46 protein-coding genes and 1 pseudogene are annotated in these 53,507 nt (G+C 66.5%); 16 read left to right on the top strand and 31 right to left on the bottom strand.

Features of this window, described 5'->3' with window-relative positions; all coding sequences use genetic code 11:
* From A6M56_RS22135 to A6M56_RS22115, 5 genes and pseudogenes are all read right to left on the bottom strand, one after another.
* Positions 1-244, bottom strand: a pseudogene (locus A6M56_RS22135) (PKHD-type hydroxylase); the annotation flags it as partial.
* A gap of 46 nt (positions 245-290) precedes the next feature.
* Positions 291-2,525 (bottom strand): TonB-dependent receptor, encoded by a 2,235-nt coding sequence (locus tag A6M56_RS22130; RefSeq protein ID WP_062738577.1) that lies wholly within the window; start codon positions 2,523-2,525, stop codon positions 291-293.
* A 276-nt stretch (positions 2,526-2,801) separates the two neighbouring features.
* Complete coding sequence (locus A6M56_RS22125) at positions 2,802-4,196, bottom strand: ClcB-like voltage-gated chloride channel protein (protein WP_102079455.1); 1,395 nt, start codon at positions 4,194-4,196, stop codon at positions 2,802-2,804.
* 51 nt (positions 4,197-4,247) lie between these two features.
* The gene (locus A6M56_RS22120; protein ID WP_062738578.1) at positions 4,248-4,565 is read right to left on the bottom strand and encodes a YciI family protein; all 318 of its coding nucleotides are present in this window, start codon (positions 4,563-4,565) and stop codon (positions 4,248-4,250) included.
* A gap of 83 nt (positions 4,566-4,648) precedes the next feature.
* Positions 4,649-5,647, bottom strand: coding sequence for a quinone oxidoreductase family protein (locus A6M56_RS22115; RefSeq protein ID WP_102079190.1), 999 nt, complete (start codon positions 5,645-5,647; stop codon positions 4,649-4,651).
* Between the two features lie 198 nt (positions 5,648-5,845).
* Here A6M56_RS22115 and A6M56_RS22110 point away from each other — a divergent pair, with 198 nt between their 5' ends.
* Positions 5,846-6,718 (top strand): LysR family transcriptional regulator, encoded by an 873-nt coding sequence (locus A6M56_RS22110; protein WP_102079454.1) that lies wholly within the window; start codon positions 5,846-5,848, stop codon positions 6,716-6,718.
* A gap of 74 nt (positions 6,719-6,792) precedes the next feature.
* On the opposite strand, the gene A6M56_RS22105 is transcribed toward A6M56_RS22110, so the two are convergent.
* From A6M56_RS22105 to A6M56_RS22075, 7 genes are all read right to left on the bottom strand, one after another.
* A complete protein-coding gene (locus tag A6M56_RS22105; RefSeq protein WP_045219072.1) occupies positions 6,793-7,518 on the bottom strand; it encodes an ABC transporter ATP-binding protein in 726 nt (241 codons plus the stop codon).
* Positions 7,515-8,312, bottom strand: coding sequence for an ABC transporter ATP-binding protein (locus tag A6M56_RS22100; protein WP_045219074.1), 798 nt, complete (start codon positions 8,310-8,312; stop codon positions 7,515-7,517). Before A6M56_RS22100 ends, A6M56_RS22105 begins: the two co-directional genes overlap by 4 nt.
* A gap of 10 nt (positions 8,313-8,322) precedes the next feature.
* On the bottom strand, positions 8,323-9,222 hold the full coding sequence (locus A6M56_RS22095) for a branched-chain amino acid ABC transporter permease (protein ID WP_062738581.1): 900 nt from the start codon (positions 9,220-9,222) through the stop codon (positions 8,323-8,325).
* 13 nt (positions 9,223-9,235) lie between these two features.
* On the bottom strand, positions 9,236-10,117 hold the full coding sequence (locus A6M56_RS22090) for a branched-chain amino acid ABC transporter permease (protein ID WP_045219078.1): 882 nt from the start codon (positions 10,115-10,117) through the stop codon (positions 9,236-9,238).
* 108 nt (positions 10,118-10,225) lie between these two features.
* On the bottom strand, positions 10,226-11,386 hold the full coding sequence (locus tag A6M56_RS22085) for an ABC transporter substrate-binding protein (RefSeq protein WP_045219080.1): 1,161 nt from the start codon (positions 11,384-11,386) through the stop codon (positions 10,226-10,228).
* A gap of 434 nt (positions 11,387-11,820) precedes the next feature.
* A complete protein-coding gene (locus tag A6M56_RS22080; protein ID WP_102079189.1) occupies positions 11,821-14,502 on the bottom strand; it encodes a sensor domain-containing diguanylate cyclase in 2,682 nt (893 codons plus the stop codon).
* Between the two features lie 123 nt (positions 14,503-14,625).
* Complete coding sequence (locus A6M56_RS22075; RefSeq protein WP_233902564.1) at positions 14,626-15,042, bottom strand: surface-adhesin E family protein; 417 nt, start codon at positions 15,040-15,042, stop codon at positions 14,626-14,628.
* Positions 15,043-15,185: 143 nt separating this feature from the next.
* Between A6M56_RS22075 and A6M56_RS22070 the strand changes: the two genes are divergently transcribed.
* Positions 15,186-15,986: a YhfC family intramembrane metalloprotease gene (locus A6M56_RS22070; RefSeq protein WP_045219087.1), complete on the top strand. Its 801-nt coding sequence runs from the start codon at positions 15,186-15,188 to the stop codon at positions 15,984-15,986.
* An 18-nt stretch (positions 15,987-16,004) separates the two neighbouring features.
* On the opposite strand, the gene A6M56_RS22065 is transcribed toward A6M56_RS22070, so the two are convergent.
* The 7 genes from A6M56_RS22065 to A6M56_RS22035 form a co-directional block, all read right to left on the bottom strand.
* Positions 16,005-17,363 (bottom strand): sigma-54-dependent transcriptional regulator, encoded by a 1,359-nt coding sequence (locus A6M56_RS22065; protein WP_045219090.1) that lies wholly within the window; start codon positions 17,361-17,363, stop codon positions 16,005-16,007.
* Positions 17,356-19,269: a sensor histidine kinase gene (locus A6M56_RS22060; RefSeq protein ID WP_045219093.1), complete on the bottom strand. Its 1,914-nt coding sequence runs from the start codon at positions 19,267-19,269 to the stop codon at positions 17,356-17,358. The genes A6M56_RS22065 and A6M56_RS22060 overlap by 8 nt, the downstream gene beginning before the upstream one ends.
* A gap of 4 nt (positions 19,270-19,273) precedes the next feature.
* On the bottom strand, positions 19,274-20,614 hold the full coding sequence (locus A6M56_RS22055) for an MFS transporter (RefSeq protein ID WP_045219095.1): 1,341 nt from the start codon (positions 20,612-20,614) through the stop codon (positions 19,274-19,276).
* A 278-nt stretch (positions 20,615-20,892) separates the two neighbouring features.
* Entirely contained in the window at positions 20,893-21,837 is a 945-nt protein-coding gene (gene galU, locus A6M56_RS22050) for a UTP--glucose-1-phosphate uridylyltransferase GalU (RefSeq protein WP_082062903.1), read from the bottom strand.
* A gap of 224 nt (positions 21,838-22,061) precedes the next feature.
* The gene (locus A6M56_RS22045) at positions 22,062-22,898 is read right to left on the bottom strand and encodes a DNA-binding protein (RefSeq protein WP_102079188.1); all 837 of its coding nucleotides are present in this window, start codon (positions 22,896-22,898) and stop codon (positions 22,062-22,064) included.
* Between the two features lie 315 nt (positions 22,899-23,213).
* Complete coding sequence (locus A6M56_RS22040) at positions 23,214-24,221, bottom strand: ParB/RepB/Spo0J family partition protein (RefSeq protein ID WP_045219099.1); 1,008 nt, start codon at positions 24,219-24,221, stop codon at positions 23,214-23,216.
* Positions 24,218-24,889: an AAA family ATPase gene (locus tag A6M56_RS22035; RefSeq protein ID WP_045219101.1), complete on the bottom strand. Its 672-nt coding sequence runs from the start codon at positions 24,887-24,889 to the stop codon at positions 24,218-24,220. The genes A6M56_RS22040 and A6M56_RS22035 overlap by 4 nt, the downstream gene beginning before the upstream one ends.
* Before the next feature lie 413 nt (positions 24,890-25,302).
* Here A6M56_RS22035 and A6M56_RS22030 point away from each other — a divergent pair, with 413 nt between their 5' ends.
* Positions 25,303-25,506 carry a cold-shock protein gene (locus A6M56_RS22030; protein WP_045219103.1) on the top strand — a complete coding sequence of 68 codons (204 nt, stop codon included), beginning with the start codon at positions 25,303-25,305 and terminating at the stop codon, positions 25,504-25,506.
* 74 nt (positions 25,507-25,580) lie between these two features.
* Here the strand turns inward: A6M56_RS22030 and A6M56_RS22025 are convergent, their stop codons facing one another.
* Positions 25,581-26,648: a replication protein RepA gene (locus A6M56_RS22025; RefSeq protein WP_045219105.1), complete on the bottom strand. Its 1,068-nt coding sequence runs from the start codon at positions 26,646-26,648 to the stop codon at positions 25,581-25,583.
* A 1,414-nt stretch (positions 26,649-28,062) separates the two neighbouring features.
* Here A6M56_RS22025 and A6M56_RS22020 point away from each other — a divergent pair.
* The gene (locus A6M56_RS22020; RefSeq protein ID WP_045219107.1) at positions 28,063-29,367 is read left to right on the top strand and encodes an NCS2 family permease; all 1,305 of its coding nucleotides are present in this window, start codon (positions 28,063-28,065) and stop codon (positions 29,365-29,367) included.
* Between the two features lie 272 nt (positions 29,368-29,639).
* On the opposite strand, the gene A6M56_RS22015 is transcribed toward A6M56_RS22020, so the two are convergent.
* Positions 29,640-30,905 (bottom strand): site-specific integrase, encoded by a 1,266-nt coding sequence (locus tag A6M56_RS22015; RefSeq protein ID WP_102079453.1) that lies wholly within the window; start codon positions 30,903-30,905, stop codon positions 29,640-29,642.
* A 293-nt stretch (positions 30,906-31,198) separates the two neighbouring features.
* Here A6M56_RS22015 and A6M56_RS22010 point away from each other — a divergent pair, with 293 nt between their 5' ends.
* The 6 genes from A6M56_RS22010 to A6M56_RS21985 all read left to right on the top strand — a co-directional run bounded on the left by A6M56_RS22010 (position 31,199) and on the right by A6M56_RS21985 (position 38,076).
* Positions 31,199-31,981: a DUF4397 domain-containing protein gene (locus A6M56_RS22010; protein ID WP_045219109.1), complete on the top strand. Its 783-nt coding sequence runs from the start codon at positions 31,199-31,201 to the stop codon at positions 31,979-31,981.
* An 88-nt stretch (positions 31,982-32,069) separates the two neighbouring features.
* Positions 32,070-34,454: a hybrid sensor histidine kinase/response regulator gene (locus tag A6M56_RS22005; protein ID WP_045219111.1), complete on the top strand. Its 2,385-nt coding sequence runs from the start codon at positions 32,070-32,072 to the stop codon at positions 34,452-34,454.
* 49 nt (positions 34,455-34,503) lie between these two features.
* Positions 34,504-35,775, top strand: coding sequence for an AI-2E family transporter (locus A6M56_RS22000; RefSeq protein WP_045220354.1), 1,272 nt, complete (start codon positions 34,504-34,506; stop codon positions 35,773-35,775).
* A 199-nt stretch (positions 35,776-35,974) separates the two neighbouring features.
* Positions 35,975-36,382 (top strand): hypothetical protein, encoded by a 408-nt coding sequence (locus A6M56_RS21995; RefSeq protein ID WP_045219114.1) that lies wholly within the window; start codon positions 35,975-35,977, stop codon positions 36,380-36,382.
* A gap of 7 nt (positions 36,383-36,389) precedes the next feature.
* Positions 36,390-37,562: a glycosyltransferase family 4 protein gene (locus tag A6M56_RS21990; protein WP_045219115.1), complete on the top strand. Its 1,173-nt coding sequence runs from the start codon at positions 36,390-36,392 to the stop codon at positions 37,560-37,562.
* The gene (locus A6M56_RS21985) at positions 37,540-38,076 is read left to right on the top strand and encodes a phosphatase PAP2 family protein (RefSeq protein WP_045219117.1); all 537 of its coding nucleotides are present in this window, start codon (positions 37,540-37,542) and stop codon (positions 38,074-38,076) included. Before A6M56_RS21990 ends, A6M56_RS21985 begins: the two co-directional genes overlap by 23 nt.
* Positions 38,077-38,119: 43 nt before the next feature.
* Here A6M56_RS21985 and A6M56_RS21980 read toward each other — a convergent pair whose 3' ends face one another.
* The 3 genes from A6M56_RS21980 to A6M56_RS21970 are packed head-to-tail and all read right to left on the bottom strand — an operon-like array spanning position 38,120 to position 41,658.
* On the bottom strand, positions 38,120-38,914 hold the full coding sequence (locus A6M56_RS21980) for a DUF2334 domain-containing protein (protein ID WP_102079187.1): 795 nt from the start codon (positions 38,912-38,914) through the stop codon (positions 38,120-38,122).
* Between the two features lie 9 nt (positions 38,915-38,923).
* Complete coding sequence (locus A6M56_RS21975) at positions 38,924-40,156, bottom strand: glycosyltransferase (RefSeq protein WP_240480056.1); 1,233 nt, start codon at positions 40,154-40,156, stop codon at positions 38,924-38,926.
* A complete protein-coding gene (locus tag A6M56_RS21970; protein WP_045219122.1) occupies positions 40,153-41,658 on the bottom strand; it encodes an RNA polymerase factor sigma-54 in 1,506 nt (501 codons plus the stop codon). The genes A6M56_RS21975 and A6M56_RS21970 overlap by 4 nt, the downstream gene beginning before the upstream one ends.
* Before the next feature lie 334 nt (positions 41,659-41,992).
* On the opposite strand from A6M56_RS21970, the gene A6M56_RS21965 reads away from it, so the two are divergent.
* The gene (locus A6M56_RS21965; protein WP_102079186.1) at positions 41,993-42,391 is read left to right on the top strand and encodes a hypothetical protein; all 399 of its coding nucleotides are present in this window, start codon (positions 41,993-41,995) and stop codon (positions 42,389-42,391) included.
* 225 nt (positions 42,392-42,616) lie between these two features.
* Here the strand turns inward: A6M56_RS21965 and A6M56_RS21960 are convergent, their stop codons facing one another.
* Positions 42,617-43,717 carry a sigma-54 interaction domain-containing protein gene (locus tag A6M56_RS21960; RefSeq protein ID WP_062738587.1) on the bottom strand — a complete coding sequence of 367 codons (1,101 nt, stop codon included), beginning with the start codon at positions 43,715-43,717 and terminating at the stop codon, positions 42,617-42,619.
* Positions 43,718-44,242: 525 nt separating this feature from the next.
* Between A6M56_RS21960 and A6M56_RS21955 the strand changes: the two genes are divergently transcribed.
* From A6M56_RS21955 to A6M56_RS21940, 4 genes are all read left to right on the top strand, one after another.
* Positions 44,243-45,643 carry a sigma-54-dependent transcriptional regulator gene (locus A6M56_RS21955; protein ID WP_045219130.1) on the top strand — a complete coding sequence of 467 codons (1,401 nt, stop codon included), beginning with the start codon at positions 44,243-44,245 and terminating at the stop codon, positions 45,641-45,643.
* Positions 45,644-45,731: 88 nt separating this feature from the next.
* Positions 45,732-45,899: a DUF1328 domain-containing protein gene (locus A6M56_RS21950; RefSeq protein ID WP_004632450.1), complete on the top strand. Its 168-nt coding sequence runs from the start codon at positions 45,732-45,734 to the stop codon at positions 45,897-45,899.
* A 47-nt stretch (positions 45,900-45,946) separates the two neighbouring features.
* Positions 45,947-46,252 carry a membrane protein gene (locus tag A6M56_RS21945; RefSeq protein WP_045219132.1) on the top strand — a complete coding sequence of 102 codons (306 nt, stop codon included), beginning with the start codon at positions 45,947-45,949 and terminating at the stop codon, positions 46,250-46,252.
* 105 nt (positions 46,253-46,357) lie between these two features.
* Positions 46,358-47,317, top strand: a complete 960-nt coding sequence (locus tag A6M56_RS21940; protein ID WP_045219134.1) for a YihY/virulence factor BrkB family protein — start codon at positions 46,358-46,360, stop codon at positions 47,315-47,317.
* Position 47,318: 1 nt separating this feature from the next.
* Here A6M56_RS21940 and A6M56_RS21935 read toward each other — a convergent pair whose 3' ends face one another.
* Positions 47,319-47,624, bottom strand: coding sequence for a hypothetical protein (locus A6M56_RS21935; protein ID WP_045220358.1), 306 nt, complete (start codon positions 47,622-47,624; stop codon positions 47,319-47,321).
* A gap of 143 nt (positions 47,625-47,767) precedes the next feature.
* Positions 47,768-47,995 (bottom strand): hypothetical protein, encoded by a 228-nt coding sequence (locus tag A6M56_RS21930; protein WP_045219136.1) that lies wholly within the window; start codon positions 47,993-47,995, stop codon positions 47,768-47,770.
* Between the two features lie 370 nt (positions 47,996-48,365).
* On the opposite strand from A6M56_RS21930, the gene A6M56_RS21925 reads away from it, so the two are divergent.
* A complete protein-coding gene (locus tag A6M56_RS21925) occupies positions 48,366-49,961 on the top strand; it encodes a peptide chain release factor 3 (RefSeq protein WP_045219138.1) in 1,596 nt (531 codons plus the stop codon).
* Between the two features lie 606 nt (positions 49,962-50,567).
* Here the strand turns inward: A6M56_RS21925 and mdcH are convergent.
* The 4 genes from mdcH to madL are packed head-to-tail and all read right to left on the bottom strand — an operon-like array spanning position 50,568 to position 53,315.
* Positions 50,568-51,503 carry a malonate decarboxylase subunit epsilon gene (gene mdcH, locus A6M56_RS21920; protein ID WP_286758437.1) on the bottom strand — a complete coding sequence of 312 codons (936 nt, stop codon included), beginning with the start codon at positions 51,501-51,503 and terminating at the stop codon, positions 50,568-50,570.
* Positions 51,500-52,135, bottom strand: a complete 636-nt coding sequence (locus tag A6M56_RS21915) for a malonate decarboxylase holo-ACP synthase (RefSeq protein WP_102079184.1) — start codon at positions 52,133-52,135, stop codon at positions 51,500-51,502. The genes mdcH and A6M56_RS21915 overlap by 4 nt, the downstream gene beginning before the upstream one ends.
* Positions 52,132-52,896 (bottom strand): malonate transporter subunit MadM, encoded by a 765-nt coding sequence (gene madM / locus A6M56_RS21910; protein WP_045219146.1) that lies wholly within the window; start codon positions 52,894-52,896, stop codon positions 52,132-52,134. The genes A6M56_RS21915 and madM overlap by 4 nt, the downstream gene beginning before the upstream one ends.
* An 11-nt stretch (positions 52,897-52,907) precedes the next feature.
* Positions 52,908-53,315 carry a malonate transporter subunit MadL gene (madL, locus tag A6M56_RS21905; protein ID WP_027679642.1) on the bottom strand — a complete coding sequence of 136 codons (408 nt, stop codon included), beginning with the start codon at positions 53,313-53,315 and terminating at the stop codon, positions 52,908-52,910.
* Positions 53,316-53,507 lie beyond the last annotated feature (192 nt).

The raw sequence follows: 53,507 nt of genomic DNA, 5'->3' as shown, positions 1-53,507 counted from the left end.
ACACCACATTCGGCAACGCCGCGCTGATGAAGCGCGGGTGCCGCTCCAGCACGCTCAGGATGAGTTGCTGGCACTGCAGGGCCACTTCCGAGCCCTCATCGACCTGCTGGTTGATCTTGACCGGCGCCCCCGAATAGCCGGCCGACACGCGGCCATCCACCCAGGCATCGCCCGCGTTGTCGAGCAGGTCGCGTAGCGCAGCCACCTGCGCAGCGTTGAAGACATTCGGAATGCAGACCAGCATGGCGCTCAGGAAAGAAGGATGAGCCCGGGGCCCATCCCCCAAGCCATTACATGCGATACACCACCGAGAGCATCGCCGCGCGGCCGGTACCCGGCACGGCGCGACCGCCATCGGACGGAATCAGCGCATCGTAATACGTCTTGTTGAACACGTTGAACAGGTTCAGGCGCACGTCGTACTTGGGCTGGTGGTAGGCCAGCATGGCGTCCCAGCGCACGAAGCCGCCCGCCTGCACGGTGTTGGTGTTGTTGGCGTAGCGCTGCGACATGTAGAACGCGCCGGCGCCCACCTCCCAGTTCGGCAGGAACGTGTAGCTCGTCCACACCGTGGCCGAGTGCTTGGGCGTGTTGGCCGGCACCATGCCCTGCGTACCGGCACCGATGCCGTTGACGATCTGCGCGTCGAGGTACGTGTAGCCCGCGAAGAGCTGCAGCTTGTCGGTCAGGCGGCCCGTCGCGCCGAGGCGTGCGCCGCGCACGCGGATCTTGCCCGCCAGCGTGTATGTCGTGCTATCGACCTGCGTGCGGGCGTTGTCCTTGGTGATCTGGAAGAGCGCCGAGCTGACCGACAGGTCGCCGTTGAGCAGGTCCCACTTGCCGCCGGCCTCGTACGACTTGTTCTTCTCCGGGTCCAGGTTCTGCTGGCCCGTGGTGCCTACGAGCTGCTCCAATGACGGGTTGAACGACGTGCCGTACGACACGTAGTACGACTGCCAGTCCGTCGGCTGCCAGATGCCGCCCAGGCGCGTACTGACAAAGTTCACGGTTTGCTGCGCGTACGGCAGCGCGGTGATCTTGGCCGACGCCGGCGTATTCGCCGCATTCAGCGAGTTCGAAATGCTCGCCACGTAGCGGTCATAGCGCAGGCCGGCGACGGCCTTCCATTGCTTGGTGAATTCGATCGAATCGTTGAAGTACGCCGCTACCGTGTTGGCCGAGCCGCCCTGCAGGTTGCCCAGGCTCGACGGCGTGCTCGCCGGCGACGTGGTGTAGCTGGGGCTGACCAGCGGCTCGCACGAGACAAAGCCGCTCGTCATGCTCGACTGCGCCAGCGGCGTACCGTTGCACGAACCGTTGCGATAGTAATTCTGGTTGTCGTAGCCGTCGTGGCCGAACTCGGTGCCGACCAGCAGCGTGTGCTTGACCGAACCCGTATCGAACTTGGCCGTCAGCTCGGTCTGGTTGAACAACGAGTAGTCACGGATGCGGCGGTCGTGGCTTTGCAGGCGCACCGACAGCGCCGACAGCGGCAGATTGCTGTTGGTCAGGGCCGTGAACACGCCCGACGAATTGACCGTACCCACTGCGTTGGGCGCCGTCTCGCGCGCGTCGGTCTGCACGTAGTTGAACTGCGTCTGGTTGCGCAGGCGCAGGTTGGGCGAGAACTTGTGATCGATATTCGCCGAGAACGACGCCACATCTTGCGTGGTGCGGTCGTCGGTGTAGCCGTAGTACGTCTTGGGGCTGACGTTGACCGGGTGGCCGTTGAGGTTCGGCAGGCCGTAATCCGGCATGTCGCGGTTGTGCTGCAGCAGCGCGGAGAGCGTCACCTCGGTCGGCGTGCCAATGCCGAAACGCCACGACGGGGCGACGCCGAAATCCTGCGCGGTCATCTCGTCGCGCGTGCTCGTCTTGCCGTTCTGCGCCATCGCGGCGATGCGGAAAGCGGAAGTCTCGGACGTCGGCGTGTTGACGTCGGCAGTGGCGCGCACCAGGCCGTTGGTGGTGACCGAACCGGTGATTTCCGTGGCGGCCTTCAGCTTCGGCTTCTTCGTCACCTGGTTGATGACACCGCCCGTCGAACCGCGGCCGAACAGCATCGACGACGGGCCCATCAACACTTCCACCGAATCGAGGGCGAACAGGTCACGGTAGTACTGGCCGCGATCCCGGAAGCCGTCGAGGTAGATGTCGGTACGTGCAGAAAAACCGTTCAGGTTGATGTTGTTGCCGATCTGCCCGCCCTCGGCCGCACCGATGGTGATGCCTGGCACGTTGCGCAGCGCATCGGCCAGCGAGCTGCCGCCTTGCGCATCCGTCAGCGCCTTGGGCACGACCGTCACCGATTGCGGCACATCGCGCAGGTTCTCGGGCAGCTTGGAGATGGAGCTCTTGACGGCGTTGTAGTCGTCGCGCGGCGCGGTGCCCTTGACGACGGCTTCAGGCAGCGTGGTGGTGGCCGTGGCTGCCACCTGGGCGGGCGCGGCTTGTTGGGCAAGAGCAACGGCGGGCGTGGCAGACAACGCCAGCAGGGCGCTGGCGATCGGGGTACGGCGGTTCATTGTCGTGGTTTCTCCAGCGGCGCCCCTTTTTCTGTGAATGCCGGCCGCTGCGGGCGCCCTCCTGCGCCCGTGCCGCCGTGCACGAGAGCGCACTACGAATGTCGAGCGCAAATATAAATGATAGTGATTCTCAACAGCAACAACTTGTCGCACTTTCTTCAAAAAGTTCCCGAACGTGCACACCAGGAAGCGATTTATAGATCGCTTTTTCTTCTTTTTTGCTGAGAACGGAGGGTTTTGTGGCGGCCGATAGGGCGCCGCGAGCGCGAAGCGTACCTATTTCTGCGTAGCGCCTGAGGCGGAGGAAGCGTGTTGCGTATCGTCACGATTGCGCGCCAGCGCGCGCGCATACACCGACGGCGCGCCCGCCGCATGCGCGGTCACATAACCCGCAATGCACGCGAGCATGAGGGGCAGCACAACCTGATAGGACAGGGTCATCTCGAAGATCATCAGGATCGACATGAGGGGCGCATGCGTGGTGGCCGCCAGCAGCGCGCCCATGCCAACCACCGCATAGCTGACGGGCACCGGGGCCGCACCGGGCAACAGCGCGTGCATGCCCGTACCGTACAACAGGCCAAGCGCGGCTCCACAGAAGAGCGTGGGCGTAAACACACCGCCCACGGCGCCGGACCCCGCACTGGACGCCGTCGCCGCGACCTTGCAGACGAGGACGAGCGCCACCGTCTGCCACAGCCACGGCTCGTGCAAGAAGCCGTTGACCACGCTGTAGCCGTTGCCCCAGACTTCGGGCACGCCAATGGAAAGCGCGCCGACGATCAGGCCGCCGGCCGCGAGCCGCAACGGGAGCGGCAAGCGGGTCCGCGCAAATGCATCGCGCACGCGGTCGATGAGCCCCAGCAGCAGCGGGCCCGCCATGCCCGCCGCGAGGCCCAGCCCAAGATACGTCAGCACCTCCCAGCCCGAGACGAAATCGAAGTGCGGCATCTCGTAGACCGCGCCGTAGCCGAAGAACTGGCGCACCACGATGTCGGCCGTGACGGCCGCCACCAGCAAGGGCCCAAGCGTTGCCGTCGTGATGACGCCAAACACGATTTCGCAGACGAACACCGCCCCGGAAATTGGCGCGTTATATGCCGACGTGATCCCCGCGGCTGCGCCGCACGCCACGAGCAGGCGCAACTGCTCGACCGACACAAGCGTCCAGCGCCCCAACACCCGGCCCAGCAACGAACCGCACATCGCCGCCAGTTGCACCATCGGCCCTTCACGCCCGATGGATGCCCCGCTGGCCACCGAGCACAGCGACGACGCGCTGCGAACCAGGCTCTGCCGCGCGCTGAGCACGCCGTCGCCCACGGCAATCGCTTCCATGTAGTCTTCCGACCCCTTGCGGGGGATCCACCTCAAGCCCACCTGCAGTGTGATGCCGGCCAGCACCCCCCCGGCCGCCGGCACCACCAGGCGCGCCCACCACGGCAGTGCACGGGCCGTGGCCACCAGCCCCTGGTCCGTGCCCGAGAGCCACCATTGCAGATGGCGCAGGCACTCGCGAAACACGATCGTCGACAACGCCCCCGCGCATCCGATCACCCCGGCAATGACGAACACGAGGTGTTCGCGGCCGAACGGCAGCCGCGCGAGTACGCGTTGCCACCATGGCATGTGAACAGGTGAAGTGGGTGAGCGTGGCGGCGTGTCGGGCATGACGGTCCAGGACATGGCAGATCGCCATGATAGCGGCCGTGCCGCGCGGCTTTATGTCGAGGTCGCAACGACAGCGTCGGGCAGCCATGCCGAGGGTGTATCGGCGCTGCGGCGGTTCGGGCCCCATGCGATCACGCGCGCCTGCACGAGGTTTTCGACGACGAACGGATCGCGCGCAACGATGGCGTCGATCTCTTCCCGGGAAGCCGCGCGCGCGAGGATGCCGCCGCCTTCACGCGGAAAGAACGGCCCCGACATCAGGAAATGGCCGCTGGCGTAGTGCGCATCCAGATGCGCCCGGTGAGCGGGCAACACGCGGTCGAGCTGCGCAAGCGGCGCGTTGTAGGTCAAGAGAATCAGGTACAGCATGCACGGCTCCTTGTAGGTGAGGTGACGGGTTGGCACAGCGGGACGCTTTCACCTCGCAAGGCGTCTCGCAGAAACGGGTACGCTCAGGGGCGCAGCAGCAGTGCGCCGGTCGTGTGGCCGGCCTCCAGCACGGCATGCGCGGCAGCAGCGTCTTCGAGCGGGTACGTACCGCCCAGCGGCACGCGCAGGCCTTCCAGCATGCGCTGCAACGCGGCCTGTGCGCCATCGCGGTAACGCGACAGATCGGCCATGTAGCGGAACACGCCGGGCCGCGCCAGCGCAATGGACCGCGAGGGCCCAAGCGCCGCAAGGTCCACCGTCTGCGTTTGCGCGTTCTCGACATCGCCGGCCTGCCCGATGCTCGCCACCATGCCGAACGGCCGCGCCACCGCCAATGCGGTGTGCAGCATCGGGCCGCCCACACCGTCGATGACGTAATCGACGCCCTCCCCGCCAGTGAGCTGCAACACGGCTTCGCGCATGTCGTGCTGTCGATACAGCACGACGTGGTCGGCGCCATGGGCAAGCGCGACGGCCGCCTTGGCCTCGTTGCCGACGGCGCCGATCACCCTGGTGCCGAGCCGCTTTGCCCATTGCACGAGCAGCGCCCCCAGCCCGCCGGCGGCCGCGTGCACCAGCACCGTATCGCCCGGCTGCACCCGCCGCACACGGGTCAGCAGCATGTGCGCCGTGATGCCGCGAACCAGCGTCGCCGCCACGGTGTCGTCATCGAGCGCACCGGGCAGTGCAATCGCCCGCTCGGCCGGGATGTTGCGATGGCTGGCATACCCGCCGGGCGCCCCGTCGATGAGCCCGGCCCATGCGACCCGCTGGCCGACCACAAAGCCGCGCACGTCCGAACCCAGGGCTTCGACCACGCCCACGCCTTCCACACCCAACACGGCCGGAAACGCGGGTACCGGATACAACCCGGTGCGGTGATACACGTCCACAAAGTTCACCCCGACGGCGGTGTGCCGCACCGTCATCGCATGGGGAGCGGGCGGCGCGAGCATGACGCTGGCGGGCTGCAAACCCAATGCTGGTCCGGTTTCGCGGAGTTGAATGACCTTGGCAGGCATGGCAGGTGTCCTCGCAGAAATGGGTACGCTTTTCGATATCCGTGGTGTGGATGCCGCGTGTGTCACGTTGTGAAAGAAGCGTATTCCGTTCAGAATCGCCCGGGAATCCGGAAAAATTGACCACGTTCTGTGCAAAAACACACGGGTTGGGCTAAGCGTGCGCAGGCGCGCGCTGCGGCGGCCGAACCTTCTTCTTCGCTGCAGTGGGATGACGTGCGCTACTTTCTCGTGCTGGCGCGCGAGGGAAGCCTGTCGGCTGCGGCGCGGCGGCTCGGCGTGGAACACACCACGGTGGCACGGCGCGCCGATGCGCTCGAGCAATCGCTGGGGGTACGGCTGTTTGATCGGCTGCCGCGCGGTTGGCGCCTGACCGCGGAGGGCCATGCGCTTGCCGACCGCGCCGAACGCATGGAGCAGGAAGCCGCCGGCTTTGCGCGCGCAGCCGCGGGCGCGGGCAGCCTGCGCGGCACGGTCCGCATTTCGGCGCCGCCCACCATCGCCAGCCACGTCATCGCGCCCAACCTCACGGCACTGCGCAGGCAATGGCCGGGCATCGACGTGGTCCTGCTGGGCGAAAAGCGCAACGCCAACCTGATGGCGCACGAGGCCGATGTCGCCATCCGGCTGTCGCGCCCCACGGCCTCGACGCTGGCGACGCGGCCGCTCGGCAGCCTCGGCTACGGCCTGTACGCGACGGCTGAGGCAATCGCACGCCCCGAAGCCGAATGGGAATTCATCGGGTACGACGAAGGCCTGCGGCACGTGCCGCAGCAACGCTGGCTCGATGCATTCGCGGGCGAGCGGCGTGTGGTTCTACGCTGCAGCGATCTGCTGGCGATGCACGAGGCCGCGCTGGCCGGGTTGGGTGTGGCAGCGCTGCCGCACTTCCTGGGCGCGCCCGCAGAAACGGGTACGCCTTTGCGCCGGCTACCCATCGACGACCCTGCGCTGCACCGGGACATCTGGCTTGCCATCCACCCGGACGTGCGTCGATCGCCGCGCGTGCGCGCCGTGGCCGATGCCATGATCGCCTTGTTCGAGGCGCAGCGGCACGTATTGGCGGGGCATTGAGCGTACGCAGAAACGGGTACGCTTTGCAAAAAAAACCGGCGCCGAAGTGGGCGCCGGTGGTGTGCGATGTGAGTTCAGCCGCCCAGATAGGCTTCGAGCACGCGCGGATTGCCGAGCAGGTTCTGCCCGCTGTCGGCCAGCACGATCTGGCCGGTTTCGAGCACGTAGCCGTGCTGCGCGATCTTCAGCGCCTGGCGTACGTTCTGTTCGACCAGGAAGATCGTCAGCCCTTCGGCGTTGATCGTACGCAGGATGCGGAAGATCTCCTGCACGATGATCGGCGCCAGCCCCATCGACGGTTCATCGAGCAACAGCACGCGCGGGCGGGCCATCAGCGCCCGTCCGATGGCAAGCATCTGCTGCTCGCCGCCCGACAGGTTGCCGGCCATGCCGTCGATGCGCTCCTTCAGGCGAGGGAACAGATGGAACACGCGCTCCAGGTCGGACGCGATCTGGCCGCGGTCCTTGCGCGTGTAGGCGCCGAGCTCCAGGTTCTCGCGCACCGTCATGGTGGTGAGCGTGGCGCGGCCTTCGGCCACCTGCACGATGCCGCGCTCCACGCGCCTGTGGGCCGACCACTGCGTCACGTCTTCGCCCTCGAACAGGATCTGCCCGCGCACCTCACCCTGCGCCTTCGGGATCAGGCCGGAGAGCGCCAGCAGCGTGGTGGACTTGCCGGCACCGTTTGCACCGACCAGCGAGGTGATCTCGCCCGCCCTGAGTGCAAAGTCGATACCCTTGACGGCCGCGATGTGCCCGTACGACACCTGCAGCCCTTTGACTTCCAGCAGCGTCGTCATGCTGTCTCCTTCTCTGCGGCGCCGGAACCGTCGGCTTCGTCGTCATCGCTGCCCAGATACGCCTCGATGACTTGCGGATTGTTGCGGATCGCCTCCGGCGGCCCCTCGGCGATGATGCGGCCGAAGTTCAGCACGGCAATGCGTTCGCACAGGCCCATCACGAAGCGCATGTCGTGCTCGATCATGAAGATCGTGTAGCCGCGCGCCTTGATGTTCTCGATCTCGGCCATGAGGTCGACCTTCTCGCCGGTGTTCATGCCGGCGACGGGCTCGTCGAGCAGCAGCAGCTTCGGCTCGGTCGCCAGGGCACGCGCGAGCTCGAGCTTGCGCTGGTCGCCGTACGAGAGGTTGTCGGCAATGTCGTGTGCCTTGTGGTCGAGCTTGACCCACGAGAGCAGCTCCAGCGCCCGGTCGCGCGCGCGGCGCTCGGCAGCGCGGTACTTCGACAGCGAGAGCAGCAGCCCCGGCGCGCCGTAGTCCAGGTGGCGATGCATGCCCACCACGACGTTCTCGAGCAGCGTCATCTCCTTGAAGATGCGGATGTTCTGGAACGTGCGGGCGATGCCCATCTGCGTGATGTGGTGCGGCTTCCTGCCGACGAGGTCTTCGCCGTTGAACGTGAGAGAGCCGCCACTGGGTGCGAGCAGCCCCGTGATCAGGTTGAACACCGTCGTCTTGCCGGCGCCGTTCGGGCCGATCAAGCCGAAGATACTGCCCTGCGGCACTTCGATGTTGACGTCCTGCAGGACCGACAGGCCGCCAAAGCGCTTGGAAATGGATGTGAGCTTGAGCATGGGGGCCTCCTCAGTGCGATTCATTGGAAGCCGCCGACGCGCCGGGCATGGTGCCGCCGCGCTTGACGCCAAACCAGCGCGCGAAACGCGCAGGATCCCAGATGCCCTTGGGCAGGAACAGCACGATCACCATCAGGATCACGCCGTTGACGACCAGGCGGAAATCCTTGAACGCGCGCAGCAGTTCGGGCAGCAGCGACAGGATCACGCTGCCGAGCACCGGCCCCATCAGGCCGTTCGTGCCGCCCAGGATGGCCATGGTAAGGATTTCCACGCCGCGGTCGAAGCCGAATTCGTTCGGGCCGATGAAGAAGGTCAGGTGCGCATTGAGTGCGCCAGCCAGGCCGGCAATCACCGCACCGAGCACGAACGCCAGCAGCTTGGTGCCGGCCACGTTGATGCCCATCAGCCCGGCGGCGGTCTCGTCCTCCTTGATGGCCTCGAATGCGCGGCCGACCTTCGAGCGGCGCATGCGTGCCAGCACGAACAGCGTGGCCGCCACGGCCAGCGCCACGTGCCACCACTGGGTGAGCTGCGGAATGCCGTTCAGGCCCAGCGCGCCGCCGGTCCAGTCTTCGGTGTTCAGGATCAGCACGCGCACCACTTCGCCAAAGCCCAGCGTCGCCATGGCCAGGTACACGCCGGACAGGCGCAGCGTCGGCCCGCCGATGACGAACGCCACCACGGCCGGTGCCGCCATGCCGCCCAGCACCGCCACCGGGAAAGGCATCTCGGCATTCATCGTCAGCAGCGCAGACGTATACGCGCCGATGCCCATGAAGGCCGCGTTCGCCATCGCCAGCAAGCCGCACGAGAGCGTCAGGTAGATGGACAGCGCCAGCAGCGCGTTGATGCCCAGCGTCAGCACCAGGTTGCTGTAGACCGACCAGAAATTGTCGAACCACTCCATGTCGCCGGTCTCCTTATGCCTTGCGTTCCAGCACCTTGCCGAACAGCCCTTGGGGCCGCACCAGCAGGATCAGGAACAGCAGGCCGAACGCCACCGCATCGCGCATGGTCGAGCCGATGTAGGCCACCGACAGCACCTCCGCAAAGCCGAGGAAGAGGCCGCCCAGCATCGCGCCGCGAATGTCGCCCAGGCCGCCCAGGATGATGACGGCGATGCCCTTGTGCAGCATCGGCTGCCCCATCAGCGGGAACACCGCGTTGGAGTACAGGCCGATCAGCACGCCGGCAAGGCCGCCGAGCGCCGCCGCCGCGAACGACGTGAGCAGGAACAGCCCTTCCACGTTGATGCCGAGCAGCGCCGCCGCCTTGGGCGACTCCGCAATCGCCCGCAGCGCACGGCCGAGCTGCGTGCGCTTGAGCAGCAGCATGAGCCCGGCCATCAGCACAAACGACAGGACGATGATGCCCAGCTCCAGCGACGTGAGGTGAATGCCGCCAAGGTCCAGCGAGGCATCGGAGACGAGCCCGGACGGAAAGCGCAGGTTCTCGGCCCCGAACACGCCCTGCATGGCGTTGTTGATGGCGATGCCCGCGCCGATGGTGGCGATCATCGGGATCAGGTGAGGTGCGTTGCGGCGGCGCAAGGGGCGCAGCAGCAGCACATCGATGATGAGCCCGGCCACGCCGCTGACGACGAAGCCCACGAGCAGCGCCGCCCACAGCGGCAGTTCGAAATGCGTCACGACCTGCAGCGCCGCGTAGGCACCGAGCATGAAGACCGCGCCGTGCGACAGGTTGATCACGCCCAGGATGCCGAACACCAGCGTGAACCCCAGGGCGAACAACGCATACACGCAGCCAAGCGACAGCGCGTTGACGAGTTGCTGTTCCAGCATGATGAATCAGAGTGAGGTGTGGCCGCGTTTTGCAAAGCGGCCACAAAAAAAGCGATGGGGCGTAGGTTTCGCTACGCCCCGCTTGCCCGGTCCATAGAGAACCGAAGATTACTTCTCGATCGTGTACTTGCCGTTCTTGGTCACGCTCACGATCGGCGTCTGCACGGCGTCGTAGCCGGCCGGCTTGCCGCGCGCCGTCACCTGGCGGAACGCAAACGCGCCGGTTGCCCCGGTGTGCTTGACCGCCGGCAGCGCATCGCGGATGGCCTTGCGGTCCGCGGCGAGGTCGCCGGTGAACTTCACCTTCTTCAGCGCGGCCGCCGCGATGTACATGGCGTCATACGCCTGCGCGGCAAACTGGTCCGGGGCGGCCTTGTACTTGGCCGTGTAGGCGGTGATGAACTTGCTGTTCTCGGGGGTGTGGTTCTCGATGGACCACGGGCTGCCCACCCACAGGTTGTCGGACTTGTCCTTGGCCAGGTCGAACACCTTGACCGAGTTCATGCCGTTGCCCCCGATGATGGGCACGTTCAGGCCGAGCTGGCGGGCCTGAACCATGATCGGACCGCCCTCGGCGATCAGCGCCGACAGCACGATGGCATCCGGATTCGTCGCCTTGATCTTGGTGAGCTGCGCCTTGAAATCCACGTCGCCCTTGGCGAAGGTCTCGGTGGTCGTGACGGGAATCTTCAGGTCTTCGAGCGCCTTCTTGAAGTTGTCGTAGCCGCTCTTGGTGAAGACGTCGTCGTTGCCGTACAGCACGGCGACCTTCTTCACGCCGGCCTTCTTGACCACGGTCTGGATCGTGGCCGGCAGCACGTCGGCTTCGGTCACGGAGTTGCGGAACACGTAGTCGCCGATGCTGGTGATGCCGTCCGCGGTGTTGGACGTGCCAAAGACGACCGTCTTGGCGCCCTGCGCGATCGGGTCAGCCGCCTGCGCGGAGTTCGACAGCGTGGGGCCGAACACCATCGTCACCTTGTCCTGGAAGATCAGCTTCTTGAAGACGTTGATGGCCTCTTCCTTCTTGCCTTGCTCGTCTTCGATCACCAGCGCGATCTTGCTGCCGTTGATGCCGCCGGCAGCGTTGATCTCGTCAGTCGCCAGCTGGAAGCCGTTGCGGATGGCCACGCCGTACTGGGCTGCGCCGCCCGACAGTGCTTCTGCCACGCCGATCTTGATGTCCTGGGCCGCGGTTGCCGCGCCCGTTGCGATTGCCGCCCCCGCAGCCACTGCCGTCAACAGCAGCCGTTTGATCGTGTTTTGCATGTGAACCTGCTCCTTGTTATCCGTCGCGATTGCGATGTTCCGAAGAGTGCGCTGGCCCAACACCGTCGCTCCTCCCCATGCGCCCTGCATCGCGTCCGGCCGCGCGCGCGCCGTGCACGGCGCCGTCGGGCTCGACGGGCAATGACATCGGCAAACCAGCCAGGCGCGCGGTGCCGGGTCGGGCATGCGCAGCCAGGAAGTGCGTCGGAGAGTGAAGCGAAGGCGCCTTGGGTGTAGCGCTCTCGTGCGGCGCGCCAGGGTGGCTGGCGCGCGCAGTCAGTCGCGGGACTTTACCGGAAACCGCACGGTCGTGCGATAGGGAATTGTCCGCCACCCAAGCCGGGAGGCCGATATTGCGCCGCAGCACGCGCCGGATTGCTCGGCCCGATGCTACCGGGCGTACCTGTTTCTGCGTGGTGTGCGGCGCCGCGGGGTCATCCGGTGGAAAGTTCATCCGCGCTGACGAACAGCCCCTTGCCGCGCGATTTGGCCTCGTACAACGCTTCGTCGGCCGCCTCGAAGACGGCGTTCTGCGCGAGCGTGCGCGCATCGAAAAGCGCCCCGCCGATGCTTGCCCCGACCCGCACCATCGCTTCGCCAAGCCGAAACGGCCTGTTGCATGCGCCAAGGATATTGGCCGCGACCGTTCTGGCGTCGTCCGGCTGCGAGAGATGCTCCAGGATCACGGCGAACTCGTCGCCGCCGAACCGCGCCACGCCGTCATACGGGCGCACCGCGCGCGCGAGCCGTTGCGCGAACGCACGCAGCAGCGCATCGCCGGTGGCATGACCGTAGGTATCGTTGATGGCCTTGAAGCCGTCGAGATCGATGAGCAGCAAGGCCCCTGCCGAGGCCGCCACGCGCGCCTGGTCGAGCGCCATGGCGAGCCGCGCTTCAAAGCCCGCGCGGTTCAGCAGACCGGTCAGGTGGTCGGTCGTGGTCAGCGCGCGCAGACGCAGCTCCTGCTTCTTGCGCTCCGTCACGTCCAGCGTGACGGCGTGCACGCCGCTCACACGGCCCTGCGCATCGAACTGCGGCAGGTACGTGATCTCTTCACAGCGATACACGTCGCGGCCGCGATGCTCGCGCTCGAAGACGACGGTCTCGCCGTTCAGCGCGCGGCGCAGGGCGGGCTGCATGGTGGCATAGGGCGCATCGCCCACGACCTCGCGCACGGTCTGCCCGAGCATGGTGGACGAAGGCCGCCCGTAGGTCTTTTCGTAAGCCGCGTTCAGAAAGCGGAAGCGCTCGTCGGTATCGATGAACGACACCAGCGCGGGAATGGCGTCGGTCACGGTCTGCAGCGTCTCGCGGCTGCGCTGCAGTGCCTCCTTGGCTGCCCGATCCCGCGTGATGTCGCGCATGATGGACGAGAAGTGCTCCATCGCACCGGCCGGATCGCGGTGCGCGATGATCATGTGATTGATCGGCACGTCCTTGCCCTGCGCGTTGCGTACGGTCGTCTCGCCGATCCACACACCGTCGCGTGCTGCCGCCGGCACGGCCACTTCGCGCAGCCACTGCATCGTTCCGGGCGGATAGAACGCCTCGACCGACATGCCTCGCACGTCGGCGTCCTCGGCGATGCCGGCAAACCGGCGGCCGGCCGGATTGATGTACGTGACGTTGCCGTCCACATCGCACTGCGCGACAAAGTCCGTGGTGGAGTCGAGAATCTTCGTGAGCACGCGCGAGGCCTGCTGCGCGCGCGCCCGGACGGTGATGTCCTCCATCGCGCCCACGTGGCCCACCACCTTGCCCGCCACGCGCACGGGCGCCGTGTTGACGACGAGCAGCCGTTCCCCCACTCCGGGCACGATCACGCGCTGCTCGGCGCTGTAGCCGACGCCGCGCGTCACCGCATCGCGCCAGCCGGCCATGATGGTGTCGCGGTCGTGCGGATGCAGGCGCTGCAGCCACACGTCGGCCAGCGCTTCGTCGTGCGTTGCGCCCAGCAGGCGGCGGTACGCCTCGTTGGTATAGATGGTGCGGCCCGCTGTATCGGTACGGAACAGGCCGAGCGGCGAGGCATCGTTTACGGCTTCGAGTTCCGCGCGCTGGCGTGTCACCTCGCTCATCAGCTTGTGGAAGGCGGTCGATACGGCTTCGATCTCGGCCGAAGCGACCGGCAGTTCCAGGGGCGGGGCATTGCGCAGGTCGGTCGTGGAGAGCTGCGTCATGGCGGCGTGCAGCCGGCCGAGCGGGCGCAGCAGCCACAGCATCGCGGCCCACACCGACACCCCGATCAACGCGGCCAGCGCCATCACCGACCACCGGAACCGCTGGCGCATGATGGAAAGCTGGCGATTGGCCTCTGCCCCCGGCAGCACGGCAGCCAGCGTCCACCCGACCGCTACCACGTCCTGCCTGGCGACCACGTCGGCGCCCGACTCGGGCGCGGCCCACGGATCGGCGCGGAAGGCCGCCGCCACGGCCGGATCCGAATCGAGCGGCGCCAGGACCTTGCCGGCGTCGGGGTGGACGATAAAGATCGGCTTCGGACCATGCGCAACCACGTAGACATGGCCGGTCTGGCCGACGCGCATGTCACGCAGCGCGCCCAGAAAGTTCGGCTTGAGCAGATACAGCGATGCGCCGATCAGCCCGACCGGCCGGCCCGCCTCATCATGCACGGGCGCGGCCAGGATGATGATGGGCTCGCCGCCCACGCGGTTGCTCAGCGGCGCGGAAACGGCAGGCTGATCGACCACCATGACCTGCTTGAAGTAGTCACGGTCGGCAATGTTGATGCCGACCACGCCCTCGCGGAACGGGCGCAGCGCCGTCACGTCGCCGCCCGCCGTGGCCAGAAACACGCTGTCGAACAGGCCTGCCGCCGGCTCGATCGACGCGAAGAATGCCGCTTCCTGCTGCGGCGTATCGAACCGCACGGTCCGCATCTGCCGCGCGGTGCGTTCGAGCACACCCAGGTAGGTGTCCAACCGCTGCTGCAGGTCTTCGGCCGACACCTTCGCCAGGGCCGTCTGCTGCGCCTGGATCTGCGCCATCATCTCGCGGCGGATAGGCTCGCGCTGCGACCAGCCGAACAGGCTCACCAGCACCACGCTGATGACGGTCGCCATGATTGCCGCCTGCGATTTGAGGGTCAGTTTCATCGAAACGGTCGGCCGGCAGCGGCGCCTCGGAGCCGATGCCTTCTTGTTGTCGTGGGCCACACCATAGTGCTATGGCGGCCGGCCGTTGTCGAGCCGCGCGCGCAGCGCCGGGGCGATGCCGCGCTAGCGGCGGCCGCAGACGTACGCGGCGGAGCGGGCCGCGAGCGTGCCGGAGCGGATGCGCATCCAGTGCGCGCCGTCGGCGGTGTCGGTGTCGAGCGTGGCGCCGTCGGGGCCACGCACGACGTAGTCGACGAGACGGATGCGGTGGCGGCGGCAATCGATCTCCTGGCGCGAGAGGATCACCGTGCCAGGCCGATAGCGGGCGCCATGCGCGCGGCGTTCACTGCGCTTGAGCACCGTCCGCGCGAGAAACGTCTTGTGGCCAGGGCGATTGGCGCGCAGGGAGGTCCGGTCGATGGAAGCCGAGACCGACGTCGTGGTGAGGTATTCATGCCAGCGGGACGCAGCCTGCGCCGGCATTGCCGCACCCACCGCGCCGATGCCGACGCCGCACATCCAGATCCACCGCCACATCATGCGTTTCACGACCGTCTGCCCTGCCCTATCAAGAATCGCGGCATCTGCTGCCATCCATGCATTGTAACAATCGATCCGCAAGACTCGGGCCCGTGGCGCTCAGGTAGGATGCGGCCCACCTCCTCACGCGCCACATCTTCGCCATGCCCGTCGTTGCCCTGCCTGCCCTCCTTGCTCATGCCAGCGCGGCCTTGCTGCTCGCCTGCGTTCCCATCGTGGCGTGGTTCTGGCTGCGCCGGCGGTTCGACCTGGCGTGGCGCGACATTGGCGTCGGCGCGGCGGTGTTCGTGGTCGTTGCGCTGGTGCTGGAGCGCGCGCTGCACGTCTACCTGCTGCAGGTCAATCCGGCGACGGCGCAATGGCTGCGCGCTCCCGCGCTGTTCGTCGTCTATGGCGCGCTGATGGCGGGCGTGTTCGAGGAAACCGGCCGCTGGCTCGGTTTGCGGTTCCTGACGCGCAGACCCGGCGATGCTGCGACGCCCGTGGCCTATGCGCTCGGGCATGCCGGTATCGAGGCGTGGCTCGTCGGTACGGCGTCGCAGGCTCAGATGGTGGCCTTTGGCGTGGCCGCCAACCAGGGCCAGCTCGACGCGCGCCTGGCCGCCAGCGGCGCCGACGCCATGGCCGGCACGATCCACGCGATGCTCGCGCAGCTCTCGCCGTGGCTTGCGGCGGGGGCGGTGGCCGAACGCATGGCGGCGATGCTGATCCAGTTCACGCTCACGCTGGTGGTGTGGCATGCCGTGCGGCAGCGCCGCCTTGTGCTCGTCGTGGTGGCGATGCTGCTGCACGCGCTCGCCGATCTGCCCGCCGCGCTCTACCAGGTGCATGTGATGCCGCTGGCGGTGACGGAAGCGATCTACGCGGTCGTCGCGGTTCTGCTGGCGGCGACGTGCTGGCCGCCGCAGGGTGGCCGGAAGACCGGCGAATCGTCGCTGCGCTAGCGCGCGTCGACCTCCTCGCTAGCTGCTGCGGAACCGCTCCGGCTCGATGCCGTGCCGGTTGAGCTTGTCGTAGAGCGTCTTGCGCGGCACGGACAATAGATCGGCCGCGCGCGCCACGTTGCCCTCGGTGGCGCGCAGGGCCTCTTCGATGGTGGCGCGCTCGACCGCCATCATGCGGCCCGCCAGCGAGTGCTGGCTCGCTTCCGACGCGACCAGGCCGTCGTCGAGACCCAGGCAGAAGCGCTCGGCGACGTTTTTCAGTTCGCGCACATTGCCCGGCCAGTCGTGGTGCTGCCAGCGCATCATGTCCTGCGCAGACCAGTCAGGCGCGGCACGGTCGTAACGCACCGCCGCCTGCTGCAGGAAGTACGCCATCAGCAGCGGGATGTCCTCCGCCCGCTGGCGCAACGGCGGCAATGCGATCGATACGACGTTCAGGCGGTAGTACAAGTCGGCGCGGAATTCACCGCGGTCGGAGGCCTCTTTCAGATCCACCTTGGCGGCGGCCACCACGCGGCAGTTGACCGGCACGCTCGCGTTGCTGCCCAGCCGCTCGATGCTGCGCTCCTGCAGCGCGCGCAGCAGCTTGGCCTGCAGCGCCAGCGGCATCGATTCGATTTCATCCAGGAACAGCGTGCCGCCATCGGCGTATTCCATCTTGCCGACGCGGCGCCGGTTGGCACCCGTAAAGGCGCCGGCCTCGTGGCCGAACATTTCGCTCTCGAACACCGATTCGGGCAGCGCCGCGCAGTTCAGCGCAACGAAGGGCCCGCGCCGCCGGCTGCCCTCGTGGATGGCGCGCGCGAGCACTTCCTTGCCCGAGCCGGTCTCGCCGGTGACGAGGATGTCGGCATCGGTGGGCGCCAGCGCCGTGACGAGTCGGCGCACATTCTGCATGGCGGCGCTCTGGCCGATGAGCGGGTACGCCTGCCGGCCCTGCAACGCCTCGCGCAGGCGCAGGTTTTCGGAAGTCAGCCGGCGTTTCTCCAGCGCGCGCCGCACCACGTCGACCAGGCGCTCGGAGTGGAACGGCTTTTCCATGAAGTCGTAGGCACCGGCGCGCATGGCGGCCACGGCCATCGTCACGTCGCCGTGGCCGGTGATGAGGATGACGGGCAGCTGGCGGTCGTGCTGCAGCATCTCGCGCAGCACGGCCAGGCCGTCGCGGCCGGGCAGGCGGACGTCGGTCACGACCACGGCGGGCGTTTGCGTGGCGAGCGCCGCCAGCGCGCTTTCGGCATCGGCAAAGGCCTGCACCGGCACGTCGGCCAGGGCGAGCGCTTGCTCGCAGCCCAGGCGCACCACATCGTCGTCTTCGATCAGGAAGACGGGCGCGTGGTCGACGGCAGCGAGGTCGGAAGAAACGTTTTCAGGCATGCGGTGGGTCAACGCGTTCAAGCTCGATGAGGAATTCTGCGCCACCTGCACCGTCTTCGGCATTGCGGCCGATGAGCCGGCCGCCGAAATCCTCCACGATGGCCAGCGAGATCGCCAGCCCGAGGCCCAGCCCCTGGCCGTCGTCCTTGGTGGTGAAGAACGGCTCGAACAGGCGCGGCAGCACCTCGTCCGGAATACCGGGGCCGAAGTCGCGCACGGTGATGCGGACCCATTTGTCCACGGGTTCGACTCGTACATGCACGGCCGCAGGCTCGGGCCGCGATGCCTCGGCGGTGGCGTCGATGGCGTTGCGGATCAGGTTGACCAGCACTTGCTCGAGCCGCACCGCATTGGCCCACACGGCAAGCTCGGCCGGCACGGGCGCGGCGATGATCGGCACAGCGGCCTGGCGGCGGCGCGTTTCGACCAGCATCAGCGCCTGGCGGATCGCCTCGTCGACCGACACAGCGGCGCGCGCGGCGTCGCCCTTGCGCGAGAACGCCTTGATGTGCGAAACGATGCGGCCCATGCGGTTGGCAAGCTGGCTGATGTGCGTGAGGTTGCTGCGCACTTCGTCGATGCGGCCGCGCTCGGCGAGCTGGTTGGCGTTGTCGGACAGCGTGGTCAGCGCGGTGAGCGGCTGATTCAGTTCATGCGTGATGCCGGCGGCCATCTGCCCCAGCACGGCGAGCTTGCCGGCCTGCACGGCGGCGTCGCGCGTCTCGCGCAGGATGCGCTGCGCGGCGTCGAGCGCCTCCACCTTGCTGGCGAGCGCGGTGTTGGCCGACGTCAACTCGGCGGTGCGCTGGGCGATGCGCGCCTCCAGGTCACGCTGCACCTCACGCAGTGCGGCGCGGGCGCGGCGCTGTTCTTCCCGGCGGCGCGCACGCAGGCGCAGCGCAACCAACACGGCAAACGCGAGCGCCATCGCAAACGCCGCGCTGGCGCCGGCCACGAGGGCGGTCCGTTGCTCGTCGCGCGGGTCGATCAGCACGGCGACTTGCCAGCCGAGCAGATCCACCGGGCGGTATTGCACGCGCAGCGTGGACGGCGATTTTCCGGGCAGCGCCACGTGCACCGTCTGCGGCGGCCGGTCCGCAGAAAAGGGTACGCTCGCACCGTGCGTGTCGAGCGGAGTCAACGCATGCGGCGCATATTGGCGGGTCGCATCGAGGGCGGCGCGCTGGTCGGCGTTCAATGTGCCGAGCGTGCGGTACTTCCATTCAGGGACCGAGCTCAGGAAGATCACCCCATGCCGATCGACCAGCAGTACGGTATCGCCGCTGCGCGAAAGCGTGGCTTCGAACGCATCCAGATTGATCTTGACGACCACGGCGCCGATCGGCTTGCCCGCCTCGCGCACCGGGGCCGCGAGGAAGTAGCCCGTTTCGCCCGTGGTGTTGCCCACGCCGTAGAAGCGGCCCAGGCCTTCGCGCATGGCTTCGGCAAAGTACGGGCGGAATGCGTAGTTGCGGCCGACGAAGGAGGATGGGAGATCCCAGTTGCTGGCAGCGAGCGTGAGGCCCGTCGTGTCGAGCAGATAGGCCGCCGACAGATCGGTGGCGGCCTGCACTTCTTTCAGGTAGGCATTGGCGGCGCGCCGCATGGCGGCGTCACCGGCATGATGCTGCGCCTGCAGCGCCACGTGCAGCACATGCTCGAGTGCCGCCAGGCGCGGCAGCGACTCATAGCGGGCGAGCGTGCTGCGCAGGTTCTGCGCATAGAAGGTGGTGCGCTGGCCGGCTTCTTCGGCGCGCGTGGCCACGTAGCGCTGCAGGGCCATCGCATAAGCGCCCCACCCCGCTGCCGCGCAGCACGCGGCCATCGCCAGCGCGACGGCCAACCGCCAGCCGGGCCCGCGTACGGGGTGGGCAAGGTGATCGGCATGGCCGTCGGTGGCGGGCATGAGCTCAGTGTTCGATGCGGGAATGCTTGCGAGTATCGCGCATGAACACGTACACCATCAGAGAAATGAAGATGGTACCCGTCACGTACCAGTAGAACAGCGGCTCATGGCCGATCTGCTTGAGCCACAGCGCGATGTACTCCGCCGTGCCGCCAAAGATCGACACCGTGAGCGCATACGGCAGGCCTACGCCGAGCGCGCGCACTTCCGCCGGGAAAAGCTCGGCCTTCACCACGGCGTTGATCGACGTGTAACCCGAGACGATCACCAGCGCGGCCATGATCAGGAAGAAGGCCATCCACACGTTGGTGGTCTGGCTGATGCCGGTCATGATGGGCACCGTGAAGAGCGTACCCAGCACGCCAAACGCGATCAGGATCGGGCGACGGCCGATGCGGTCGGACAGGCCGCCCACGATCGGCTGCAGGATGGCGAACAGCAGCAGCGTGGCGCCGGACACCAGCGTTGCCTTGTCCTTCGTCAGCCCCACCGTGTTGGCCAGGAACTTCTGCATGTAGATCGAGTACGTGTAGAACGCCACCGTACCGCCGAGCGTGAGGCCGACCACGGTCGCAACGGCCCGCGGATGCTTGGCCAGCTCCGCCAGCGTGCCGCGCCTCTTGTTCTGCTTGGCGGCGGTGAAGGACTCCGTCTCTTCCATGTGCGAGCGCATGCGCATCGCCACCAGCGCACACAGCGCGCCGATGAAGAACGGAATGCGCCAGCCCCACGCCTCCAACTGCGCCGGCGAAAGCACGAACTGCTGCAGCACGATCAGCAGCGCCAGCGCCGTCAGTTGCCCGGCGATGAGCGTGACGTACTGGAAGCTCGAATAGAAACCGCGGTTTTCCTTGTTGGCGACCTCGCTGAGGTACGTGGCCGAGGTGCCGTATTCCCCGCCGACCGACAGGCCTTGCAGCAGGCGGGCGAGCACCAGCAGTACGGGCGCCGCGACGCCGATGGTCGCGTAGCTCGGCGTGAGCGCGATGATGAGCGAACCCAGGCACATCAGCACCACCGAGAAGAACAGCGCGCGCTTACGTCCATAGCGATCGGCATAGATGCCCATCAGCCAGCCGCCCACCGGACGCGCCAGGAAGCCGACGGCAAACACCGCGGCGGTGTTGAGCAACTGCGCCGTCTGGTCGCCCTTGGGAAAGAACGCCTTGGCAAAGTACAGCGCAAACGCCGAATAGACGTACCAGTCGTACCACTCGACCAGGTTGCCGACCGAACCGGAGAAGATGGAACGCAGCCGGCGGCGAACGTCCGCCGGGGTGTCTTTCGCGGGGGCTTGGGCGGGCGCAAAGTCGCCCGTGACCGCGCCAGCCTGGGGCTGAGTCATGATGTCTCCTTGGAGCGTGGCGGCCTTGCCCGTGGCACGTCACCGGGTGGTGTCGTGCGCCAGGTGCGGGGCGGTCCGCCGGTTTATGAGTGGTCGCTCTTACTCAAGAAGCATTCCATGCAGGAAGCAGGCGCGCGGGCGTCCCGCAAACGCCCGTGGTGTCAGGCTTTGCGGGAAAGTGGCCGAATGGCGGGAGACGGGAGGAGTGTGCGGATTCTCAGAATCGGCCGCGCGTGCCGTGCGAAAACCCGCACGGCCGATCCGAAGGCGGGCGATCGTCAGGCCGCCACGCCGAGCGGAATGGTGTCGCGAACCAGCGCGTCGACCTCGGCCTTGGCCTCTTCATGCGACAAGCCGAGGCGGTCGTACAGATACGCCTCGAAGTCGGCGCGCACTTCCGGATGGCGCAGCGCAAATTCAACGGTGGCCTGCAGATAGCCGAACTTGCTGCCGCAGTCGAAGCGCTGGCCACGGTAGCGGTAGGCCAGGATCTGCTCTTCGGCCAGCAGGCTCTGAATGGCGTCGGTCAATTGCAGCTCGCCGCCCGCGCCGGGCTTCAGGTTGCGCAGGTGGTCGAAGATGCGCGGCGTCAGGATGTACCGGCCGACCACGCCAAGATTCGACGGCGCATCCTTGGGCGCCGGCTTTTCGACGATGCCGTCGAGCTTGACGAGCCGGTCATCCCACTCGCGGCCTGCCACCACACCGTACGAACGCGTTGCTTCGGGCGCAATCGTTTCGACGCCGACGACGGAGCAACGGTAATGATCGTAGAGTTCCGTCATCTGCTGCATGACGGGCGGCTCGTTGTCGAGCAGGTCGTCCGCCAGGATCACGGCGAAGGGTTCGTCGCGTACCAGTTTCTGCGCGCACAGAACGGCGTGGCCAAGGCCCAGCGTCTCGGGCTGGCGCACATAGAAGCACTCGACACCGGGCGGCTTGATGGATTGCACCATCTCCAGCAGCGCCTGCTTGTTCTTGGCCGCGAGTTCGGTTTCGAGCTCGTAGGCCTTGTCGAAGTGGTCCTCGATGGCGCGTTTGGCGCGCCCGGTGATGAAGATCATTTCCGTGATGCCCGCGGCTGCCGCCTCTTCCACCGCGTACTGGATCAGCGGTTTGTCTACGATGGGCAACATTTCCTTGGGGCTGGCCTTGGTGGCGGGTAGAAAGCGCGTACCGAGCCCCGCCACGGGAAACACGGCCTTGGTGATCTTCTCGTTCATGACAGCTCCATTGGTGAGACGTAGCGTCACCAGCAAGTCATATGCCAGTGGCTCAACCCTTTGGTGGAGCGCGCTTCGCCAGGCGTCGAAAGAAGGCTGGGCGACGTGGCGCACGTGCGTTCCTACAACCGGTTGCAAGTCCGCCAGTCCACTTTCAGCGCCGAAAGTTGGACTGGGCGTACCCGATTCTGCGTGCACCGGCCCGCCAGAATGGGCACGCTGGATCACAAAGACGGCTTGACCCAACCTCGGGAGACGGGCGCAGCACGTTCGGGTGCACGCCGGTAGGCGTCGATCTGCGCGCGCAATTGCGAGACCTCTGCCTCGAGCGCGCGGATTCGGTGGCGCAGCTGATCGGCCTCGTTCTGCGTCTGCTGGCGCACGGCATCGTTCTGCAGCCGTAGAAACCGCTCGGTACCAGCCAGCGCGCTGGCGGCCCCTTCCAGGCGGGCCACGGTCTCGATGGTCTGCTCAAGGCGTTCCAGCGTTGCGTCGGTCAGTTTGGGCGGCACGGCGGGGGCCGTGGCCAGGGCCTCACCGAGGCGGCGTTCAAGGTCCGCCATGGCGGCCTGCAGTTGGCGATTGCGGGCGGCCTCGTGCTCGAGCGCGCGCTCCGCCACTTCTGCCCGGATGCGGGCTTCCATCCATTCGGCCCCGGCCCCGGGGGCGCCAATGGCACGCGACGCCACACGGTCGCGTTCAATGCGCATCGACACGCCAGAAAGCGGCGCCTGCGTACCCGTTTCTGCGGGCGCCCACGGAATCGGCCACGGTTGCACGGCCTCCGCCGCCCCGCCCGAAACCGCACCGGCGCGCCCTCGCGCCCGATCGACCGCCTTCTGCAGCGTCGTATTGCTCGGCCGCCGACGCACTCCGGCTTCCGCCAGCCACCGGGCATAACGGCCCGCGCCGTAGATCCGCCGCGTCACCGCCTGTACCGCGTCGATGACTTCGTCCAGGAACACGGCGTTGTCATGCGGAAACGCAATGTCGAGCCGTTGGATCGCCTCGAGAATCCGCTGCTGTTGCTGGGGAGAGAAGTGAAGGCTGGGCCGCGCCATGTTGAGTACTGTTGATGTTCTTACAGTGTACATCAGATGTTAAAAACATCAATACATCTCTGTACTCGTACATTATTCCAATAATGTAGCGGTATAGTTGCAGTGGACCGCAGCGGGACGGGAGGCACCGCAGACGGTTCTCGGAGGGTGTGAACCGTCCCTTTGCAGAGGGAAAACGGATGAGGCGGCGCCGCCCGTCGCCCCGCAGAAACGGGTACGGCCCGGCCCCTTTCGGCACTGAAGAAAGGAGCAACAAAAAAAATAGCGCCCGAACGGGCGCTTTCATCAGCGAACCGCGGAAAGTCCTATAGCAGCCTATAGCAGCGCCACGTCGAGGCCGAAACGGCTCTTCAGCGCCTCTACGAGGGATTCGCGCGCGGCGCGGTCTTCCAGCTTGACGTCCAGCATTACGCGGCCAGAATCCCATTCCTTAATTGTGCCTAGTAGATCACCTTCTGCGCTACGGATCTTGTACTGCCGGCTGACCTCCTTGACCTTGCGCGTGCGCCCTTCCTGGGCGACTTTGCGAATCTGTTCGACGTCGCGGCTGGACAGCCCTTCTTCCAACACGCGCTGCACCAGCTCACGCGTACGTTCCTCGCCGGCACTCTTGAAGTACAGCGTGAGTTCGTAACCGGTCGCGATCCCGATGCCGGCGGGCCGTTCTTTCATGACTTCGAGCACCGACTCTGGCAGCTTCAACAGCGCAAGGGTTTTGTTGACCGTACCGGCTGAGACACCGGTAATTTCGCAAATATCTTCTTCTTTTTTTACTTTTCCTTCGTCGAGCAGCTGGCGCCACGCGATAGCGTTGTCGAGCACCGACTGCCCCGAGCGCTGCTCGTTCAGGACGAAGGACAGCCGGTAGAAATCGATGTCTGACAGACCGTCTTCGATAAAGCAGTCCATCTCGGTCTTGCCGGCGGCTGCCAGTGCGCGCTTGCGATAGTGACCATCGATGAGGACGTACCAACCCGGTTTGGCGGGATCGGGGGCGGCCAAGCCGGGCGTCTGCTGGCCATGCGTGGCGATCGAAGCGGCGCGCTCCTGAACGATCTGCGGATCATAGATCCGCCGTGCGTTCAGGGGGTTCTCCTGCAGCCGGTCCAGCGGGATCTTCACGACACGGCGCTCGGCCGGTGTCTCGTGCGCAGCGCTTTCAGCGCTGAAAGTGGAGGCGACCGGCTGACCCAGCAGCCCGCGTGGGTGCGAGGTGATCGCTTTCTCTGCCAAGGCGAATCGGTCCACGGGCGCGGTTTTCGTTTTTTCGGCCGCAATCCCGGCCAGCATTCCGTCCTTGAGCGATTTCAACTTCGCGCTCATACGCGTTCCTCCTGCAACAACAACTGCAATACTTCGTCGACCATGGCGTCGACCTCGCTGACAGCCTCCCGGGCCCCCGACACGCCGTGCACCGTTGCGCCGATTGCCTGGCACTCACGAAACGCGGATCGAGATCCGATCATCGAATCCATCAACGGAATATCCCCGTCATCTCCAAGGATCTCGATGGCTTGTTTGGCGAGCGAGACGCGGCGCTGCACCATGTTCGCCAGCACGCGAATTCGCAACGTTTCGTTCGTCACTTGCGCCTGCTGGGCCAATGCCTTGGCGGCCACCGCAGCCCACAGGTCAGGCGGCGAGGGCACTACGGGAATCAACGCGATGTCGGAAATAAGGAGTGCGCTTGAAGACGACGGGGAATGGACAGCCGGGGGGCAGTCGACCACGATGTAGTCGTAATCCGCCACAAACTTGCGAACCTCGCGGTGCATAGCGCCGCCGGAAGGCGCCAAACCGATCACCGAAGCGGGAAAGGGCTTGTCCTCGGGGGCTTGGGAAGCCCAACGGGTGGCGGTTCCCTGCTCGTCCATGTCGACCAGCAGTGTCTTGTTGCCCCGTAAGCCGAGCGTGCCGGCGATGTGCATGCTGACGGTGGTCTTGCCACAGCCGCCTTTTTGATTGAATACCGTTACGATCTTGGCGCTCACTGGTCCTCCACTTTCAGCGCTGAAAGTCAGTACCGCCCATCTTAGGGAAGAGAGGAGAAAAACACAAGATCGATAAAATTTAATTTATATAAATCCTCCAGAGCGGGGTCACGCTGCCGCGGCAACACATGCGGTTTTCAATACACTTGAATTGAGATGTAAATGCGGCCTTTAACGCATAACCCCATGCGTTCATCGTCCGAATTGGCCATTTTCTAGGTGTTTACCATTGAGTGCATAAAAGCGACATTTCAGAAAAATGCCGCCCATCGACACCCCGCCACAAACTGGTTATGATGCCCAGACAGTCGTCTGAAGACTTTGTCTACGCAGGATTCGGAATCAGCCGGTTCTTCGTGCGATGTCCGGATCGGCTGGACGACCTGTTTTTTGTTTTTTAAAGGAATTTTTGCATGGCCACGGGTACTGTCAAATGGTTTAACGAAACCAAAGGCTTCGGCTTCATCACGCCGGACGAAGGCGGCGCAGATCTGTTTGCGCACTTCTCCGAAATTCAGGGTTCGGGCTTCAAGACCCTGAAGGACGGCCAGAAGGTGTCCTTCGAGGTGAAGCAAGGCCCGAAGGGTCTGCAAGCCTCGGGAATCAAGCCGGAATAAGCATTTCAGGCTGTTAGGCCCGAGATGAAAAAAGGGGAGCTTCGGCTCCCCTTTCTTTTTGTCTGGACGATGCGCTAGGCCAGCTTGCGTACGCTGGTGCGTGAGGGCTGCAGGATCAGCGCCTTCGAAGAATCCGCATCCACCTTGGCGTCCGGATAGACCACCAGCACGTCCTTCAACGCCTTGCGGAACAGCGCCCGGAACTTGCGCTCGCTTTCCGTTTCGGTACCAAACTGCATCTGCAGCGCTTCCCACGGAATCTCCGTCCGCTTCTGGATCGTGAAGAAGCGATAGGTGAGCCACGAGTAGACGTCGAGCGCAAACGGCGATTGCTTGAGCGCCTTCAACGCACGCATGTCGACGGGCACCGGCCGGTTCACGAGCTCGTTGAAGAACGGCTCGGACAGCACCACAAAGCTCTCGAACATCGAGCCTTGGCCAGGCTGCATGGGGTCCCACCAGGTCGACAGCTGGTCGGCGAGCAGGTAGCCGATGCGGTCGATCGACAGCGGCTCCTGGTTCTGGTTGGGGGCGGACTTGTTCTGGACGATGGCGATCGTCGCCGAGAACAGCCGGATCATCTGCTGGCGCACCAGCGTCATGGTGCCCCGCTTGCCGCCGGTCGCCATCGGAATGCCGAGGTTGTACATGAACTCGGACAGCGAATTGCCCAGCGAGATACGCCTGTCTTCGACCGTACCCTGGAATTCCCCGCGCTTCTTCTTCGCCATGATCTCCTTGCCGATCCAGGCGAGCATCAGGCGCGGATACGAGCCGTACGGGTAGCCGAAGGAGACCGTCTCCGAGACGATGCGCTGCCGCCCGTTGCTGGCCCGCTCCGAGCGCTGCTGGGTGAAGTACCCCGGCTGGATCATCAACGAAATATTGCCGCTGGAGCGCGTCCAGACCGGTGGCGAACCTTTGGGCGCACGGTAGGGCAGGGTAACCTGCACGCTTGCACGGCTGAGGAAGCCGACTTCGCCGCTTTGCCAGGCGTCTTCGCGCTCCATGGCCTGGGCTTCATCGAAGAGCCTCTGGAATTTCTCCGGCGCGGCGATGACTTGCCCTCCCGAGGGGACGATGATGCGGCCGGGCGCATTGTCGTCCGGCTTCCCATTGGGTGTGAGGCGTTTGGTGACCATATTGGGCAAGAATTGTTCAGAGCCTTTGTACTAAAACGCCTCCGGCTTGTCACGCAGAATTGGGTACGTTTTCCGATTTTTGCTCGTCGTCGCGGGAAGGGCGTCGGGGGGCAACCTGCAAGGTTGTCCCCGGAAGGCCTTTCCTCACTACCAGTCATATATACCCCTTACGTTAACTACAGGTAAACCGTATACGCGACCCGCAAAGCCTTGGCGGGTCTGGGTTTGGGGGGCAAAACCGTACTCGATTCTGCGGACGTGCGAACCCGATTCTGCGAGACTGCGTACCCGCTTCTGCGCGAAACCGTACCTGCTTCTGCGCATCGGCCGTACCGGAATCTGCGGGGACAACATTGGGTTGTCCACAGTGTTATCCACAGAAAACGCCCTTCTCTGGCAGTCCTGGAGCGTCTTTCCTTGCCAGCGTACCCGTTTCTGCGTGGAAAGCGACCATCGGGGCGGCTGCAGTCGTTTCGGGAAAGCCTGTGCGTACCTGTTTCTGCGTGATTCTGTGATGCGGCGCCACGTGCGTGTGTACCCAAATCTGCGGGCTCGAACACAAGTGAGGTTTCGGCGTCCGCATACTCTTGCGGTTTACAGAAGAGCGAGTACACGCTTCGGTGGAGTTCGATGAATCGTTGGCGTACCCGTTTCTGCGGACGAGCGAAGCGGTACAAGGGCGATGCGGCATGGCCCAGTACGGCGTCGGCTCCGTCTTTAGAACTTTCATCGCTGAAACTTCCCGGCGATGGCCCCGGCGCCAGACCGGTCCTGGACGGCCCGCGCAAACCGCCGTACCTGTTTCTGCGGGTAAAAACCCTTATTAGCCAAAGGCTTGCGCCGCACGCCTACAACGCGCGCGTACCCGTTTCTGCGCGCGGCCCCGCAGAAACGGGTACGGCTCAGCGGCAAGCCGCTTCGCAGAAACGGGTTCGGTGCTTGCGCGCCGAAACGGCGAGGGGCCGCAGAAACGGGTACGGTGGAGCTGCGTGTGGATTCGCAGAAACGGGTACGGCCAAGCCCGGTTTCCAGCGTGTGGAAGCGGCCCTCGCCCCGTACCTATTTCTGCGAGTTGCCGCGCAGAAACGGGTACGCATATCGACCCGCATGCGGCCTGGAATCGTGCTTTCGCAGAAACGGGTACGCAGCCGACGCCGCCGGCCCGCTGGCCGCCGCGTGCACGTGCGTGGTGTTTCGGGCATCATGCGCATCCCGCGCGCCGGGCGGCCTCGTGCCTGGCCGGCGTGTTCTCCATCATTCCATTCGCATGAACAGTATTTCGATCGCGCGACCTTCGGGCGCCGGAATCTTGCTAAGAGTCGAATCGCCCGTACCGCGGGCGCGTAGCGGGGGCGTTCGGTCCGATGCACGGCCGAGCGGCGATCGCACTTCATAACAAGAGGAGACAAGACGCATGACCTGGCTCGCACGCTTTTTCAAGCTCGAGGAGCACCAGACCGACGTTCGCACCGAGGTGCTCGCCGGGCTGACAACCTTCCTCACGATGGCGTACATCATCTTCGTGAACCCGAACATCCTCGCCGATGCGGGCATGCCGCACGATGCGGTGTTCGTCGCCACGTGTATTGCCGCGGCGATCGGCACGGTCATCATGGGGATGTACGCGAACTACCCCATCGCGATGGCGCCGGGCATGGGCCTGAACGCCTACTTTGCGTATGCGGTGGTCAAGGGCATGGGTTTCACGTGGCAGGCGGCGCTGGGCGCGGTATTCATCTCAGGCTGCCTGTTCCTGCTGGTGAGCGTGTTCCGCATCCGCGAGATGATCGTCAACGGGATCCCGCATTCGATCCGCGTGGCGATCACCGCGGGCATCGGGTTGTTCCTCGGTATCGTGTCGCTGCGCGGGGCGGGGTTGATCGTCGGGAATCCGGCGACGCTCGTTTCGCTCGGCGACGTGCATCAGCCGTCGGTGATCCTCGCGGTGATCGGCTTCTTCCTCATCGTGGCGCTGGATCACCTGCGCGTGAAGGGCGCCATCCTGATCGGCATCCTGGCGGTGACGGCGGCGAGCTTCTTCTTTGCCGGCAACACCTTCCACGGCGTGGTGTCGATGCCGCCGTCGCTGGCGCCGACGCTCATGCAGCTCGACATCATGAGCGCGCTGTCGGTGGGCATCCTGAACGTGGTGCTGGTGTTCTTCCTCGTCGAGCTGTTCGATGCGACCGGCACGCTGATGGGCGTGGCGAACCGAGCGGGCCTGCTCAAGCAGGGCAAGATGGACCGCCTGAACAAGGCGCTGCTGGCCGACAGCACCGCCATCATGGCCGGGTCGCTGCTCGGCACGTCCTCCACCACGGCGTACATCGAGAGCGCCTCGGGCGTGCAGGCAGGCGGGCGCACGGGCCTGACTGCGCTGACGGTGGCGGTGCTGTTCCTGCTGTGCCTGTTCTTCTCGCCGCTGGCTGGTGTGGTGCCAGCGTATGCGACGGCGCCCGCGCTGCTGTACGTGTCGTGTCTGATGCTGCGCGAGCTGGTCGACCTCAACTGGGAAGACACCACCGAAGCGGTGCCGGCCGTGCTCACGGCGCTGATGATGCCGTTCACGTATTCGATTGCGAATGGCGTGGCGTTCGGCTTCATCGCGTATTCGGGCTTGAAGCTGTTCACGGGCCGCATGCGCGAAGTGCCGGTCATTGTGTGGATCATCTCGGCCGTGTTCCTGTTCCGCTTCTTCTATCTGTCCGGCGGACATTGAGCGATTGCATCGCAGACGAAAGACGCGGGCCGTGGGTCCGCGTTTTTTTTTGCCTGAAAGCGTACCCATTTCTGCGCACGATTTTCGAGCGGTGCGTACCCGTTTCTGCGAGACATCGTCGGCGATGCATGCCCCGCGCGAACCCAATTCTGCGGACGATGTGAGCGACAACTGTTGCGTAAAGCCGGACAACAATGGCGCGCGACAATGCATCGGCGCGCTGCCCGATGCATGCGATGCGTACCCGTTTCTGCGCGCTGTGTGGAGGAATGTCAGGCCGATGGCCCAGCCAGTTTGCGCGCGGCGTCGGCGATGCTGGCTGCGAGGTCAGCTTCGCGCGCGCGTACGGCGACCGCCGGCAACGCCGCCAGGCCCAGCGCGTGCGCCACGTCGGCTGCGGCGTCGCCGGCGGCAAGACGCTCGCGCAGATGCGCTCCCCGCAGCTCGCGCAAGGACGTGTTCGCCAGACGCAGTGCCGCGTCGGTGTGGCCGATGGCGCGAGCGTAGTCAGCGGCTTCGTTCAGCATCGCCTTGACGATGAGCAGCAACTGCGAGCGTGAACCAATGCCCTTGCGCTCGCCAAAATCGCGGCGTAGGGCGGGCGAGTCGATGATGCTGCCGTCGGCCCGCCGCGGCGAGCGCTTGCGTATCGAGAGCAGCAGCGGTGTCGCTTCATCAGGCAGCGGCAGCGGCGACAGGCCAAAGGCGGTGCGGTACTCGCGCAGCGCGGGCATCAGCGCATCGCACGGCAGCCAGCGCCGCGCGCGCCCCGCGCCCACCGCAAGCAGCCACACGGACGCCGGCAACGGCGCATCCGGGGTGGCATGCTCGGCCGGCACGGCGTGCAGGGCCACGTCGCCCATCCGCGCATTCACCAGTTCTGACACGCGCATGCCTGCCTGTGACAGCAGCACGGCGAGGAAGTGGTCGCGCGCCTGTCGCAGGCGGGCTTCGCGCCCGAGGGCGACGCGGGCGCGCACGGCATCGGCCATCAACGCCATGTCGGCGGCGGTGGGTGCGGTGTGGGCTCCGGGCGCGGTTGCCGGTGTGGCACGGACTCGCGGTCCGGCATCCGGCACGGTGATGACCATCGCGTCGTCATCGAGGAACGGGTTCGTTTGCAGATAGCCGGTGCGCTGCAGCCAGCCGCAGAGGTTGGCCGCGATGATGCTGCTCTGCCGCGCCGAACGTGCGGAGAGCGGGCCACGCAGTGGCGTCCACCCCGGATCGTCACGCTCGATGCCGCGCGCGCTGACAGCCCAGGCGGGCGGTTCTTGCAAAAAGCGCAGATACGCGCGCGCGTCGTCGCGCTGCCAGCTTGCGATTGGCTGACCGAGCGTGCGCGCATACCAGCACACACGCTCGGCTTCGACGCGATATTGCGACAGCGTGGACGCACTCACGGCGCGTGCGCCGGAGGCACGCGCTTGCAGCCACGCGTGCACCCGTTCGCGTTCGCGCGCAAATGCCTGCGGATCGGCCGGAGAAGCGGTGTGGTCGGGCAGCGGCGCGGGGCTCGCCGGACGCGGTTCGGGCATGCGGATGAGCGGGTGGCGCATGAGAAAACACGGATCGCGCAAGTATAGCGAGCCGCTTGTCTGCGCGGCCGCGCGCATAGCCCTCGAAGGACGGTTCAGGCGCGCGGGCACGCGCCATGCTCGTTGCCCGGGCGTCGGGTTGCATGTCGGAGTCTTCCGACAACACGATCGGAACCGTCTCGATAGGCGCGCCGGATGGGCGCGGTTATCGTCGGCTCCACATGTCGATGACAACCTACATGGGCGCGCGATGTCTGCGCCTGTCTTGAACACGCTTTCGTCCGAGGTGAACGATGAAGATACAGATCAGGAAGATTGCCGCCGTGCTGGCACTGGGTTCATTGGCCGTGCTGGCCGGATGTGGCGGTGGTGACGACGATATCGGGCAGATCATCGGCACGAGTTCGCCGCAGTACCGCACCGTGCATGCCAACCCGTTCATCCAGAACGTCGACTTCGGCGTGAACGGCACCGTGCGCATCGCCAACGTCGGCTTCAAGAACGTCAGCAACTACTTCGGCATCGATGCCACAGCGACCACCGCTACGGTGTCCAATGCAGGCAGCAACTCGCCCCTGGCGTCAGCCACCTTCAACCCCGTCAACGGTCACCGCTATACGGCGCTCGCCATTGTCGGTGCGAACGGCACGGCCACCAATCTGTCGATCATCGATGACCCGTACGACAAGTCCATCCTCTCGGACAAGGCCCGCGTGCGGACCTTCAACGCCTCGTACAACGCGCCCAACGTCGACGTGTACGTGACGGCGCCCAATGCCGACCTCACCAACGTCGCCCCGACCATGGGCGGCGCGGCCTACGGTGCTGCCTCGCCGGCCAGCACGCAGGATTCGATCTACGTGGACGGCGGCACGTATCAGATCCGCGTGACGACCGCCGGCACGAAGAATGTCATCTTCAGCTCGCAGCCGTTCAGCCTGGCCAACAATGCCGACTGGCTGATCACGACGCTGCCTGCCGGCGGCATCGGTGCCGTGACGCCGAACAATATCCGCGTGCTCGTGGCCCAGGCCAATGGTGCATCGCAAACGGCGTCGGAACTGCCGTCGCAGTAAAGTCACGGACGGATGATGCGGTGCCGCGGCACCGCATTTTTTTTTGCGGCCGGCTGGCCAGGAACAAAAACTGCTACGCATGGACGCAATGTCTGAATCCATAACGGACTGGCCGGCTGCGGTGCGCACCGAACGACAGAGGTGCGCAGAAGCAGGCGGCGGAAAGCGAGTCGATGTGTTCTGGGTGGATGATCCGTTGACGGGCACGCGTCTGCATGTGAGCGCCGCCGCGCTGACATGGGGTGTGCAGCCCGAGGCCCTGTGCGGCGTTCGCGAACGCTGGCTCGCGCACGTCCATCCCGAAGACCACAACGCGCTGCGTGCCGCCTGGGATGGCCTGGCGCATGGCCAGGATTTCGTACTGGAATACCGCTGGGTCTGCGATGGCCAGGCCGAGCGACGCGTGCGCGAGCGCGGGTTCATGATGCCGTCGGCGGTTGGCACGTCGGCCCACGCCGTCGGCATGGTCGAAGACGTGACACAGCCTCGGCAGACGCTGGCGGCGCTGACCGAATCGGAGTTCCAGCTGCAATGGCTGATCGACAGCGTGCCGTTTCCGCTCGTGCAGCTCGATCCCGATCGCCGCGTGCGCTTTGCCAACCGGGCCTTTGCCCAGCGGTTCGGCCTGCCGCACGAAGACGTGCACGGGCGCCTGGTCCGCGACGTGATGGGCGAGGAAGCCTATGCCTGCATCCTGTCGCACCTGGAGGAGGGATTCGCTGGCCGGCGCGTGAACTTCGAGATGGAGCTTCCGTATCCGAACGGGCTTGGCCGCCGCTTCGTGCATGGCGCGTACTCGCCGCAGCGCGGGGCTGATGGCAGCGTGCAGGCACTCGTCTGCGTGATCGAAGACATCACCGAGCGCAAGGAGGCCGAGCGCGAGCGGTTCCGGCATCAGCGTGAATTCGTCACGTTGGTTGAAAACGCGCCCGACGTCATCGCGCGGCTCGATCGCGAGCTGCGCTGCGTGTACGTCAACCGCGCCGTGAACGACGCCTTCGATGTCGCACCGGCTGCGCTGACGGGCCGCACGCTCACGGCCTCGCCGTTGTCCGCGGAGGTGGCGCAGGCGCTCGAGGGCGCCGCACAGCGGGCGTTCGACACGCGGGCCGAGCAGACGCTCACGCTGCATCTCGAAGACGGCCATGCGCTGCCTCGCATCGCGCATTACAACGCACGCGTGATCCCGGAAGCCGACCGGCACGGCGTGATGGAGTCCGCGCTGCTCATCGTCTACGACGTGACCGAGCGCACCGAGGCTGAGCGCGAGCGCGATGCGCTGCTGTTGCGCGAACAGGCCGCGCGTGCACAGGCCGAGGCCGCCGCGTTGGCGCGCGATCAGTTTCTGGCCGTGGTGTCCCATGAACTGCGCTCGCCGCTCAACGGCATCCAGAACTGGACGTACGTGCTGGAGAGCCAGCTTGCCGACGGCTCCCCGCTGGTGCAGCGCGCGCTGGCCGGCATCAAGACGGGCGTGGAGCAGCAGGTGCGGCTGATCGAAGACCTGCTCGACGCCACGCGCGTGATGAGCGGCAAGCTGCGGCTGACCCGTGAACCGTTCGTTCTGCGCAAGGCGCTCGAGAGCGCGCTGAACAGCGTGCGTGCACTCGCCACCGAGCGCCGCATCACGCTGCATACCCGCATCGCACTGGGCGAGCGCGAAATCGACGGCGACGCGGACCGTGTCCAGCAGATCGTCTGGAATCTGCTCACCAACGCCATCAAGTTCACGCCCGAGGGGGCAGACGTCTGGCTGTCGGCCGACCTCGTCGGCGAGGTGGCGCGCATCGAGGTGCGCGACAACGGGCGTGGCATCGCACCGGCGTTCGTGCCGTACCTGTTCGATGCGTTCCGGCAGGCCGACGGCGCGCACACGCGGCGCACGGGGGGCCTCGGGCTGGGCCTGGCGCTCGTCAAGCGCCTGACGGAACTGCACGGCGGCCGCGTGCACGCGCACAGCGACGGCGAGCAGCGCGGCGCGACCTTCACCGTATATCTGCCGCTGCACGCCGGCGCCGAGCTGACGGCACCGCTGAGCGAGGACCCGGCGCGCAGCGGTCCGCTGCCATCGCTGGCGGGGCTGCGTGTGCTGCTCGTCGACGACCAGCAGGACGCGCGCGACGCGCTTGCGACGCTGCTCGCGCAGGTCGGTGCGGACGTCGGCAGCGTAGGCTCGGGCCGGGACGCGATCGCCCAGCTCGACGATTGGGGATCGAATGGCCACCCACAAGCCCTCGTCTGCGACATTGCGCTGCCCGATGAAGACGGCTACGCGATCCTGCAGAAGATACGTGCATGGGAGCATCGGCACCTTGCCGACGGCGCTGCGCCCATGACAGCCATTGCGCTGACAGCGTTTGCCCAGCCTCACGACCGTGCGCGTGCACTGGCCAGCGGCTTCCAGGAGCATCTGGTCAAGCCGGTGTCGCCGCACGACCTGGTGCGCACGCTGCGGTCGCTGGCCATGACGTAGCTGGCGCGGCACGGCTTTTGCGCAGAGAAGGGTGCACCACATCCTTGCCATGCCGGAACCCCCCACACACGCTCCGATTCCGCCCGCCATTCCGCCTGCCACATCGCAGGGCAGTGTGATGGACGGTCTGCGCCAGCCAGCCTGGCGCGTTGCGATGGTGCTGGTCGCGATTGGCGGCACGCTGGTGTTTCTGCAGTGGGCGCGCGTGTTCCTGGTGCCGCTCACCATCGGGGTGGTGCTGGCCTTCGCCCTGAACCCACTGGTGGTGTGGCTGCAGCGCTGGTACGTGCCGCGCCCGATTGCGTCCGCGCTCGTCGTGCTCGGCCTGTGGATCGGCGGTGCGGCGATCGTCTTCGGCATGCAGGACGGCATCTCAGCCATGGCCGCGCGTATACCGATTGCCGCCGGGCGAGTGGCGGAATCGGTCGACCGCCTGCGCAACCACGTGGGCGGCGCGTTCGACACGATGCGCGAAGTGACGGTCGCGCTCGAGCACGCGGCCGAAGGCGTGCAGGGCAAGCCCCCGCCACCGCCGCCCAAGCGTGGGCCCGCAGGCCTGGGCGAACCGCCCAATGCGGCGCCGGTGCTGCCGGTGCGCGAGTTCCTGTGGACGGGTTCGGCCAACCTGTTCGCGCTGGCCGGGCAGATCGTCGTGGTCTCGTTCCTTGTCTACTTCCTGCTGGCATCGGGCCAGGCGCTCAAGCGCAAGTGGGTACGGGCCGTCGGACGCACGCTGAGCGAGAAGAAACGCGCGGTGCGCATGATGGCGGGCATCGGCACGCAAATCCAGTATTCGCTGCTGGTGCTGTTTGTCACGAACATCGTGCTGGGCGTGGTGACAGCCGTGGCCTTCGTGCTGCTCGGCATGGAGAACGCGGCCGTCTGGGGCCTGGCCAGCGCCATCCTGCATTTCGTGCCGTACCTCGGCTCGGCGGTCATCGCCGTGGCCAGCGGCGTCGGCGCGTACCTGCAGATGGGCGCGCTGTCGGATGCGCTGGTCGTGGCCGGCACCACGCTGCTGCTCGCCACGCTCATCGGCACGCTGCTGGTAACGTGGCTGCAGAGCCGGGCGTCCAAGCTCGATCCATGCGTGGTCTATATCGGCCTGCTGCTGTGGGGATGGCTGTGGGGCGTGTGGGGGCTGCTGCTCGGCACGTCGGTCACGGCGATGATCAAGGTGGTCTGCGATCACGTCGAGCGCCTGCGCCCCCTCGGCACGCTGCTTGGCACCACGGATGCGCCGGCCGGTGTATCGCAGCGCGTGCTCGACCGCCTGCGCGGCCGTCCCACTCGGCGGCCCGAGCGCCCGCAGCCGCATTGACGCGGGCCTGCGCAGCAAGCGTTACAAGTGCCATGTAACCGTTACGCAACGGGCGCGATGGCTGCACCGGCAGCGGTCCGTCGCGCAGTGTCGGGCGTGCGGACGCAGCGATGCTCGAAGCGCGGCAGCGCCTGCAGAAGCGGTGCGGGCACGTCGGTTGCGGTGCCCAGGGCATCCAGATCATGTGCAGGAGCGCCTCATGACCCCGCAACCACGCGGCATCGTGTGCAGCCCGGACCGACGGGAGGCAGGAGGGCCGGGGGCCGGCAACGCCGAGCGCGTAGAAGCCGTGCTCGGACGGCCCGAGTCCGGCAAGCCCGTGACAAGCGCGCCCGACGGGCTGCCCCACGAGCGCGACCAGAAGCTCGAAGAGCAGCGTTCGGAGCCGCGCAGCAACGTCCAGCAAGCCGCGCGCGACATCGAAAGCGGGCAACTCGATACCGACCTGCACGACACGCCGGGCGTTGAACGCGTTGTGCGGGAGCGGCACGCCGCCAACCGCGAAGACACCGACCGCCAGGTCGCCAACCGCAGCGCGGACGACCTTGCCCACAAGCGCGGCCAGACCGGCAAGCCGTCGCGCAGCCACGACGACAGCCAGGGCTGAGCCGGCCATGCGCATCGCCTACGTGACCGAAACCTGGCCGCCGGAGCTCAATGGCGTGTCGCTGACGGCGGCGCGCACGGTGGCCTTTCTGCACGCGCGTGGCCACGATGTGCGTGTCGTGCGACCGCGCCAACGCGCCATCGACGCCGGCGAGCCGGCGCTTTCCGAAGACGCGCTGCGCGTGCCCGGCGTGCCGATCCCGCTGTATCCGGACTTGCGCATGGGGCTGCCGGCGCGCCGCCGTCTGCTGCGTGCGTGGCGCGGCGATCCGCCCGACCTCGTGCACGTGGCTACGGAAGGCCCCCTCGGCTGGTCCGCCATCCGCGCGGCGCGCGATCTCGGCGTGCCGGTCACCTCGGATTTCCGCACGCGCTTTGACGAGTACGGCCGCCACTACGCGTGGGAGGGAGCGGTCACGCTCGTGCGCGCCTACCTGCGCGCCTTTCATAACCGCACCGACCGCACCTTCGTCCCCACGCGCGAACTGTGCAAACAGCTCGGCGAGCTTGGCTTCGAGCGCCTGAGCGTCAGCACACGCGGCGTGGATGCGCGCCAGTTCGCGCCGCATCATCGCAGCGATGCACTGCGCGCCAAATGGGGCGCGGGCCGCGACACGCCTGTCGTTCTGACCGTCGGACGCCTCGCGCTGGAAAAGAACCTGGGTGTGGCGCTCGACGCCTTTGACGCCATTCGACAGCGCAGGCCCGATGCACGCCTGGTCATGGTCGGCGATGGGCCGCAGCGGAACGCCTTGCGGCGGCGCTGTCCCGATGCCGTGTTTGTCGGCACGCAGCATGGCCAGGCGCTGGCTGCCCACTATGCCTCGGCCGACGTGTTCCTGTTTCCGAGCCTGACCGAGACGTTCGGCAACGTGGTGGTCGAAGCCATGGCCAGCGGTCTGCCGGTGGTGGCGTTCGACACCGCGGCGGCGGGCATGCACGTGCGCACGGGGCAGAACGGCTGCCTGGCCCCCGTGGGGGACGTTGCGGCCTTCACCGCTGCGGCCGTCGCACTGGCTGCCGACGGCGGCCTGCGCGAGCGCCTTGGCCGCGCCGCGCGCCAGACCGCACAGGCGCTCGATTGGCCGCAGGTGCTCGAGCGTTTCGAAGCGGCACTCCTGGCCGTCCATCAAGCGGCCACCACGGGCGAGGCCTACCATGGCGACGCACGTCTGGCCTGACTGGAAACGCTGGCGCGAGCGCGACCGGCAGCTCGCCGTCGCGCTGAACCACATTGCCGGCGACGTGGCGGCCATGCGGTTCTACCGTGGCGTCAGCCGTCTCGGCGACGGCATGCTGTGGTACGCGCTGATGGCGGCGCTGCCGGTGGTCGGCGGTGAGACGGGCTGGGAATGCGCCAAGCAGATGGGGCTCACGGGGCTGCTCTCGCTGGTGATCTACATCCTGCTCAAGCGTGGCGTGTGCCGCCCGCGGCCGTACCAGTCGTGCGAAGAGATCCGGCTGTGCGGGCGAGTGCTCGACCAGTTCAGTTTTCCGTCCGGCCATACGCTGCATGCCGTGTCGTTCAGCATCGTGATGGCGGCGTATTACCCCCGCATGGCGCTCGCGCTCGTCCCCTTCACGCTGATGGTGGCCCTCTCGCGCGTGGTGCTCGGCCTGCATTACCCGAGCGACGTGCTCGCGGGGGCGGGGCTCGGCATGCTGATCGGCGGGTTGTCGGTGTGGTTGTTCTGACGCTTTCGCTTGGCCGCGCATCGTGCCGGCCCGCTGATGCACGTCAATACGAGGTCTGCGCAGGCCCGGCGACAGCGGTTTCGGGGCCGCCCATCCAGGCCTGGGCCAGCACCTGCGCAAAGCCGTTCTTGGTGACGGGGGTGCGCGTTTCCAGGCACGCCGCGAGCAGGTCCTGCCAGTGGCGGATGACGTCGGGGTAGGCGGCGTCCACCGGGTGCAGGCCGAGGCGCATCACGGGCGTATCGGCGTGGTGCTGGGCGAGCCAGCGCAGGTAGTAGCGCGACACCAGCCGGCGGGCCGGCGTGCGCACGCTGTAGGTCAGGCACGGCGCCTTCAGCGCACGCTTGGGGTGCAGCAGGTAGAAGCGGCGCAGCGTGGTCGTGTAGCGCAGCGGCAGGCCTTCCAGCGCTTCCCATGTGGCCGGGTTCATCAGCCAGGCCGGCGCGACAAAGCCATGCAGCGGCCAGCCGTTGGCCGCGAACCACGCGGCGCCGGCCTCGATGCGCGAGCGCGCCGTCGCCAGCGGAATCGCCGAGAACTCGCCCTCGCCGGCGGTGTAGCGCGTGCGGATCCACTGCTCGATCAGGCCGCCAGGCGGCTGGTCGTCGAGGTGCGCATAACCGTGCAGCACGAGCTCGTCGCCTTCGGCCAGGCATTCGGTCATCAGGCGGCAGAAGCGCTCGCTGTTGCGCGCGGTGGGCCCACGGTAGAAGTTCGGGATCACGAGCAGCGATTTCGGCACGCGGCACACTTCATCCAGCGCCGAGAGCAACACCTTGCACGCCGGCCAGGTGGCGGGCGTGACGTCATGCATGGCAACAACGACGTAGCGCGACATGACAACCCTCTAGCGGCCGCGTGCGGCGCGCACGTGCTGGCGGGCCGTCGGCGATGGTTCGGCGGCGAGGCTGGCCTGTCGGCCCAGCAGCGCCAGATAACGGCGCAGCAGCTGCGGCAGCACCGCACGCCAATCGTACTGCAGGGCGTGGCGCCTCGCCGCGTGCGCCAGCGCAACCGGGTCGCGCCCGCGCAGTGCTTGCAGCGCCTGGGCGAAATCGTCGGCGCGGCAATGCGGCACCGCGTAGCCCACCCGCGCGTTGACGAGTTCCCCGAGCCCGCCGGCACTGCAGGTCACGACCGGCACGCCGCTGGCCATGGCTTCCAGCGCGACGAGGCCGAACGTTTCCTGGTCTCCTGCGTGGACGAACACATCGGCGCTGGCCATGGCGGCCGCCAGGTGTTGCGCATCGCCTTCATAGGGCAACGCGCGCACGTGCCTGCCGCGCGGCGGCGTCGGGCCGGAGCCGATGGTGACGAGCACACTGCCGTCATCGAGACGGTCCACCGCGTCGCACAGCACTTGCAGGTTCTTCTCGGGCGCGTACCGGCCCACGTACAGGAGCACGCGCGCATCGCGCGGCAGATCGAGCTGCTCGCGCCAGCGCAGCGAGCGACGCGCGGGATGGAACAGGCGCGTGTCGACGCCGAGCGGCTGCAGTTCGACGCGTTCCACGCCCAGGTCGGCCACCTTCTGCGCGATGTAGCGGCTCGGCACGAATACCGTATCGAAGTGGCGGTACAGCTTGCGCGCATAAGCGGTAGCGGCCAGTTCCGCAGGCGGCCCGCCCAGGCGGCGAAAGAAGGCCGGCAGGTCGGAGTGGCAGAACGCCGCCACGGGCACCTGCAGGCGCGCACCCGCACGCAGTGCTGCCCACGACAGCCGGTACGGATCGCCGGCCTCGATCAGGTCCGGCGACAGCGCACACAGCGCCTGCTCGGCCGGCCCGCTGCGCAGCGGGACGCGATAGCCGTGCGACATTGGCAGCGGCACGCCCGGCACCACGGCGACCTCGTTGCTGGCGTCGTCTGGCGTGCCGGGCACCACCAGCGTGTGCCGCCAGTGCGTCGAGCGCAGGAAATCGTGCTTGGCGCGCAGGTAGCGCTTGACGCCGCCGCTTTCCGCCGCCCAGAACATCGTCACGTCGGCCAGATGCAGGGACACCCCGGTGGGGTCGCCGGCGGCGGTGAAGCGGTGGTCCGGGAGCTTGCGCACGGGCGTCGTGTCGGTGGTCGGCGTCAAACCTGGCGCCGCATTTCGGCCGGGGCGATGCGCATCAGGCCACGGTACTTGGCGACCGTGCGTCTTGCCACGATCACACCTTGCTCCGCCAGCATTTTCGCCAGCGAGACGTCGGAGAGCGGCGCTTCGGCGTCTTCGGCTTCGATCATCTCCTTGAGCAGCGCCCGCACCGACGCGGCCGAGCATGCGCCGCCCGTGTCCGTTGCCAGCTGGCGCGAGAAGAAGTACTTGAACTCGAAGATGCCGCGCGGCGTGGCCATGTACTTGTTGCCGGTGGCGCGCGAGATGGTGGATTCGTGCAGGCCGAGCTCTTCGGCCACGTCGCGCAGCACCAGCGGCTTCATCGCCACCTCGCCATATTCCAGGAAGTGCTTCTGGTGCGCGACGATGGCTTCGGCCACGCGCTGGATGGTGGCAAAGCGCTGCTGCGCGTTGCGGATCAGCCAGCGGGCCTCCTGCAACTGGTGCGCAAGCGGCGTGCGGTGGTGGCCGCGCGTCTGCGCAAACAGCTCGGCGTAGACCTTGTTGATGCGCGCACATGGCGCCACCGCCGGGTTGGTGACGGCCACCCACTTGCCCTTGACCTTGGCGACGAACACGTCGGGCACGATGTAGCCGGCATGCGCCTGCGAAAAGCGCAGCCCCGGGCGCGGATCGAGCATGCGGATCAGCGCACAGGCCTCGCGCAACTCGTCCTCCGTACAGCCGAGCGCACGGCGCATCTGCGTGAACTCGCGCTTGGCCAGGCGCGGCAGGTGGCTGCGCACGATGTCGTGCGCGATTTCCTGGATGCGTTCCTCGGCTTCCGTGTCAGCGGGACGGGCCTCGATCTGCAGGCGCAGGCATTCCGACAGGTCGCGGGCGGCCACGCCCGGCGGGTCCAGGCTCTGCACCAGCGCCAGCGCGATCTGCATCTCCTTCTCGGTGGGTGCAGGGTCCACGGGCGCGAGCGGAATCAGTTCGGTCAGCAACTGGCGCAGGTAGCCGTCGTCGTCCAGCGCTTCGATCACCGTCTGCGCGAGCAGGCTGTCCCGCTCCGACAGCCGGTAGCTGCCCAACTCCTGATGCAGATGCTCACGCAGGCTCGGTGTGGCATGCACCCATTCCCCGATGTCGCTGTCTTCGCCATCGCCGTGGTGCGCACCGCCGTGGCTGTAATAGGTGCTGAAGTCGGCAGGAAAGTCTTCCGATGCCACAAGCGTCGGGTCGGTCTCGATGGCGCTGGTGGTGGTCTCCAGTGGGGCTTCGTCGGCGGATGCATGATCGGCCGCGCCATCCAGACCGGTCGCGGGCAACTCGCCCACGCCTGCCGTGTCGGCCTGCAGCCCAGCGCCTTGGGCTTCTTGTTCGACCTCCTCCAGGAACGGGTTGCTGGCGAGCGCTTCTTGCATTTCCTGCGCAAATTCGGTTGCAGACAACTGCAGCAGCTTCACGGACTGCTGCAGCCGCGGCGTCAGCGCGAGATGCTGCTTCGCACGCATTTCCAGAGCGGCCTTGACCATTCGCCTTGCCTCCTTGTGTGAGTGGACGCCGGCGTCCGCGCCGGCAGGTCACCGCACTCATGCAAAGGGTATGCCATGCCGGCAAACCGAGTTCTGACAAGGCTTTGCGGGGCGCTGGCACGCCGTTTCTACATGGTCGTGTTCCTTTTTATATGCACCGTGTTGCCCGTACGTGACAGTGCCCAGTGCCGGGCGACGCGTGGCGGCGCCGTGCGGACGTGGCAGCGCGGGTACATGCGTTGCTGCCACCAACGGTGTCGAAGATGCGCTGCGGCGCGTCTGCATGACATACCTGCACCGCATTACCCCTGCCCACATCCTTGGAGACATCACCATGCGAATTCGCTACCTGACTGCGGCGCTCGCCAGCGCCCTGCTGAGCCTCGGCATGACCGCCGCCATGGCGCAGACCACCACCGCGCCCGTCGACAACCAGGAATCCAGCAACCCGACCAAGGCGCCGGGCAAGCGCACCGATCCGCCGTCCTCGACGGCAGACCGCACCGCCAATACGCCGATGCCCGCCAACGACGCTGCCGCGGCCGCCGGCAGCAGCGACTCCACGAAGCCCATGCACAAGCAGCATCGTCAGCACAAGAAGTCGAAGTCGACCGTGCCGGGCGGCACGAACAGCGCCGGAGACATGTCGCATTCGGGCGTGCAGTCCGGTGGTAACGACGCCGCGACGACGACTGGCAACTCGCAGCCCGGCAGCTCGAAGCAAGGCCAGTGACGCACACACCGACGAGGGAGCCCGCTATGCCGATGTCCACCACTGCCGCCCTCCGCACGAGCCCGCGCACCCGGGCCGAGACGGACACCGCACCACGCCGGCCGGCCCGGCCGCCGCATGAGCGCCGGCGCCACGAGCATCCGGGCGAGCGCACGCAGGCGCATCCGCGCTAAGACGCGAGCGCGGATGCGTCAGGCAACACCAGGAAGGGAAAACGCAGCGCCGTCATGCCGCCATCGCGGCGGCCCCGGTGCTTTGGTAGAGATCGAGCCGGTTGTACAGCGTCTTCAGGCTCACGCCGAGGGCCTTGGCAGCCTGGCGCTTGTCGCCCTGGAAGTGCTCGAGCGTGGCGAGGATCATCGCGCGCTGTGCATCGGCCAGCGTGACGCCTACTGAGAGACTCAGCACGCCTTCCTTCACTGTCGGCCTGGCAGGGCCGCGTGCGGGCGTCAGCGGCGTCGCGAGTTCGACCGTCTTCTCGCCGAGGATGTAGCCGCGCTGCACGGCATTGCGCAGTTCGCGCACGTTGCCCGGCCACGTATGGCTGCGCAGCGCCGCCAGCGAGGCGCGTGAGAACACCTTGTCGGTCTGGTGCGCGGCGTTGAACTGGGCGAGGAAGTGCAGCGCCAGTTCTTCGATGTCGTCGCCGCGATCGCGCAGCGGCGGCACCTGCAGCGGCACGACGGCCAGGCGGTACATCAGGTCTTCGCGGAAGGCGCCTTCGGCCACCGCTTCGTGCAGGTTGCGGTTCGTGGCCGCGATGATGCGGGCGCGCGTCTGGATGGGCTCGGTGCCACCCACGCGCATGAACACGCCGGTTTCCAGCACACGCAGCAGCTTGACCTGCATGTCCACCGGCATCTCGGTGATCTCATCGAGGAAGATCGTGCCGCCGCACGCGTGCTCAAAATAGCCGATGTGGCGCTGCGTCGCGCCCGTGAAGCTGCCCTTTTCGTGGCCGAACAGTTCCGATTCGATCAGGTTCGGCGAAATGGCGCCGCAGTTGACCGCGATGAAGGCCTGGTCGGCGCGCGGGCTCATGTCGTGCACGGTGCGCGCGATCAACTCCTTGCCCGTTCCCGATTCGCCCATGATCAGTACCGTGGCCAGCGTGGTCGACACCTTGCCGATCTGCTTGTACAGGGCACGCATGACCGGCGACCGGCCGTACAGGTGGCCGAAATCGGGTGCGGCAACGGGTGGAGCAGGGGATGGGGTTTCGGCCGACACGGGCTCGGTGTCGTCAAAGTCGGCCAAGGTGGGCGGGCAGGGCATGCGCCCTGTGGTGACTGCGCGATCGTCGGCGAAGGCTTCGCTCAAGGACATGGCTCCCTCGTGGTCGGTCGCGACGGGGACGTCCCGGCAAGGGCCGCGTCAGCGATGCGGCCTCTGGAAGTCTTGGTACGTCGTCATCCCGTCACATCGTGTCGAAAAGTGAAATTATTATCAGGGCGCGCCGAGTGCGTTGTATGTCGGGCAGGCGCTGACGTTTTCGTTATCCTGTCGGTCAAACGCTGACAAGAAACGGGCCTGAAACCCAGACGGCGCCCCGCTTCCGCCTTTTGGCGCGGCGTAGCCTGTCCATTTGGCTGGATGGGTGGCGAAGCGTCGGCCTTCTCAACTATGCTGACTGCACTGCCTTGTCCGCGGGGCCCCCGCGTGACGCATCAGGTCCTTAACTTGCATTGCCGCGTGTAAAAAATGCCCGACTGCCGCCCCCGGCGGTGGCGGGGCACGCCGCGGTCGGGATGGGCCCGGATGGAATGCTTCTTGCAGCACAGGTCCGTTTGCGCATGCATGTCGGGTGCGCACTGACTGCCGGCCCCTGCCGGCTCACTCAATCGAATCGAGATGCCACATATCCTGATTGTCGAAGACGATGCCAACGCACGCGCCGCGCTCGGTGAACTGGTGGGCGCCGAAGGCTTCACGACCGCGCTGGCCGGGTCGCTGCGCGATGCGCGCATTCAGATGTCGCGTCACAGCCCCGATGCGGTGCTCATCGATCTTGTCCTGCCCGATGGCAACGGCATGGACCTGATGGAAGACATTCCACCGCACTCGGGCACCGAGATCATCGTCATGACGGGGCACGCCAGCGTGGAAACCGCCGTCGAGGCGCTGCGCATGGGCGCTGCCGATTACCTGGTCAAGCCCGTCAATTTCCAACGTCTGAAATCGGTGCTCGCACGCATCCCGCGCCCGGGCGACCTGAAGGCCGAGATCGGCAACCTGCGCGGCGAGCTGCGCCGGCTCGGCCTGTTCGGCCAGATGCTCGGCAACTCGCCGGTCATGCAGACGCTGTACGACCAGGTCAGCCGCGTAGCGCCGACCGAGGCGACCGTGCTGCTCATCGGCGAATCGGGCACCGGCAAGGAACTGGCCGCGCAGACGATCCATGACCTGAGCCTGCGCCGCAAGCAACCGTTCCTGCCGGTCAACTGCGGGGCGATCTCGCCGAACCTGATCGAATCGGAAATGTTCGGGCACGAGCGCGGCAGTTTTACCGGCGCAGACCGCCAGCACAAGGGCTACTTCGAGCGCGCGAACGGCGGCACGCTGTTCCTCGATGAAATCACCGAGATGCCGATCGAGCTGCAGGTCAAGCTGCTGCGCGTGCTGGAAACCGGCGTGTTCATGCGCGTGGGCACCAACCGCGAGATCGATTCCGACGTGCGCGTGATTGCCGCCACCAACCGCGACCCCGAAGAAGCCGTGGCCGACGGCAAGCTGCGCGCCGACCTGTACCACCGGCTGAACGTGTTCCCGCTGCAACTGCCGCCGCTGCGTGAGCGCGGCAAGGACGTGGAGCTGCTCGCGCAGCATTTTCTCGACCAGCTCAACGCGCAGAACAACACCAAGAAGACGTTCCTGCCATCTGCGCTCGAAACGCTGCGCGCGTACAACTGGCCGGGCAACGTGCGCGAGCTGCGCAACTATGTGCAGCGTGCCTACATCCTCTCCGACGATGCGGGCATCGACACGGCCAACGTGCCCTTGCAGGTGTCGAGTACGCAGCCCTCATCGGGCTCCACGCTGACGATCTCGGTGGGTACGTCGCTCGCCAGCGCCGACAAGAAGCTCATCCTTGCCACGCTGGAGCAATGCGGCGGTGTGAAAAAACGCGCCGCGGAACTGCTCGGCATCAGCCTCAAGACGCTCTACAACCGCCTCGAGGAATACGGCAGCACGGGTGCCGAGAGCGGCGACGACAGCAGCGGCTCTGGCCGCACGCATGCCACGGAGGCATGACACCTGCACGTGGTGCGGTACGCGGCTTGCTGACCGTGGGTATCCGCCCTACGGCGGCAAGCCCACTCCACCACACAAGGAGGTTGCCATGCTGCGTTATGCAGTCGTCTTTTTCATCATCGCACTGATCGCGGCCGTGCTTGGTTTCGGCGGTATCGCCGCAGGCGCCGCCAGCATTGCCAAGATTCTGTTCATGATCTTCGTGGTGCTGTTCGTCGTCAGCCTCATCTGGGGCCTGGTGGCGGGACGAGGATGACGTCGTGCTCGCCCGAGTCCAGATCCCCCACACAGGAGCGCCGCACGATGGAACCATCCGAGACCAATCCGTTCCCGAAATCCGACGGGCACGGCAACCTGATTCGCGATGACGTGGCGCAAGCCGCGCAGCGCGTCAAGGCGACCACCGCCGAGGCGATCGACCGTACCGCCGACGCGGCCGCGACCGCACTCGACGAGGCGGCCGCACGGCGCGAGCAGTGGCGAGCATCGCAACAGCAGCTCATGCGGGATGCCGCCGAATGCATGCGCACCCATCCGCTGGCCACGATCGGCCTGGCGTTCGGGGCCGGCTTCCTGATCAGCCGCCTGCTCGGGGGCCGCGCAGATTGAGGCCCCGCGCCGGTTTCACGCGCGGCCGCCACGCTTGCGCGTGCGCCGCGCCGTGACTACGCTCAAGGTCGGGCGCGGATGGCCGCGCCACGTTGCGAGGAATCCATGCGCCTGGCTGCCTGCCTCAACCGGGACGTGCTCAAGCGCGCTGCGCAGGTGCTGCTCGGCGCGGTGCGCCAGTGGTCCACCCACCGCGCGGCCAGCAAGGGCGCGGCGCTGTCGTTCTACACCCTGTTCTCGATGGCGCCCGTGCTTGTGCTGGTCATTTCGATTGCCGGCCTGTTCTTCGGCGAACAGGCCGCGCGCGGCGAGATCTTCGGCCAGATCGAGGGTCTCGTCGGCGCACAGGGGGCGGCCGCAGTCGAGGCCGTGCTCGCGGCCACGAAGCGGTCCGGCAATGGTGTCTTCGCGGCCGTCACAGCAGTCGCCTTGCTCATGGTTGGCGCCACGACCGCCTTCTCCGAACTCAAGGACAGCCTCGACGAACTCTGGGATGTGCCCCCGCGCCAGCAGTCGGGGCTGTGGGGCGTCCTGCGCTCACGGCTGCTCTCGTTCAGCCTGATCCTGGTTCTCGCCTTCCTGCTGCTCGTGTCGCTCATCATCAACGCCGCCCTGGCGGTGGTGGAGCGCTTCTGGGGGGCGCTGTGGTCAGGCTCGGGCGCCTTTGCCGTGGTGGCCGAAATCCTGTCGTCCGCATTTTCGTTTGCGGTGGTGTCGCTGCTATTCGGCACCATCTTCAAGATGCTGCCCGAGACTCGGGTGGCCTGGCGCGATGTGGCGCTGGGCGCGGTCGTGACGGCGCTGCTCTTCACGCTTGGCAAGCACCTGATCGGGCTGTATCTCGGCAACAGCGCGGTGGCGTCTTCGTATGGCGCGGCGGGCTCGGTCGTGGCGCTGATGCTGTGGATCTACTATTCGGCCCAGATCTTCTTCTTCGGGGCGCTCATCACGCGCCAATACGCGCTGCAGTTCGGCAGCCGCCAGCACGAGCAGGCCGGCCGCGCAGCGCAGGCGGCGCTGCTCAACCCCACGCTGGCGGCCAGCCTGTCGCGCGACAGCCGCTGACTCAGTCGCGCGTCAGCTGCTCCAGCAGCATGCCGGCCACGAAGGCCAGGCCGATCGTGATGACGGGGTGCTCGCGCACCGAGCCACTGGCCTGTTGCGACACGTTGGCGTGCAGGTTCTTCAACTGCTCCGTGCGCCGGTCGAACTGCGCCAGTGCGCTGGAGATGACGCCGGCAAGCCGGTCGATGCCGTCGGCGGTGGCATCCTTGACGCGCTGGGCGGTCTGATCGATCTGCGGATGGAGCGTCGTGACGGTGGAACCGTTCGTGCCGTTGCTTGACGTGGGGGTGGGGTTCAGTTCGGTCATGCGGGCCTCCGTAAAGTGCATCGGCGTGGAATTCCTCAGCCAACACGAAGCAACCGCCATGCCCTGCCGGAGCGTCACAAAGAACGCCGTGCAAAAGAAAAGGGCCACTTCTGTGGCCCTCGACACGGTGAGGAACTGCGCAACTAACCGACCGTCACCACGGTTTTCCGCGCGGCCCAGATTTCAGCTTGCAGGGCCAGTGCGGCGAGTGCCTGCAGGCTGTGCTGCGGCAGGGCCTTGATCCGCTTGCGGCGATTGGCGGCGCGTTGCTGACGCGCCGCGCGCACGCTTTGCTCGTCGAGTTCCCACGCCTTGCGCGTGGTCTCGATGATGCGTTGCACTGCCGGATCGACAGGGGTTCGACTACGCACGATTAGACTCCTTCTTGATGTCTTTCAGCATCGCCGGCACCACGCATGGGCGCCGTTTTTGCGACGGGCTCCACAATACGGGAGCTTCATGACAACTTCGATAACGCCATCTCCGAAAGGGTTGTCGGAGTATTCCGACAAGCGGTTGGTCTCCACCCATCGGGTGACGGTTCCTCCGGAGTTTCCCTCTCTTGCCGCCCGGGTCAGTTGATCCTAAGCAACTACGCCGATCGCGTACAATCTCGGCTGCCCTGGCTCGCCCACCCGAACCCGGCATTCCATCGGCCGGCGGGATGACCCGCCGGCCCGCGCACCTGCCAGGTGCGCATTCATCCGCATTGTTCACCCCCTCCCTTTCGGTTTTTTGCCCGTGAGTACGCTGCAGCAGGAGATCCGGCGCCGCCGGACGTTCGCCATCATTGCCCACCCGGATGCGGGTAAAACCACGCTGACGGAAAAACTGCTGTGGTTCGGCGGCGCCATCCAGATGGCCGGCGCCGTCCGCGCACGCAAGGCCAACCGTCACGCCACGTCCGACTGGATGGAGATGGAAAAGCAGCGCGGCATCTCCGTCACGTCCTCGGTGATGCAATTCCCGTACCGGAACGACGGCGGCGACTACATCGTCAACCTGCTCGACACACCGGGCCACGAAGACTTCTCGGAAGACACGTACCGCACGCTCACGGCCGTCGACTCCGCCGTGATGGTGATCGACTCCGTCAACGGCGTGGAAGCGCAGACCATCAAGCTGCTCAACGTCTGCCGCCTGCGCAGCACGCCCATCCTTACGTTCATCAACAAGCTCGACCGCGAAGGCCGCGCGCCCATCGAACTGCTCGATGAAATCGAAAGCGTGCTGCAGATCCAGTGCGCGCCGATGACGTGGCCGATCGGCATGGGTAAATCGTTCAAAGGGGTGTACCACCTCGTGAACGATACGGTGCAGCTGTTCGACCCCAACGCCGACAGCGAGAAGGGCGCCACCGCCGGCCTGATCCAGGGCTTGGACAACCCCGAGCTCGACCGCGTGCTGGGCGCGCAGGCCGAGGAGCTGCGCATCGACATCGAACTCGTGCGCGGCGCCTCGCACACGTTCGACAAAGAGGCGTTCCTGGCCGGCAAGCAGTGCCCGGTGTATTTCGGTTCGGCGGTGAACAACTTCGGCGTGCAGTCGCTGCTCGATGCGCTGGTCGATCAGTCCCCCGAGCCGCTGCCACGGCCCACCGAAACGCGCGAAGTCAAGCCGATGGAAGAGAAGTTCACCGGCTTCGTCTTCAAGATCCAGGCCAACATGGACCCGAAGCACCGCGACCGCATCGCCTTCGTGCGCGTGTGTTCGGGCCGCTTCGAGCGCGGCATGAAGCTGCTGCAGGTGTCGACCGGCAAGACGGTCGCCATCAACAACGCCATCACGTTCATGGCGCAGGACCGCAACACCACGGAAGAGGCCTTTGCCGGCGACATCATCGGCGTGCCGAACCACGGCACGATCCGCCTGGGCGATGCGTTTACCGAAGGCGAGCCGCTCAAGTTCACGGGCATCCCGTCGTTTGCGCCGGAGTTCTTCCGTCGCGCGCGCCTGAACAACCCGCTGCGCCTGAAGCAATTGCAGAAGGGGCTGCAGCAGCTGGCCGAAGAAGGCGCCACGCAGATGTTCCGACCGCTGGCATCCAACGACCTCGTGCTGGGCGCGGTCGGCATCCTGCAGTTCGACGTGGTGGCGCACCGCCTGGAGCACGAGTACGGCGTCGATGCGATTTTCGAGCCGCACGAATGCGCCACCGCCCGCTGGCTCAGGGGCAAGCCGGAAGACATTGAAAAGCTCATCGACAAGGCCGGCCACAACGTGGCGCTCGACGGCGCTGGCGACTACGTGTACCTGGCGCCGAGCCAGGTGAACCTGCGCCTGACGCAGGAGCGCTTTCCGGACATCCAGTTCATGGAAACGCGGGAAATCGTCTAGCGGGCGATGAGCAAGAAGAAACGGGGCCATGCGCCCCGTTTTTTGTTGACCTGTTTGGTGCGCCACCGGGCAAACCGCTTCAAGCTGGCGGGCGCCGGTGTCGGCGTTTCGCGCTGAGAGCTGCAGAAGCTGCGGGTTGGCGCCGGCCACTTTGACCGTGATCGGCTTGCCTGTATGGAACAACGCGTAGAAGCGCGCGCGCGACTTCACGTCACCCACGGCATACGCTTCCATGTCGGACACTTGCAGGCGCGCCGGGATCGCTAAACGAAGAGGGCCGGAAGCGAATTGGATGCGGAGGGCCGTACCGTTTTGCCGCGGTTGCGCACGCATGGATACCGCAACGTAGAGCCGCTTGAACTCGCAGTTGGCGTAAAAGCTCAGGCCTTCGGTTTCATAGCCGCCATACGTCAATGAGTGTGCGACGTAGTGCCAGCTTGCGAGTTCGTCTTCGGCGGTTTGCGTGCTGGCCGCCAATGCGGAGGAGGCGAACAAGGCGGCGATGGCGGCAAGGGGCAGGACGCGCACTTCGGGGCCTCTCACGAGCGATGAAATCCGGCGCGCAACGATGCCGGAATGCCGCTGAAAAGTCCATCGGGCAGACATTCAAACGCCATCCCCGCGGCGTTTTCGCCGTATCCGCACTCGCACCGCATCCAGCCCGGCGCCCGCATCCAACACGGCCTCTGCGGCAAACACACCCTGCGCCAGGCGCGCCAGAGCGCCGCCACCCGGCACCTCCACCGCCATGTTTGCGCCGCGTTCCAGCGCATGCCGTAGCGTGTCGTGCCACAACACCGGCCGCGCCATGTTCCAGGCGAGATCTTCGACGATGAGATTGGCGCGGAACAGCGCACGCGCGCGGCTGCTGCTGACGTAGGTGATCTGTGGCGCGTGGGCGGTGGCCTTTGCCGCGGCGGCCGCAAGCTCGGCGGCCTGCGCGTCCAGCAACGGGCAGTGCGACGGCACCGCCATGCACAACCGCGTCGCCTTCGACGCGCCGTGGGCCAGCGCACGCTCGGCGACCCGCGCGAGCGCTGCGTCGTTGCCGGCCACGACGATCTGCCGTTCCGCATTCACGTTGGCGACATAGGCCGGCGTGGCGGTGGCGTTGACTTGCGCAACGATGCCGCTGACCTCCGGTTCGGCGAGGCCGATGATGGCGACCATGCCGTAACCGCTGGGGTAAGCGTCTTCCATGAGCTGAGCCCGCAGGCGCACCAGGCGCAGCGCATCGCTGAACTCCAGCACGCCGGCGACAACCGCCGCAGGCCACGCGCCAATGGACAGGCCCGCCACCATGTCCGGTCCTGCGTCCTGTCGAGTCAGCGTGCGGGCCACGGCCACGCCGGCAATCAGGAGACAAAGCTGTACGGCCACCGTCGACCGCAACGCCTCTGCGGTATCGAGCGTGAGCGGATCGACGCCGAGCACGTCGCCAGCTTCGGTCAACGTCTGCGCAACAGCGGGGTCATCAGGCAGCGCATGCAACATGCCCGCGCGCTGGCTGCCCTGGCCGGGAAACATGAACAGGATGCTCATGCCGCGTCGCTCCATGGGTCTGCGACGAGCCGGGGGCCGTGGTCGGTCTTGAGCAACGTTTGATGCGGCGACGCCAGCCAGTCGCGTAACGCGAAGCCGCCGCAGCCGGTGTCGATCTGCAAATCGACGCGGCACTCGGTATCGCTCAACAGGCGGACGAGCTGATCGCGTTGCGCAGTCGACGGGGCACGCGGCATGCGCACAACGAGGTCGAGATCGCTCTGCGCATGCAGCACAGGCAGCCCGCTGGCGAGCGCAAAGCCGGCGCCGCCCGTCGGCCCCCACGCCCAGCCGAGTGCGTTGAGTCCTGGTGCCAGCGCGCGCAAGGTGCGCAGCGCCGCGAATGGCGCGTCGTGTGCGATGGCGGCCGCTTCGGTTGCCAGCGCCTCGGGCGAGACGACACGCGTGATGCTGTTGGCAGCTGCCGTCGCCGCGCAGCGTTCATGCCGTGCGCCACCGCGCAGGCCGACCGGCACGGAACCATCGGCGCCGCGCGGTGCGCGTCGCACCACGACTGGCGCCCTTTGCCGGCATACCGTGATGGCCCAGTCCGGCAAGGGCGCGCCATCCGTCGCTGTAGGTGTTTCAGACACCCACAGCAGATCGTGCGCGCGCAGCGGCGTGGCTGTCATCGCAGCAGCGCTTGGGTGGCCAGGAACAGGATCGACGGTCCGAGCAGGCAGCCGAGGCCCGTATGGAACGTCGCCACGAGCGAGCCGTACGGCACCAGCCGCCGATCCGTGGCGGCCAGGCCCGCCGACACCCCGCTGACCGTACCCGCCAATCCGCCGAACACCATGGCCGCGCGCGGGTTGTTCAGGCCGAGCGCCTTGGCCGCGAACGGCGTGCCGACCATCACCAGGATCGCCTTGACGAGGCCCGTCGCAATCGACAGCGCCATCACATCGGAGGTGGCCCCGAGCGCCGCACCAGTCACCGGTCCGACGATGTACGTGACGGCACCCGCGCCGATGGTGGTGACGCTCACCGGATCGGTGTAACCGAAGGCGTAGGCAACGCAGGCGCCGACGATGAACGGCAGCACCGTTCCCAGCAGCAGCGAGATGGCGCCGATCATGCCGGCCTTGCGTGCCTCGGTCACCTGCACTTCAAAGGCCGTCGCCACGATGGCGAAATCGCGCAGCATGGCCCCGCCCATCAGACCGATCCCGCCGAACAGCTTCAGGTCTGCCAGGCCACGCTCGCCGCCGGTCTGCATGCCGCCCCAATAGGCGAGCACCAGCCCGATCATGATGGCGATGGCCGAGCCGTGCACGCGCCCGAACGTCAGCTTCTTGGACGCCCACATCGACAGACCCATGACGATGCCGACCAGCGCGAACGCCGCGACAAGCCCGTTGTGCTGCAGAACTTTCTCTAGCATTGACAGCATGGTGCGGCTCCTTAGGCGCGGGCTTGTTCGGATTCAGGCAGTGGCGGCAGCGGTTGTCGGTTTTCTGCCTTGCCCGTGCGGTTGATGACCGCGATGCACGCACCGCACACGATCACCGCGCCGATGGCACCGAGCAACGCAACGGGGCCGCCGCGCAGTGCCGTGACGACGTTCTGCGTGGCTGCCATGGCCACCACCACGGGGATGTACATTGCGCCCCAGAACGAGACGCCCGCCTCGGTGGCGGCGGGCATCAGGCCGCGCTTGTGCAGGTAGAGCCGCGCGAAGATCAGCAGCAGCATGGCGATGCCCACGCCGCCCACGTTGGCCTTCACGCCGATGGCCTGGCCGAGCAGGTCGCCCAGGAAGAGGCCGGCGATATGACAGAGCGCCAGCAGGGTTGTACCGTAGATGATCACGTCTTTGTCTCCTGAAGGAACGGCGATGGGTCGCCTGTTGTGGTGTTTGGGTGATCGAGGGTTGAAGACTGGTTGTTTGGCGTTGATTGCGTTGATTGCGTTGGTGGTGCATCCCTTGTTTCATCCCCTGCCGGGGCTGACTTACTTTCTTTGTCTTGCCAAAGAAAGTAAGCAAAGAAAGGCGCGCCCGAG

Origin of the sequence: Ralstonia sp. RL, assembly GCF_001683835.1 — a bacterium.
GTDB classification, from domain to species: Bacteria; Pseudomonadota; Gammaproteobacteria; order Burkholderiales; family Burkholderiaceae; genus Ralstonia; species Ralstonia mannitolilytica.
Note: the sequence above shows the minus strand (reverse complement) of the source record. Positions and strands in the feature narration are given on the sequence as shown.

What these genes read in the sequence shown, in the direction of transcription:
- A6M56_RS21995 (WP_045219114.1), top strand. Translation starts at nt 35,975, where the DNA reads ATGACCCCGCAACCACGCGGCATCGTGTGCAGCCCGGACCGACGGGAG.
- A6M56_RS22005 (WP_045219111.1), top strand. Translation starts at nt 32,070, where the DNA reads ATGTCTGAATCCATAACGGACTGGCCGGCTGCGGTGCGCACCGAACGA.
- A6M56_RS22025 (WP_045219105.1), bottom strand. Translation starts at nt 26,648, where the DNA reads ATGGTCACCAAACGCCTCACACCCAATGGGAAGCCGGACGACAATGCG.
- A6M56_RS21955 (WP_045219130.1), top strand. Translation starts at nt 44,243, where the DNA reads ATGCCACATATCCTGATTGTCGAAGACGATGCCAACGCACGCGCCGCG.
- A6M56_RS21990 (WP_045219115.1), top strand. Translation starts at nt 36,390, where the DNA reads ATGCGCATCGCCTACGTGACCGAAACCTGGCCGCCGGAGCTCAATGGC.
- A6M56_RS22030 (WP_045219103.1), top strand. Translation starts at nt 25,303, where the DNA reads ATGGCCACGGGTACTGTCAAATGGTTTAACGAAACCAAAGGCTTCGGC.
- A6M56_RS21940 (WP_045219134.1), top strand. Translation starts at nt 46,358, where the DNA reads ATGCGCCTGGCTGCCTGCCTCAACCGGGACGTGCTCAAGCGCGCTGCG.
- A6M56_RS22115 (WP_102079190.1), bottom strand. Translation starts at nt 5,647, where the DNA reads ATGCCTGCCAAGGTCATTCAACTCCGCGAAACCGGACCAGCATTGGGT.
- A6M56_RS22085 (WP_045219080.1), bottom strand. Translation starts at nt 11,386, where the DNA reads ATGCAAAACACGATCAAACGGCTGCTGTTGACGGCAGTGGCTGCGGGG.
- mdcH (WP_286758437.1), bottom strand. Translation starts at nt 51,503, where the DNA reads ATGAGCATCCTGTTCATGTTTCCCGGCCAGGGCAGCCAGCGCGCGGGC.
- A6M56_RS22120 (WP_062738578.1), bottom strand. Translation starts at nt 4,565, where the DNA reads ATGCTGTACCTGATTCTCTTGACCTACAACGCGCCGCTTGCGCAGCTC.
- A6M56_RS22060 (WP_045219093.1), bottom strand. Translation starts at nt 19,269, where the DNA reads ATGCCCGCCACCGACGGCCATGCCGATCACCTTGCCCACCCCGTACGC.
- A6M56_RS22045 (WP_102079188.1), bottom strand. Translation starts at nt 22,898, where the DNA reads ATGGCGCGGCCCAGCCTTCACTTCTCTCCCCAGCAACAGCAGCGGATT.
- A6M56_RS22130 (WP_062738577.1), bottom strand. Translation starts at nt 2,525, where the DNA reads ATGAACCGCCGTACCCCGATCGCCAGCGCCCTGCTGGCGTTGTCTGCC.
- A6M56_RS21945 (WP_045219132.1), top strand. Translation starts at nt 45,947, where the DNA reads ATGGAACCATCCGAGACCAATCCGTTCCCGAAATCCGACGGGCACGGC.
- A6M56_RS22065 (WP_045219090.1), bottom strand. Translation starts at nt 17,363, where the DNA reads ATGCCTGAAAACGTTTCTTCCGACCTCGCTGCCGTCGACCACGCGCCC.
- A6M56_RS22100 (WP_045219074.1), bottom strand. Translation starts at nt 8,312, where the DNA reads ATGCTCAAGCTCACATCCATTTCCAAGCGCTTTGGCGGCCTGTCGGTC.
- A6M56_RS21980 (WP_102079187.1), bottom strand. Translation starts at nt 38,914, where the DNA reads ATGTCGCGCTACGTCGTTGTTGCCATGCATGACGTCACGCCCGCCACC.
- A6M56_RS22040 (WP_045219099.1), bottom strand. Translation starts at nt 24,221, where the DNA reads ATGAGCGCGAAGTTGAAATCGCTCAAGGACGGAATGCTGGCCGGGATT.
- A6M56_RS22015 (WP_102079453.1), bottom strand. Translation starts at nt 30,905, where the DNA reads ATGCCCGAACCGCGTCCGGCGAGCCCCGCGCCGCTGCCCGACCACACC.
- A6M56_RS22095 (WP_062738581.1), bottom strand. Translation starts at nt 9,222, where the DNA reads ATGGAGTGGTTCGACAATTTCTGGTCGGTCTACAGCAACCTGGTGCTG.
- A6M56_RS21915 (WP_102079184.1), bottom strand. Translation starts at nt 52,135, where the DNA reads ATGACAGCCACGCCGCTGCGCGCGCACGATCTGCTGTGGGTGTCTGAA.
- A6M56_RS22075 (WP_233902564.1), bottom strand. Translation starts at nt 15,042, where the DNA reads ATGATGTGGCGGTGGATCTGGATGTGCGGCGTCGGCATCGGCGCGGTG.
- A6M56_RS22000 (WP_045220354.1), top strand. Translation starts at nt 34,504, where the DNA reads ATGCCGGAACCCCCCACACACGCTCCGATTCCGCCCGCCATTCCGCCT.
- A6M56_RS21965 (WP_102079186.1), top strand. Translation starts at nt 41,993, where the DNA reads ATGCGAATTCGCTACCTGACTGCGGCGCTCGCCAGCGCCCTGCTGAGC.
- A6M56_RS22125 (WP_102079455.1), bottom strand. Translation starts at nt 4,196, where the DNA reads ATGCCCGACACGCCGCCACGCTCACCCACTTCACCTGTTCACATGCCA.
- A6M56_RS21985 (WP_045219117.1), top strand. Translation starts at nt 37,540, where the DNA reads ATGGCGACGCACGTCTGGCCTGACTGGAAACGCTGGCGCGAGCGCGAC.
- galU (WP_082062903.1), bottom strand. Translation starts at nt 21,837, where the DNA reads ATGAACGAGAAGATCACCAAGGCCGTGTTTCCCGTGGCGGGGCTCGGT.
- A6M56_RS22070 (WP_045219087.1), top strand. Translation starts at nt 15,186, where the DNA reads ATGCCCGTCGTTGCCCTGCCTGCCCTCCTTGCTCATGCCAGCGCGGCC.
- A6M56_RS22090 (WP_045219078.1), bottom strand. Translation starts at nt 10,117, where the DNA reads ATGCTGGAACAGCAACTCGTCAACGCGCTGTCGCTTGGCTGCGTGTAT.
- A6M56_RS22055 (WP_045219095.1), bottom strand. Translation starts at nt 20,614, where the DNA reads ATGACTCAGCCCCAGGCTGGCGCGGTCACGGGCGACTTTGCGCCCGCC.
- A6M56_RS21970 (WP_045219122.1), bottom strand. Translation starts at nt 41,658, where the DNA reads ATGGTCAAGGCCGCTCTGGAAATGCGTGCGAAGCAGCATCTCGCGCTG.
- A6M56_RS21960 (WP_062738587.1), bottom strand. Translation starts at nt 43,717, where the DNA reads ATGTCCTTGAGCGAAGCCTTCGCCGACGATCGCGCAGTCACCACAGGG.
- madM (WP_045219146.1), bottom strand. Translation starts at nt 52,896, where the DNA reads ATGCTGTCAATGCTAGAGAAAGTTCTGCAGCACAACGGGCTTGTCGCG.
- A6M56_RS22010 (WP_045219109.1), top strand. Translation starts at nt 31,199, where the DNA reads ATGAAGATACAGATCAGGAAGATTGCCGCCGTGCTGGCACTGGGTTCA.
- A6M56_RS22105 (WP_045219072.1), bottom strand. Translation starts at nt 7,518, where the DNA reads ATGACGACGCTGCTGGAAGTCAAAGGGCTGCAGGTGTCGTACGGGCAC.
- A6M56_RS22080 (WP_102079189.1), bottom strand. Translation starts at nt 14,502, where the DNA reads ATGAAACTGACCCTCAAATCGCAGGCGGCAATCATGGCGACCGTCATC.
- A6M56_RS21950 (WP_004632450.1), top strand. Translation starts at nt 45,732, where the DNA reads ATGCTGCGTTATGCAGTCGTCTTTTTCATCATCGCACTGATCGCGGCC.
- A6M56_RS21935 (WP_045220358.1), bottom strand. Translation starts at nt 47,624, where the DNA reads ATGACCGAACTGAACCCCACCCCCACGTCAAGCAACGGCACGAACGGT.
- A6M56_RS22020 (WP_045219107.1), top strand. Translation starts at nt 28,063, where the DNA reads ATGACCTGGCTCGCACGCTTTTTCAAGCTCGAGGAGCACCAGACCGAC.